Origin of the sequence: Polaromonas sp. JS666, assembly GCF_000013865.1 — a bacterium.
Taxonomy (GTDB): Bacteria; Pseudomonadota; Gammaproteobacteria; order Burkholderiales; family Burkholderiaceae_C; genus Polaromonas.
Map to the genome: position 1 here is coordinate 3451227 of NC_007948.1, position 57361 is coordinate 3508587.

At 63.9% G+C, this 57361-nt stretch carries 52 protein-coding genes and 1 pseudogene (2 of these 53 only partly in view); 39 read left to right on the forward strand and 14 right to left on the reverse strand.

The window, feature by feature from the left end; all coding sequences use genetic code 11:
* The 4 genes from pnp to BPRO_RS16310 form a co-directional block, all read right to left on the reverse strand.
* Positions 1-655: the start of a polyribonucleotide nucleotidyltransferase gene (gene pnp, locus BPRO_RS16295; protein ID WP_011484169.1), read on the reverse strand. Its footprint begins 1469 nt before the window's first position; the window shows 655 of its 2124 coding nt (coding positions 1-655); its start codon is at positions 653-655; its stop codon lies off the left edge, out of view.
* A gap of 217 nt (positions 656-872) precedes the next feature.
* Positions 873-1139, reverse strand: a complete 267-nt coding sequence (gene rpsO, locus BPRO_RS16300) for a 30S ribosomal protein S15 (RefSeq protein WP_011484170.1) — start codon at positions 1137-1139, stop codon at positions 873-875.
* Positions 1140-1262: 123 nt separating this feature from the next.
* Complete coding sequence (locus tag BPRO_RS16305; protein ID WP_011484171.1) at positions 1263-2450, reverse strand: pyridoxal phosphate-dependent aminotransferase; 1188 nt, start codon at positions 2448-2450, stop codon at positions 1263-1265.
* 76 nt (positions 2451-2526) lie between these two features.
* Entirely contained in the window at positions 2527-3792 is a 1266-nt protein-coding gene (locus BPRO_RS16310) for a branched-chain amino acid ABC transporter substrate-binding protein (protein WP_011484172.1), read from the reverse strand.
* Between the two features lie 127 nt (positions 3793-3919).
* Between BPRO_RS16310 and BPRO_RS16315 the strand changes: the two genes are divergently transcribed.
* A complete protein-coding gene (locus BPRO_RS16315) occupies positions 3920-4321 on the forward strand; it encodes an Hsp20/alpha crystallin family protein (RefSeq protein ID WP_011484173.1) in 402 nt (133 codons plus the stop codon).
* A 135-nt stretch (positions 4322-4456) separates the two neighbouring features.
* On the opposite strand, the gene tsaD is transcribed toward BPRO_RS16315, so the two are convergent.
* Positions 4457-5500 carry a tRNA (adenosine(37)-N6)-threonylcarbamoyltransferase complex transferase subunit TsaD gene (gene tsaD / locus BPRO_RS16320; RefSeq protein ID WP_011484174.1) on the reverse strand — a complete coding sequence of 348 codons (1044 nt, stop codon included), beginning with the start codon at positions 5498-5500 and terminating at the stop codon, positions 4457-4459.
* A gap of 111 nt (positions 5501-5611) precedes the next feature.
* Here tsaD and BPRO_RS16325 point away from each other — a divergent pair, with 111 nt between their 5' ends.
* From BPRO_RS16325 to BPRO_RS16360, 8 genes are all read left to right on the forward strand, one after another.
* Positions 5612-6244 (forward strand): ANTAR domain-containing response regulator, encoded by a 633-nt coding sequence (locus BPRO_RS16325; protein ID WP_011484175.1) that lies wholly within the window; start codon positions 5612-5614, stop codon positions 6242-6244.
* Positions 6245-6625: 381 nt separating this feature from the next.
* A complete protein-coding gene (locus BPRO_RS16330; protein ID WP_011484176.1) occupies positions 6626-7870 on the forward strand; it encodes a CmpA/NrtA family ABC transporter substrate-binding protein in 1245 nt (414 codons plus the stop codon).
* Positions 7871-7917: 47 nt separating this feature from the next.
* On the forward strand, positions 7918-8904 hold the full coding sequence (ntrB, locus tag BPRO_RS16335; RefSeq protein WP_011484177.1) for a nitrate ABC transporter permease: 987 nt from the start codon (positions 7918-7920) through the stop codon (positions 8902-8904).
* Positions 8905-8933: 29 nt separating this feature from the next.
* Complete coding sequence (locus BPRO_RS16340) at positions 8934-9746, forward strand: ABC transporter ATP-binding protein (RefSeq protein WP_011484178.1); 813 nt, start codon at positions 8934-8936, stop codon at positions 9744-9746.
* 63 nt (positions 9747-9809) lie between these two features.
* Positions 9810-11948, forward strand: coding sequence for an ATP-binding protein (locus tag BPRO_RS16345; RefSeq protein WP_011484179.1), 2139 nt, complete (start codon positions 9810-9812; stop codon positions 11946-11948).
* A gap of 197 nt (positions 11949-12145) precedes the next feature.
* Positions 12146-12517, forward strand: a complete 372-nt coding sequence (locus tag BPRO_RS16350) for a response regulator (RefSeq protein WP_011484180.1) — start codon at positions 12146-12148, stop codon at positions 12515-12517.
* A gap of 10 nt (positions 12518-12527) precedes the next feature.
* Positions 12528-12986: a chemotaxis protein CheX gene (locus BPRO_RS16355; RefSeq protein ID WP_157045813.1), complete on the forward strand. Its 459-nt coding sequence runs from the start codon at positions 12528-12530 to the stop codon at positions 12984-12986.
* A gap of 210 nt (positions 12987-13196) precedes the next feature.
* Entirely contained in the window at positions 13197-14408 is a 1212-nt protein-coding gene (locus BPRO_RS16360) for an MFS transporter (RefSeq protein WP_011484182.1), read from the forward strand.
* Between the two features lie 304 nt (positions 14409-14712).
* On the opposite strand, the gene BPRO_RS16365 is transcribed toward BPRO_RS16360, so the two are convergent.
* A complete protein-coding gene (locus BPRO_RS16365; RefSeq protein WP_011484183.1) occupies positions 14713-16497 on the reverse strand; it encodes a bifunctional protein-serine/threonine kinase/phosphatase in 1785 nt (594 codons plus the stop codon).
* 60 nt (positions 16498-16557) lie between these two features.
* Positions 16558-17850, reverse strand: coding sequence for a type IV pili methyl-accepting chemotaxis transducer N-terminal domain-containing protein (locus BPRO_RS16370; protein WP_011484184.1), 1293 nt, complete (start codon positions 17848-17850; stop codon positions 16558-16560).
* Between the two features lie 260 nt (positions 17851-18110).
* Between BPRO_RS16370 and BPRO_RS16375 the strand changes: the two genes are divergently transcribed.
* From BPRO_RS16375 to BPRO_RS16425, 11 genes are all read left to right on the forward strand, one after another.
* The gene (locus BPRO_RS16375) at positions 18111-18314 is read left to right on the forward strand and encodes a hypothetical protein (RefSeq protein ID WP_041388886.1); all 204 of its coding nucleotides are present in this window, start codon (positions 18111-18113) and stop codon (positions 18312-18314) included.
* A gap of 4 nt (positions 18315-18318) precedes the next feature.
* Positions 18319-20751 (forward strand): nitrite reductase large subunit NirB, encoded by a 2433-nt coding sequence (nirB, locus tag BPRO_RS16380; protein WP_011484185.1) that lies wholly within the window; start codon positions 18319-18321, stop codon positions 20749-20751.
* 32 nt (positions 20752-20783) lie between these two features.
* Complete coding sequence (locus BPRO_RS16385; RefSeq protein ID WP_011484186.1) at positions 20784-21563, forward strand: type IV pili methyl-accepting chemotaxis transducer N-terminal domain-containing protein; 780 nt, start codon at positions 20784-20786, stop codon at positions 21561-21563.
* A 12-nt stretch (positions 21564-21575) separates the two neighbouring features.
* Entirely contained in the window at positions 21576-21962 is a 387-nt protein-coding gene (gene nirD / locus BPRO_RS16390; protein ID WP_011484187.1) for a nitrite reductase small subunit NirD, read from the forward strand.
* A 216-nt stretch (positions 21963-22178) separates the two neighbouring features.
* The gene (locus BPRO_RS16395; RefSeq protein ID WP_041389949.1) at positions 22179-25187 is read left to right on the forward strand and encodes a nitrate reductase; all 3009 of its coding nucleotides are present in this window, start codon (positions 22179-22181) and stop codon (positions 25185-25187) included.
* Positions 25188-25229: 42 nt separating this feature from the next.
* Positions 25230-26135, forward strand: coding sequence for a DNA-binding protein YbiB (gene ybiB / locus BPRO_RS16400; protein WP_011484189.1), 906 nt, complete (start codon positions 25230-25232; stop codon positions 26133-26135).
* Positions 26132-26956, forward strand: a complete 825-nt coding sequence (gene cobA, locus BPRO_RS16405) for a uroporphyrinogen-III C-methyltransferase (RefSeq protein ID WP_011484190.1) — start codon at positions 26132-26134, stop codon at positions 26954-26956. Before ybiB ends, cobA begins: the two co-directional genes overlap by 4 nt.
* A gap of 312 nt (positions 26957-27268) precedes the next feature.
* On the forward strand, positions 27269-28261 hold the full coding sequence (locus BPRO_RS16410) for a hypothetical protein (RefSeq protein WP_041389951.1): 993 nt from the start codon (positions 27269-27271) through the stop codon (positions 28259-28261).
* A 210-nt stretch (positions 28262-28471) separates the two neighbouring features.
* Complete coding sequence (locus tag BPRO_RS16415; protein WP_081430524.1) at positions 28472-29701, forward strand: NAD(P)/FAD-dependent oxidoreductase; 1230 nt, start codon at positions 28472-28474, stop codon at positions 29699-29701.
* 401 nt (positions 29702-30102) lie between these two features.
* Positions 30103-30315 carry a 30S ribosomal protein S21 gene (gene rpsU / locus BPRO_RS16420; RefSeq protein ID WP_011484193.1) on the forward strand — a complete coding sequence of 71 codons (213 nt, stop codon included), beginning with the start codon at positions 30103-30105 and terminating at the stop codon, positions 30313-30315.
* A 162-nt stretch (positions 30316-30477) separates the two neighbouring features.
* Complete coding sequence (locus tag BPRO_RS16425; protein WP_011484194.1) at positions 30478-30924, forward strand: GatB/YqeY domain-containing protein; 447 nt, start codon at positions 30478-30480, stop codon at positions 30922-30924.
* Between the two features lie 21 nt (positions 30925-30945).
* Here the strand turns inward: BPRO_RS16425 and BPRO_RS16430 are convergent, their stop codons facing one another.
* Both BPRO_RS16430 and pmbA read right to left on the reverse strand, forming a co-directional pair.
* Positions 30946-31701 (reverse strand): DUF4399 domain-containing protein, encoded by a 756-nt coding sequence (locus tag BPRO_RS16430; RefSeq protein ID WP_232291416.1) that lies wholly within the window; start codon positions 31699-31701, stop codon positions 30946-30948.
* 86 nt (positions 31702-31787) lie between these two features.
* On the reverse strand, positions 31788-33218 hold the full coding sequence (pmbA, locus tag BPRO_RS16435; protein ID WP_011484196.1) for a metalloprotease PmbA: 1431 nt from the start codon (positions 33216-33218) through the stop codon (positions 31788-31790).
* A gap of 25 nt (positions 33219-33243) precedes the next feature.
* Here pmbA and yjgA point away from each other — a divergent pair, with 25 nt between their 5' ends.
* Genes yjgA through BPRO_RS16450 form a run of 3 tightly spaced genes read left to right on the forward strand, consistent with a single transcriptional unit; the run spans position 33244 to position 35814 of the window.
* Positions 33244-33834 (forward strand): ribosome biogenesis factor YjgA, encoded by a 591-nt coding sequence (gene yjgA, locus BPRO_RS16440; RefSeq protein ID WP_011484197.1) that lies wholly within the window; start codon positions 33244-33246, stop codon positions 33832-33834.
* 58 nt (positions 33835-33892) lie between these two features.
* Positions 33893-34522: a molybdopterin adenylyltransferase gene (gene mog / locus BPRO_RS16445; RefSeq protein WP_011484198.1), complete on the forward strand. Its 630-nt coding sequence runs from the start codon at positions 33893-33895 to the stop codon at positions 34520-34522.
* Positions 34519-35814 carry an amidase gene (locus tag BPRO_RS16450; protein WP_011484199.1) on the forward strand — a complete coding sequence of 432 codons (1296 nt, stop codon included), beginning with the start codon at positions 34519-34521 and terminating at the stop codon, positions 35812-35814. Before mog ends, BPRO_RS16450 begins: the two co-directional genes overlap by 4 nt.
* A gap of 30 nt (positions 35815-35844) precedes the next feature.
* Here the strand turns inward: BPRO_RS16450 and cysE are convergent, their stop codons facing one another.
* Positions 35845-36624, reverse strand: a complete 780-nt coding sequence (gene cysE, locus BPRO_RS16455) for a serine O-acetyltransferase (protein ID WP_011484200.1) — start codon at positions 36622-36624, stop codon at positions 35845-35847.
* Between the two features lie 10 nt (positions 36625-36634).
* Positions 36635-37441 carry an RNA methyltransferase gene (locus tag BPRO_RS16460; RefSeq protein ID WP_011484201.1) on the reverse strand — a complete coding sequence of 269 codons (807 nt, stop codon included), beginning with the start codon at positions 37439-37441 and terminating at the stop codon, positions 36635-36637.
* Positions 37442-37587: 146 nt separating this feature from the next.
* On the opposite strand from BPRO_RS16460, the gene BPRO_RS16465 reads away from it, so the two are divergent.
* The 15 genes and pseudogenes from BPRO_RS16465 to BPRO_RS16540 all read left to right on the forward strand — a co-directional run bounded on the left by BPRO_RS16465 (position 37588) and on the right by BPRO_RS16540 (position 53903).
* On the forward strand, positions 37588-38574 hold the full coding sequence (locus BPRO_RS16465) for an inositol monophosphatase family protein (protein ID WP_011484202.1): 987 nt from the start codon (positions 37588-37590) through the stop codon (positions 38572-38574).
* A 325-nt stretch (positions 38575-38899) separates the two neighbouring features.
* Entirely contained in the window at positions 38900-40957 is a 2058-nt protein-coding gene (locus BPRO_RS28045; protein ID WP_049764134.1) for a sensor histidine kinase, read from the forward strand.
* A 263-nt stretch (positions 40958-41220) separates the two neighbouring features.
* Positions 41221-41541 carry a phosphopantetheine-binding protein gene (locus BPRO_RS16475; RefSeq protein WP_011484204.1) on the forward strand — a complete coding sequence of 107 codons (321 nt, stop codon included), beginning with the start codon at positions 41221-41223 and terminating at the stop codon, positions 41539-41541.
* Between the two features lie 11 nt (positions 41542-41552).
* Positions 41553-42209 (forward strand): membrane protein, encoded by a 657-nt coding sequence (locus tag BPRO_RS16480; RefSeq protein WP_041389956.1) that lies wholly within the window; start codon positions 41553-41555, stop codon positions 42207-42209.
* Positions 42210-42236: 27 nt separating this feature from the next.
* A pseudogene (locus BPRO_RS16485) lies at positions 42237-43941 on the forward strand (AMP-binding protein).
* Complete coding sequence (locus BPRO_RS16495) at positions 43938-44942, forward strand: acyl-CoA synthetase (protein ID WP_011484206.1); 1005 nt, start codon at positions 43938-43940, stop codon at positions 44940-44942. The pseudogene BPRO_RS16485 and the gene BPRO_RS16495 overlap by 4 nt, the downstream one beginning before the upstream one ends.
* A complete protein-coding gene (locus BPRO_RS16500) occupies positions 44935-45567 on the forward strand; it encodes a LolA-related protein (protein WP_011484207.1) in 633 nt (210 codons plus the stop codon). Before BPRO_RS16495 ends, BPRO_RS16500 begins: the two co-directional genes overlap by 8 nt.
* A complete protein-coding gene (locus BPRO_RS16505; protein WP_011484208.1) occupies positions 45564-47912 on the forward strand; it encodes an MMPL family transporter in 2349 nt (782 codons plus the stop codon). The genes BPRO_RS16500 and BPRO_RS16505 overlap by 4 nt, the downstream gene beginning before the upstream one ends.
* Positions 47878-48708 carry a polysaccharide deacetylase family protein gene (locus tag BPRO_RS16510; protein WP_049764137.1) on the forward strand — a complete coding sequence of 277 codons (831 nt, stop codon included), beginning with the start codon at positions 47878-47880 and terminating at the stop codon, positions 48706-48708. The genes BPRO_RS16505 and BPRO_RS16510 overlap by 35 nt, the downstream gene beginning before the upstream one ends.
* A gap of 43 nt (positions 48709-48751) precedes the next feature.
* Positions 48752-49480, forward strand: coding sequence for a phosphatase PAP2 family protein (locus BPRO_RS16515; RefSeq protein WP_011484210.1), 729 nt, complete (start codon positions 48752-48754; stop codon positions 49478-49480).
* Between the two features lie 84 nt (positions 49481-49564).
* Positions 49565-50761, forward strand: a complete 1197-nt coding sequence (locus BPRO_RS16520; RefSeq protein ID WP_041388891.1) for a beta-ketoacyl-[acyl-carrier-protein] synthase family protein — start codon at positions 49565-49567, stop codon at positions 50759-50761.
* 25 nt (positions 50762-50786) lie between these two features.
* Positions 50787-51620, forward strand: coding sequence for a beta-ketoacyl synthase chain length factor (locus tag BPRO_RS16525; protein WP_011484211.1), 834 nt, complete (start codon positions 50787-50789; stop codon positions 51618-51620).
* On the forward strand, positions 51617-52123 hold the full coding sequence (locus BPRO_RS16530) for a hotdog family protein (RefSeq protein ID WP_011484212.1): 507 nt from the start codon (positions 51617-51619) through the stop codon (positions 52121-52123). The genes BPRO_RS16525 and BPRO_RS16530 overlap by 4 nt, the downstream gene beginning before the upstream one ends.
* Before the next feature lie 27 nt (positions 52124-52150).
* Positions 52151-52882, forward strand: a complete 732-nt coding sequence (fabG, locus tag BPRO_RS16535) for a 3-oxoacyl-ACP reductase FabG (protein ID WP_011484213.1) — start codon at positions 52151-52153, stop codon at positions 52880-52882.
* 250 nt (positions 52883-53132) lie between these two features.
* Complete coding sequence (locus tag BPRO_RS16540; protein ID WP_011484214.1) at positions 53133-53903, forward strand: class I SAM-dependent methyltransferase; 771 nt, start codon at positions 53133-53135, stop codon at positions 53901-53903.
* A gap of 146 nt (positions 53904-54049) precedes the next feature.
* Here BPRO_RS16540 and BPRO_RS16545 read toward each other — a convergent pair whose 3' ends face one another.
* From BPRO_RS16545 to BPRO_RS16555, 3 genes are all read right to left on the reverse strand, one after another.
* Positions 54050-54826: a glycosyltransferase family 2 protein gene (locus tag BPRO_RS16545; protein ID WP_011484215.1), complete on the reverse strand. Its 777-nt coding sequence runs from the start codon at positions 54824-54826 to the stop codon at positions 54050-54052.
* A 44-nt stretch (positions 54827-54870) separates the two neighbouring features.
* Positions 54871-55629 carry a lysophospholipid acyltransferase family protein gene (locus tag BPRO_RS16550; protein WP_041389960.1) on the reverse strand — a complete coding sequence of 253 codons (759 nt, stop codon included), beginning with the start codon at positions 55627-55629 and terminating at the stop codon, positions 54871-54873.
* Between the two features lie 81 nt (positions 55630-55710).
* On the reverse strand, positions 55711-57060 hold the full coding sequence (locus tag BPRO_RS16555) for an NAD(P)/FAD-dependent oxidoreductase (RefSeq protein ID WP_011484217.1): 1350 nt from the start codon (positions 57058-57060) through the stop codon (positions 55711-55713).
* Positions 57061-57275: 215 nt separating this feature from the next.
* Here BPRO_RS16555 and BPRO_RS16560 point away from each other — a divergent pair, with 215 nt between their 5' ends.
* A protein-coding gene (locus tag BPRO_RS16560; RefSeq protein ID WP_011484218.1) for a hypothetical protein crosses the window boundary here: on the forward strand, positions 57276-57361 show its start. 160 nt of this gene lie beyond the right edge of the window; only the first 86 of its 246 coding nucleotides appear in the window; its start codon is at positions 57276-57278; its stop codon lies off the right edge, out of view.

Consider the following 57361-nt stretch of genomic DNA (forward strand, 5'->3'; position numbering starts at 1 on the left):
TGATGGCGATGTTGGCCTGTTCGTGACCAAACACCACGGCGCCGAGCATGATTTCTTCAGACAGCTGCTGGGCTTCGGACTCGACCATCAGCACGGCGGCTTCGGTGCCGGCCACGACCAGATCCATCTTCGAATCTTTCAGCTGGGTCTTGCCGGGATTCAACACATACTGGCCGTCGACGTAGGCCACGCGGGCGGCGCCAATCGGGCCGTTGAACGGAATGCCGGAAATCGACAGGGCGGCGCTCGATGCGATCAGCGCGGGAATGTCGCCCTCGACTTCAGGGTTCAGCGACAACACATGGATCACGACCTGCACTTCGTTGAAGAAGCCTTCGGGGAAGAGCGGACGAATCGGACGGTCGATCAGGCGCGACGTCAGCGTTTCAAATTCGCTGGGGCGGCCTTCACGCTTGAAAAAGCTGCCAGGAATGCGGCCGGCTGCGTAGGTTTTCTCGAGGTAATCGACCGTCAGGGGGAAAAAGTCCTGGCCGGGCTTGGCATCGGTCTTGGCAACCACGGTGGCCAGCACCACGGTGCCGTCCATGTCGACAACCACGGCACCGCTGGCCTGGCGCGCGACTTCACCGGTTTCCATCGTGACCTTGTGCTGGCCCCACTGGAAGGATTTGGTAACTTTATTAAAAATGCTCATGTTATTGCTCCACTAGATCCGGGTGCATGAGGCTGCACCCTGGGGCCCGGAGCGGGGCTGGCTGAACACGATGCCATTCCACAAAACGCCTGAATCACGGGGTGATGAGGACTTTTCTTGTGGAATGACACAGCGCGTGCTCGTTTTGCCTTGCTCCGAAGTAAAAAGCGCCTGAGCTAGGTGAACTAACTCAGGCGCTCTCAAATCGTTTTACCGCTTATTTGCGCAGGCCAAGCTTGGCGATCAGCGCGGTATAACGGTCAGCATCTTTGGACTTCAGGTAGTCCAGCAGCTTGCGGCGGCGGCTCACCATGCGCAGCAAGCCGCGGCGACCATGGTGGTCTTTGGCGTTGGCCTTGAAATGGGGGGTCAGCTCGTTGATGCGGCCGGTCAGCAGTGCGACCTGGACTTCAGGACTGCCGGTGTCGTTGGCAGCGCGTGCGTTGGCCTTGACGATCTCGGCCTTGATTGATTTCTCGATCATGATTTTCCTCTTGCAACCTGTGCACTTGCGAGCGAAGCAGCGTTCCCGACATGGGAGTTGACCGCTTTCGTCGTGTTCTGGCGGGCCGCCCGAAAAGGGCGAGCCACTGCGCAGAGCCTTGGATTATAGCCCAAGCCAGCGCCGCAGACGATCCACCCCCTGCCCCAGCCTGGCCACGTCCTGGCTGGCAAAACACCAGCGCAGCCAGCCCTGGGCTTCGGGCGCCGGGTTGACCATGAAGGCATTGCCTGGCGCCAGGCCCAGCCCGGCCTCGACCACCAGCCGCTTGGCCGTGGCCAGCGAGTCATTGAACCCCGCCTGCCCCTCCAGCCTGAAAAAGGCATACATCCCGCCCTTGGCCGGCGCCACCTGCACGCCGGGCACAGCCTGCAGCAGGGGAACCAGCGTGTCGCGGCAGGTTTTCAGGTGCGCCACCACGCGGGGCGTGATGTCCGCCGTGCGCTCGATCGCCACCAGCCCGGCCCGCTGGATAAATACCGGAGCGCAGGAGGTATTGAACTCCACCAGCTTGCCCATGTGCGGCGTCATGGCAGGCGGCATCACCAGCCAGCCCAGGCGCCAGCCTGTCATGAGAAAGCTCTTCGAAAAGCTGTGGACGACGACGAGACGGTCCTCCGGGGCGGCAATATCCAGAAAGCTGGGGGCACAACCGTTCGGTGTGGCTTCGAAATACAGCCGCTCATAGACCTCGTCGGCCAGAATCCAGGTGCCGGTACGCCGGCAGTGCGCCAGAAGCGCCTCCTGCTCGGCGCGCGTCAGCGTCCAGCCGGTCGGGTTGTTGGGGGCATTCACGATCAGCAGCTTGGTTGCGGGCGTGATGGCCGCCAGCAGTTCCGCCATGTCGAGCTGCCATTGCCCCGCTACCGGCTTGAGGCTGACGCACTTCACACGGGCGCCCAGGATGGCCGGTTGCGCCGTCAGGTTGGGCCAGACCGGCGTCACGGCCACCACCTCGTCGCCGGCATCCACCAGCGCCTGCACGGCCAGCATGAGCGCATTCACGCCGCCCGACGTGACGGCGATGCGCTCAACACCTATGGGAGCGGCGCCCGGGCAGCGCAGCGCGGTGGCGTAGCGGGCAATGGCTTCCCGCAACTCGGGCAGGCCCAGGTTGTGGGCGTAGAAAGTTTCGCCCTGCTGCAGCGAAGCCATCGCGGCGTCGCGGATGAAAGCGGGCGTGACCTCATCGCTCTCGCCAAACCAGAACTTGAGCACGTCGGTGCGGCCCATGCCGGCGTTAGCCACCTGGCGGATCATCGACTCTTCAAGATTCACTACTGCCTGTCTCATGCTTGCCCTTTAATTCAATGGATGGACCTGTTGCGCCGGCTCACCGGACGGGGGAACGGGGATGGGGGCGACTGGATCAGGGCCGCACCATCTTGCAGCTGTGCGGCTGCTCGGCCCGCTCGGGCGCGATGGTCTTGATAACACGAAAACCGTAACCCGACCCCTCGACGTCAAATTTGACACCGGGTGCGCCCTGCTTACCCATCATCGCCACCAACAGCGGCTGCTGGAACTGGTGGTCGGCCGCACGCATCGCGCCCTTGTGACCTGACACAGCCACGGCGGCCCGCTCAAGCTGTGCAGCCACGGCGCCCGACTCCGTCGAGCCAGCCCTTTCAAGACCCTGGGCAAACGCCTCCATCATCAGCTGCATGCGCATGTGCACATAGTCATCCTGCGGCCTGGGAAAGCGCTGGCGAAACGCCTGGTAGAAAATCTCGGACGCATCGCCGGGTTCGTTGGGAAACCAGTCCGCCACCGCAATCACCTTGCCCACGCCGGCATCGCCCAGCGCCGCCGGCACGCCCAGCGCATTGCCATAGAAGGTATAGAACTTGCCCTCATAACCCACTTCCTTCGCGGCCTTGATGAGCAGTGTCAGGTCATTGCCCCAGTTCCCGGTCAGCACCGCCTGCGCGCCGCTGGCCTTGATTTTCACGGCGTAAGGAATGAAGTCCTTCACCCGCCCCAGCGCATGCAACTCGTCCCCGACGATCTGCACATCGGGACGCTGCGCGCCAAGCTGCTTGCGGGCCTCACGCAGCACCGCCTGGCCAAAGCTGTAGTCCTGGCCGATCAGGTAGACGCTTTTGACCGCCTTGTCATCCTTGAGCACATCCATCAGGGCCGCCATGCGCATGTCGGCGTGGGCATCAAAACGGAAATGCCAGTAGCTGCACTTTTCGTTCGTCAGGATGGGATCGACCGCCGAATAGTTCAGGAACAGCACGCGCTTGCCCGGCTCACGCTCGTTGTGCTTGTTGATGGCATCAATCAGCGTTGCCGCTATGGCCGACGAATTGCCCTGCGCGATCACCGTCACGCCGTCATCGATGGCCGAACGCAACGCCGCCAGGGCCTCCTCGTTCTGCCCCTTGTTGTCGTAGCGCTCGACCGCCAGGTTGCGCGCACCGCCGGGCAGCTTGACGCCGCCGCGCGCATTGACGCGCTCGGTAGCCCAGACCAGGTTGCGGAACACCGCTTCACCGGTGTTGGCGAAGGGCCCGGAGAGGCTCTCGATGAGCGCGATCCGCACCGGCGGCTGGACAGCCGGCTGCGCCTGGGCGGCCAATGCAGTGCCCAGACATAGGGCCAGCGCGACGCGTCTCAAGAGTTTTTGCATGAATAAATACATCCCGGTTTTCGCTTGAATAAATCGTCCGTACACCTAATTGATGAGCATGCGGCAATCATGGTGAACGCCGCGCAGTGTAAGGGGAAACCTCCCCCCGTCGATCAAAGGAACCCGCATGTTTTACTCCGTCGCTACCCGTCCCGCCCGCAGCTTCCAGCGCAGCTACCCGCCCGTCGCCAGCAACGGCGCATTGGAGAAATTCCTCAATGACACCTTCTCGTCGCTGCCGGATGCAGGTGCGGCCAAAGCCGCCACCGTGGAAGACCTGGAGAAAAGCTATACGCTGCAGCTCGACGTTCCGGGCCTGGCCAAAGATCAGCTGGACATTGGCATTGAAGGCGATGTGGTGCGCGTGGCGAGCAAGGCTGAGGCCGCCCGCAGCGTCAAGGCGGCCTGGCGCTTTCCCCTTGAAATTGACGTTGCCAACAGCAGCGCAAAACTTGAAAACGGTGTGCTGACGCTGACGCTGGGCAAAAAAATCCCAGTCAGCAACGTCACCCGCCTCGACATACAGTAATCCCTGATCAGGACCGAGTATTCGCTGGAATGTTCGCCGGCGGTCCCCACGAGGGGCGGGAAGTTATGCCAGCCAGGGCCGCGGAACCGGCTTTGCCGGGCCGCAGGCGCAGCGGCCCCCTCGGGGGGCAGGGAGCTACGCGGAGCGAGCGACCGTGGGGGTCAAACTCCAGCGCGGCTTCACGTCAAAGGTGTAGCCGCGCTGCAGCGTTTCCAGGCCGGCCTGCAGGCGCATGCCGGCGGCCAGCGCGATCATCGCGCCGTTGTCCGTGCACAGGTGCAGCTCCGGGTAATGCACGCGGATGCCGCGTTGCTGGCAGGCCGCATTCAGCTGGCTGCGCAGCAGGGCATTGGCCCCCACGCCGCCCGCAACGACGAGTCGCTTCAGGCCGGTTTGCGCCATGGCGGCCAGCGATTTCTTGACCAGTACATCCACGATGGCCGCCTGGGTGGCCGCAGCCAGATCCGCTTTGCGGTTTTCCAGTTCAGGACCCAGTTTTTTGGCTTGGGTCAGCACCGCGGTTTTCAGCCCCGCGAACGAAAAATCGAGGTCTCCGCTGTGCAGCAAGGGTCGGGGCAATTTGAAGGCGGTGCCATCGCCCTGCCGTGCCAGGTCAGCCAGATGCGGCCCCCCGGGATAGGGCAAACCCATCAGCTTTGCCGACTTGTCAAAGGCCTCGCCCGCCGCGTCATCGATGGTTTCTCCCAGCAGCTCGTAACTGCCGACACGGTCCACCCGCATCAGTTGGGTGTGCCCGCCGGAAACCAGCAGGGCCACAAACGGAAACACCGGCGGATCGGCACTCAGGAACGGCGACAGCAAATGCCCCTCCAGATGGTGCACGCCCATCACCGGCTTGCCCAGCGCGGCCGCCAGGGCGCAGGCAACGCCGGCGCCCACCAGCAGTGCGCCAGCCAGCCCCGGCCCGCGCGTGTAAGCCACCACATCCACCTGCGCCAGCGACCGCCCGGCCTGCGCCATGACCTGGCGCGTCAAGGGCAGGACCCGCCGTATGTGGTCACGACTGGCCAGCTCGGGCACCACGCCGCCATACGCCTGGTGCATCTGGATCTGGCTGAACAAGGCATGCGAGAGCAGGCGCGGCACCTCGCTGCCGCCGGCATCCACCAGCGCCACACCCGTTTCATCGCAACTCGACTCAATTCCAAGGACTAGCATCGCCCCAAGTGTAAGGTTGAGCGCTTTCCCGGGCCTGGAGAAGGACCTTCCTGTCGCGAAAACGGGAACAGCCGGCCCGCAATCTGGCGCGAATCTTGCACGTCACAGGACATGTCATCGCCCCAATCCCTGCGTCTTGTTGTGATCGCGCCGGATTTGTCCACATCCGACGCAGCAGATGAGGTCGCCCTGGCGCTGATCGAACGCTCACGCCAGTTGCGTATTGGCTTGCTCGAAAACGGTTACAACATCGTGGCTGTGTTGCCGGCTGACGCCTTTCTCCACGAGCGGTTGGCCCAGCTGCAGCCTGACATGATCATTGTGGACGCCGAGAGCGAGGCCCGCGACTCACTGGAACATGTGGTCATGGCCACCCGCGACGAGCGGCGCCCCATTGTGCTGTTCACCAACGACAACGACACCACACATGTGAAAGACGCCGTGGCTGCGGGCGTGTCCGCCTATATCGTGGCGGGCCTCTCACCCGACCGGATACGCCCCATTCTGGACGTCGCCATGGCGCGTTTTGAATACGAACAGAACCTCAGGCGCGAGTTGGCACATGCCAAAACCGAGCTGCAGGACCGCAAGGTCATCGACCGGGCGAAAGGAATATTGATGCAGCGCCAGGGTCTTTCCGAGCAGGCAGCCTATGAAAAGCTGCGTAAAGCCGCGATGGATAAGGGCCTGCGCCTTGGCGAAGTGGCGCAGCGCATGCTGGACCTGGCCGAGCTGCTGGGCTGACGCGCAGCCAACCCCAAATGGTGCAGCGCACAAATTAGGTGCGGACCCGTAAAAATGCACCACACACCCTTTCAGCACCCTCCTGCGCTACCAATAACGTAGCGCCCAATGCCGAATTTCAAAGGACCATAGAGGCTTTCCTGTTCTCACTTGAAAACCTTGCACAGCACCCAGAAGCTGGCACAGGTTTTGCTTATTCTTGATCACTGGTCGATGATGACCAGGGTCCAACCGCTTCAACGGCGAAGTGTGTTGAACCCCCAGAACAAAGGCGTTCGTACCCCGCATTCACGTTTCCGACGTGATGCCCGGGTCGAGCGCCTTTTTTGTTTTCCGAATGTTGTTTTTGCTTTTTTATTTTTATTTTCTGGAGACGCTGACATGACTGAACTGCTGAAATCTTCATTGACACGCCGCACGGTTCTTCAGGCCGCCGCAGTAGGTGCCGTCGGCATCAACCCGGCACTGCGCGCCGCCGTGTATGCCCAGGGTTCCGACGCCCCGGAAAAGAAGGAAGTGAAGATCGGCTTCATCCCGCTGACCGATTGCGCCTCGGTGGTCATGGCCTCGGTACTGGGCATTGACCAGAAATACGGCGTCAAGATCATTCCCACCAAGGAAGCCAGCTGGGCCGGCGTGCGTGACAAGCTGGTCAACGGCGAGCTCGACTTCGCCCACGTGCTCTACGGCCTGATTTACGGCGTGCACATGGGCACGGCCGGCCCCAAGAAGGACATGGCCGTTCTGATGACCCTCAACAACAACGGCCAGGCCATCACACTGTCCAAAAAGCTGGCAGACAAGGGTGCCGTCGACGGTGCGGGCCTGGCCAAGCTGATGGCCAGCGAAAAACGCGAGTACACCTTCGCCCAGACCTTCCCCACCGGCACGCACGCCATGTGGCTGTACTACTGGCTGGCCGCCAACGGCATCAATCCGATGAAGGATGCCAAAGTCATCACCGTGCCGCCGCCGCAGATGGTCGCGAACATGCGCGTGGGCAATATGGACGGCTTTTGCGTGGGCGAACCCTGGGGCCACCGCGCCATCATGGACGGCATCGGCATCACCGCCGTGACGACGCAGGACATCTGGAAAGATCACCCTGAAAAAGTGCTGGGCACCACGGCAGAGTTCACCAAAAAATACCCCAACACCACACGGGCTGTGACGGCCGCGATCATCGAAGCCGGCAAATGGATTGACGCCAGCCTGACCAACAAAAACAAGATGGCCGAGACCGTAGCCGACAAGGCCTACGTCAACACCAGCGTGGACGCCATCAACCAGCGCATTTTGGGCCGCTACCAGAATGGCATGGGCAAGACCTGGGATGACCCGAACTACATGAAGTTTTTCAATGACGGCGCGGTCAACTTCCCCTACCTCTCCGACGGCATGTGGTTCCTCACGCAGCACAAGCGCTGGGGTCTGATCAAGGACCACCCCGACTACCTGGCCGTGGCCAAACAGATCAACCAGATCGACATCTACAAGCAGGCCGCAGCGGCGGCCAAGGTCAGCGTTCCGAAAGACGTGATGCGCACCAGCAAGCTGATCGACGGCACGGTATGGGACGGCAAGGATCCGAAAAAGTACGCCGATGGCTTCAAGGTCCGCGCCTGAAATAGCCGCCGAGCATTCATCAATATCCCACCAAAGGACGTGACACCATGGTCAGTGCCGTATTCCACAATCCGCTGGACGCCGCAGCAGCGCCAGCCGCTCGAAGCAGCGAACGCAGTGCTGCCAATTCAATAGCAGCCACCGCGCACAAACCCGGGGCGCCAGCCCTCAATGACATGAAGAATCCAGCCCCATCCGCCACCGCGGTCCCAGTGGCCGCAGCCGCACCTGCCGCGTCCCGGCAGCCATGGGACTCTTCCTTTCTCTGGCTCGCCATCCTGCCACCCCTGCTGGGCCTGGGCCTGCTGGTGTTGGTGTGGGAGCTGGTCTCCGTGGGCACTGGCGCCAGCATTCCCTCGCCCAGGGACACCTTCACGCAGGCCGTGCAGGTGTTCAGCGACCCCTTCTACAACAAGGGACCGAATGACCAGGGCGTGGGCTGGAACGTGCTGTCGTCGCTCAAACGCGTGGCCATGGGCTTCGGCATGGCGGCCATCGTCGGCATTCCGGTCGGCTTCATGATTGGCCGCTTCGACTTTTTGAGCCGCATGTTCAACCCGCTGATCAGCCTGCTGCGCCCCGTCTCGCCGCTGGCCTGGCTGCCGATCGGCCTGCTGGTGTTCAAGGGCGCCAACCCGGCCGCCATCTGGACCATCTTCATCTGCTCGATCTGGCCCATGATCATCAACACCGCCGTGGGCGTGCAGCGCGTGCCCCAGGACTACATGAACGTGGCGCGGGTGCTCAACCTGTCGGAGTGGAAGATCGTCAGCAAGATCCTCTTTCCTGCCGTGCTGCCCTACATGCTGACCGGTGTGCGCCTGGCCGTCGGCACCGCCTGGCTGGTGATCGTGGCAGCCGAAATGCTGACCGGTGGCGTCGGCATCGGCTTCTGGGTCTGGGACGAGTGGAACAACCTGAACGTCAAGAACATCATCATCGCGATTTTCGTGATCGGCATTGTGGGGCTGGTGCTGGAGTTTGCGCTGATCAAGCTCGCCACGGCCTTCACGTTCGAAGAAGTGAAGAACTGATAACCCCCAAACAACCGAGGATGACGACCATGAGCACATCTTTCACCACCAAGTACATCGAAATCCAGGGCGTCGAGCAGACCTTCAAGACCAAGAAAGGTCCGTTTTGCGCGCTGCAGAATATCAACCTCACGGTCGCCCGCGGTGAATTCGTCGCGCTGATCGGCCATTCCGGTTGCGGCAAGTCCACCCTGCTCAACCTGATTGCCGGCCTGACCACACCCACCCAGGGCAGCCTGCTCTGCGCCAACCGCGAAATTTCGGGGCCGGGCCCCGAACGCGCCGTGGTGTTTCAAAACCATTCCCTGCTGCCCTGGCTCACCTGCTTTGAGAACGTCTACCTCGCTGTGGAACGCGTCTTTGCAGAAACAGAAAGCAAGGCGCAGCTCAAGGCCCGCACCGATGCGGCGCTGGCCATGGTGGGTTTGACCCCGGCCGCACAGAAGCGCCCCGGCGAAATCTCCGGCGGCATGAAGCAGCGCGTGGGCATTGCGCGCGCACTGTCGATGGAGCCCAAGGTGCTGCTGCTCGACGAGCCCTTCGGCGCCCTGGATGCCCTGACCCGCGCGAAGCTGCAGGACGAGCTGCTGCAAATTGTTGCCAGCACCCAAAGCACGGTGGTGATGGTGACCCACGATGTGGACGAAGCCGTGCTGCTGAGCGACCGCATCGTGATGATGACCAATGGCCCGTCCGCCACCATTGGTGAAGTTCTTGCCGTCGAACTGCCCAGACCGCGTAACCGCGTGGCACTGGCGGAAAGCGCGCAGTACCTGCAGTACCGCAAGGCAGTGATTGATTTTCTTTACACCCGCCAGGCTCATGTAGAGAAAGCGGCCTGAAAAAAGAGAGCCGGGCCAAAACGAACTGATCGCCCCGCAATTCCCGCCAAGAAGGATTTCCCCATGTCTGCCGTTTTACCTGCCCCAGCATCCAGGAGGGCCGCCGCACTGCAAAGTCGGTCGCTCAACACACGGCGAACACGCTCCGGCGGCCTTGCTTCGCTCGGCAAATACCGGGAAATCATCATCGCGGTGGCTCTGTTTTTGCTGTTCGACCTGGGTGTTCTGGTCCTGAACTTTTACACATCCTTCCAGATCGCCGAGGACGCCCTGGGCGTCAACCTGTCCGGTCGCCAGCGCATGCTGTCGCAGCGCACGGCCAAGGCCCTGCTGGCAACGGATGCCGCGCGCGCCAAGGGTTTTCCGGCCGAGAAGGAAATCGAGGAACTCAAGAACGCCGTGCGGCTATTCGACGTGTCTCTGAAGGGCTTCCAGTCTGGCGGCACGGTGCCGGGCGGCGACGGCAAACCGGTGGTTCTGCACGCCGCCCACGGCGCCAAGGCGGTCGAGATCCTGAAAAAGGCGCAGGACATCTGGACCCCCTACCAGGAAAGACTGGCACCGGTACTCGCGGGAACAGCCAGCGAACCCGAACTGCAGGCCGCGGTGGAATACGCCAAGGCCAACAACCTCAAGCTGCTGGGCCTGATGAACGAATTGACCACGGCGCTGGAGGCGGTGGCATCGGACCGCGCCACCACGCTGCGCATGGTGCAGACCGGCGGCATTGTGCTGGCGCTGCTCAACTTTGCCTTCATCCTGTTCAAGTTCCTGCGCCGCCTCAATACCTCGGATGCCGCCATCGAGGCCGCCAACGAAGAGAATCGCGAGATTCTTGTCAGCGTGCGCGAAGGCCTGTTCCTGCTCACGCCCGACAACCGCCTGGGCTCGCAACTGTCCCGGTCGGCCCACGAACTGTTCGGCCGGTCGCTCTTACCCGGGCAGAACTTCTTTGAACTGCTGTCGACCCTGGTGTCGGAGAAGGCGCTCAACGATGCGCGGGACTATGTCCAGCTGCTGTTCTCGCCGCACGTCAAGGAGCAGCTGGTCCAGGGCATCAACCCGCTGGCAGAAGTGGAGCTCACGGTGCGCAACCGCTTGGGCCAGGACACCACCCGATACCTGTCTTTTCACTTCAACCGGGTGCAGGAAGACGACACGGTTCACCACCTGCTGGTGACCGTGCAGGACATCACGGAGAAAGTGGAACTGCAAGCCAGGCTGGCCGGCGAGCGTCAACGCTCGCAAAAAGAGCTGTCCATGATGCTCAAGGCCTTTGAAACCGATCCGGCCATGATGCGGGCGTTTGTCGAACGGGCCGAAGCCTCGCTGCTGGAGGTCAATGACCTGCTGCGCAGCACGTCATCCGCAGCGTCCGAAATACAGGTGCTCAAGGCCGTGGACGGTGCTTACCGCCGCATCCACGCCATCAAGGGTGATGCGGCCTCCCTGGGCCTGGAAATTCTGGCCACGCTGGCCCACCAGTTCGAAAATGAACTGCAAAAGCTCAAAGACAGCGGCGCCGCCACCGGCGACGCGTTGCTGGCCCTGCCCTTGCCGCTGGAGGACCTGCTGAACAAGGTTGCCTCGTTCAAGGCATTGGGCCGGAGAAAAGCCGGTGGCGAGACCCAGTCGACGGAGGGCTCAGCGCAGGCGCTGAACGCCACGCTGACGAAACTGGCCACCGATGTGGGTAACGACTGCGGCAAACGCATCAACGCCACGGTGCGCATGAGCAGCGCCCTGGACATGGCGGCCGACAAGATCGACCTGGTGCGCGAAATCGCCATCCAGCTGGTGCGCAATGCCGTGGTGCATGGCGTCGAACCCCCCTCCAGCCGGCTGGCATCGCAAAAACCCGCTGAAGGACAAATTGAGGTCAACCTCACCCGCGGTGAAAACAGCCAGTGGCAGCTCAGTGTTCGCGACGACGGCGTCGGCCTCAATGCGGCCCAGGTACGCCAGCGCCTGCTGGAGCTGAACTGGTATAGCGCCGAACAGCTGCAAGGATTCAGCGACAAGCAGGTCATCGCGCACATCTTCAAGCCCGGCTTCTCCACGGCCCTGGCCACGTCCCGGCATGCCGGCCGCGGCGTCGGCCTGGATCTGGTGCAGGCGAATGTGCAAAACCTGGGCGCACGCCTGCTGCTGTCGAGCACGCCAGGCCAGCACACCGAATTCAAGATCAGTTTTGCGGCGTAGAAATATGGCCCCCACGCTTTTCACTTCGTGTAATGCGCTGCCCCCCGGGGGGGCTGCTGCGCCTGCGGTCTGGCAAAGCCAGTCCCGCGGCCCCTGCTTGATCTGGATTGAAGTCCCTAAGGGGCTGTGCTTGCTCGGGGCGGCCCGGCGCGGCGCACTGTGGCCCCCACAGAAAAACCACAAAGAGGAGTAGCACCATGCGACTGTTAATCGTTGACGACTCCAACATGATCCGGACCCGCATCTCGCGGGTGGTCCAGAACGGCGGCCTCAAGGGCGTTGTGCTCGCAGGCCTTGCCAAGAATGGCGTGGAGGCTGTGCGCATTGCCAAGGCCACGCATCCCGAGGTGGTCACCATGGACCTGACCATGCCCGAAATGGACGGCATCGAATGCATTCAGGCCCTGCTGAAGTTCGATCCGAAGATCAACATTCTGGTGGTCAGCGCACTGAGCGACAAATCAACCGCGATCCAGGCGCTCAAGCTGGGTGCGCGCGGCTTTGTTGCCAAACCTTTTACCGACGAAGAGCTGCAAATTGCATTGCTTGACGTTGCCGATGCCCGCTAAGGAGAGCTTTGTGGCCACGCTCAACGAAACCGACCTCAAACTGTTCATTGACTCCATCAGGCATTACCTGAAAGTCACCACCCGGCAAGAACCCCAGATCACCTCGGCCTTTCTCGGGACGGGGGATGTTGAAGGCTTTGAATTCAACGGCCTCGTCACTTTTTCAGGCAGCCACAATGGCCATGTCATCGTGTCGATGCCGGCCAAACTGGTGCGCGAAATTTTGCTGCTGCAGCACGAGACCGACCTGAGCGACAGCAACCTGCTGGACGCTGTCGGCGAAATCGCCAACACACTGGCCGGCAATGCCCGCAAGGCCCTGGGACCGGAACTCCAGATATCGGTTCCGATCAAGCTGCACGGCGTGCAAGGCATCAAAGCCAGGGTGCGCAAGCATCCGTACGTGATCACCCTGAGCTGGAACCACTACGAGGCCCTGGTGTCCGTGGACATGGAACGCAGGCACTGAAAAACACTAAACACCCCCACGCTTGCCGCTTGTGAGCTGCGCTGGCCTCGCTGGCCGCGCCCACATGCACGCAATATGTGCAACGCACCAAAAGAAACCGGCGATCAGCGCTGAACTGCTCCGCAAGGGTGCGCCGCTCGCGCCCCAAGTTGGCACGACTTTTGCACTAACTTTGTGAATTTTTATTTCAATTCACAGAGGATTTGCACCATGGCGGGATTCCGCACCTTTCTCAAATCGGGCCATGCTCCGACCTTGTTCGCCGCCTTCCTGTACTTCGATTTCTGCTTTGCGGTCTGGGTATTGAATGGGGCCATGGCGCCGTTCATCAGCGAGACCTTTCATCTGACGGCGGCGCAGAAGGGCTTCATGATTTCGGTGCCCATTCTGGCGGGCGCCCTCATGCGCTTTCCGCTGGGCATTCTGGCGCAATACATCGGCCGCAAAAATGCTGCGCTGGTCGAAATGGGCATGATTATTCTGGCGCTGGCCTACGGCTACTTCTTCATCAGCGCGTACGACCATGTGCTAGCCATGGGCGTGCTGCTGGGCATCGCCGGCGCGAGCTTCGGCGTGGCGCTGTCGCTGGGTTCGGGCTGGTTCCCGCCCAAGTACAAGGGCCTGGCCATGGGCATTGCCGGCGCCGGCAACTCCGGCACCGTGCTAGCCGTGCTGTTCGCACCGCCACTGGCCATGGTCTATGGCTGGCAGACGGTTTACGGCCTGGCGGCCTTCTTCATGCTGATCCCGATGGTGGTAATGGTCGTCTTCGCGAAAGAGCCGCCCGACATCGAGCACCAGACCTTCCGCCAGCACATCGCCTGCCTGTTCGAGAAGGACGGCTGGGCGTTCAGCCTGATCTACATCATCACTTTCGGCGGCTTCATCGGCCTGGCCAGCTTCCTGCCCACCTACTTCTACGACCAGTTCGGCGTCACCAAGGTGCAGGCAGGCCAGCTCACCATGCTGGCAGCACTCATGGGCTCAGCCGTGCGCGTGGTCGGCGGCTACATCTCTGACCGCGTGGGCGGCATCAACACCCTGAGCGGCGTGCTGGTGGTGGTCGCCTTCACCCTGGTGCTGTGCGGCCTGGCCGGCAATTCGCTCACCGTCACCACCCTGCTCTTCATGGTCTGCTTTGCAGCGCTCGGTGCCGGCAACGGCGCGCTGTTCCAGCTGGTGCCGCTGCGCTGGCCGCTGGCCACGGCGGTGGCGGGCTCCATGATTGGCGAGGTGGGCGCTCTTGGGGGCGGCTTCATTCCCAACGCCATGGGCCTGAGCAAGCAGTACACCAATACCTACCTCTGGGGCTTTGTGGCTTTCGCCATCCTGGCCGTCGTCATGCTGGTGATGCTGCGGGTGATGCAAATCCGCTGGACCCGGACCTGGGCTGAAAAGGGAGGTCGCGCGCGGAGCGCGTGATCAGCGCAGCCGATACGGCGCGCAGCGCCGAGCCTCCCTTTCAGTGGAGACCAACTTTGCTTCGGCAAAGTTAAGCGAAGCGTGTCGGAACTAAAAGCGAGGTCGCGCGGAGCGCGCGTGGCGCCTGACCTGTGCTGCGAATGTCTAAAGATCGTGGGTTCGTTATATGTACGACCGGGCCGGGACTCGCCTTGGCGGGCTACCCCCCCGGCCTCAATCCTCCGCAAGTCCCCTACACGATCAATTCAGTAGCTATCCGCACCCATCCTACAGGGACAAACAGCTGAAACTCCAAAGAAGAACGCTACCTTGGCAAAAACAGCAACCAGTAAACCAGCAAAAGATTGAATAGCACACTGACCCCCAACGCCAACTTCCATAAGGCCGCGGGATCGCGCTGGATCAAAGGCGTAGCCGGCGGCGCCGTTAGCGGCCGTGAGGCGCCCCGCTCCAGCGCCAGCAGCAGTTCCTCGGCCGTTTCAAATCGCTGGCGCTTGTCGCGCGCCACGGCCTTCAACACGACATGATCCAGCCAGATCGGCACCTCGGGGTTGTGGCGGCTTGGCGGGATCGGGTCGTGGTAATAGCGCCCTGCCTGGTAGGGCAGCACCTCACCGTACGGCAGCTTGCCGGTCAGCAGCTGGTACAGCGTCACGCCGAGCGCGAACAGGTCGCTTTGCGCATCGGGCAGCTCTTGCGCGATGTCGCCGCCAGCGCCGCCGGGCTTGACCCCAAAGCCCCATTGCTCGGGATTGATGTAGCTGGGTGTGCCTGCATGCAGCTGGCGCATGGCCTCGGGCTCGCGGCCCGTCAGGGCAACCCCCAGATCAAGCACCCGAAGAATGCCGTCCTCACCCTGGTGCAGGTTGGCGGGCTTGATGTCACGGTGGATCACGCTCTGGCGGTGCAGGCGGCCCAAGGCTTTCGCAGCCTGGGTGGCCACCGTCAGGACCTGTGGCAGGTTGAAGGCATGCTTGCGGTCGAGTTGCTGCTGAAGTGTTTCACCGGCATGCCAGTCGTAGAGCAGGTAAAAAGCGCTGGCTACCTCGACGCCCGGCGGATGGTCATGCAGGTTGACCAGATGGTCGGCCGCGCGGGACGACTGCATGCGCTTGGCCAGCCAGGCTTCGTGGGCCAGCATGGCGCGCTCCTCGGGATCCTGCGCCCGTGCGGGGTGCAGCGTCTTGATCGCATAGAGTTTCTGGCTCGCGACATCCCGTACCTGATAGAGCAAGTTGACGCCGTTGTCTGCAACGACGGCGGTCACGGACAGGCCATCCAGCAGGCTGCCGACCTTGAGCCGCCGCGGCACCGGCAAGGCCAGCGCCTGGCGGTTTTCATCCTGCAGGTTCGCATCGAGCAAGCCCAGCACGCGCACCACCAGGGCGGTGACGTTATCCGTCGTGCCTGCGGCCATCGCGGCATCGACCAGCCGCTGGCTGAGGGTTTTCGCGTCAACCCCGGTGTCTCCGGCACGCCCGGGAATACTGGCGGGCAGGACCAGAGCATCGAGCCGCTTGCCCGACAGTACGTTGTGCACCCCATCCGACAGCAGCACGAAAATATCGCCCACCTGCAGGTCACCCTGGGAGTAGTCCACCACCAGGCGGTCTTCCGCGCCCACGCAGCGCAGCAGCTGATGCCGGAAATCCGGGTGATCGACCACATGGTCGCTGGTGAGCTGCATCAGATGCCCGGCACGCAGCAGGTACGCGCGGGTGTCGCCGACATGGGCCAGTGAATACGACTGCCCCCGCAACACCACTGCCGTCAGGGTGGTCAGGCCGATCGCCGGATGCCTGCGCCGGTTCAGACCCGCCAGCCAGGCGTTCTGCGCGCCAATGATCCGGTCCAACGCCACCGTGGTTTCCCAGGTTTCAGGCGTACCGTAGTAATCGCGTACCAGGCTGGTGACGGTGGTTTGTGCCGCCTCCTTACCCATGCCGCCGGTGCTCACACCGTCGGCAATCGCGACGATGGACCCCATGCCCTCCCGGCCGGGCTCCGGCAGCATGGCCGCGCAGAAGTCCTCGTTGCTGTCTTTGCGGCCCGCAAGCGTTGCGAAGCCAATGTCCAGGTCAAATGCCATGCACCAACATAAGCAAGTCCCATGCCCGAATTTGGTGCACTGCAATATAAAACATGCCCGTTACCCCACCAACATCTGCATGCTGCGCTCGTAATGCACCGACAGCCTCTCGAAGATACCCAGCAATTCCTCGCTGGCCACCGCCAGGCGCTCCAGGCGCTCGAGCAGTTCCGGGGCACCCTGCCCAACGGGTGCGGCACCGGCCAGCATGTGCTCCCAGCACGCGGCGGCAGCGTCCAACGAGGTGCGGATGTCCCCGCTGGTGAGGGGGATTTCGTTCAGGTATTTGAGTGCCTGCTCGAAGGCCGCCCGGGATTCGGCCATGCCCTCGGTGTAGCGTGGCGTGGCAGCCTTGCCACCCATCGCCTCCAGCAAGGCGTATTTTGCGAAACGCTGGCTCAACATGCGCTGGCGGCCCGCCAGGTTGAGGACCTGCAACGGAGGCATGGCACCCGCGTTCTCCAGGCTGCTGGTCAGCCGCTCGGCTTCGTGCAGCAACTGCTCGGCCAGTTCGTCGAGCGGGCCCATGTGACGCGCCTGGGGCTCGTCCTGCAAGGCCTGCTTCAGCTGCGCCCAGGTCCGGCCTACCTGCTCCAGCAGGTCCCCAAAGGTAGGCTGGGACAGGCTTTTGCCGAGAGCCACAATATTTGCGTCAATGCGCAGGACGGACTCCTTCAGGTGCTGTTTGGCCTGCGCGACCTGCACCCCCGCCAATTGCTGCAGGGCCAGCTTCACCAGCCGCTGCGACAGCATGCGTAACTGCCCCGAACGGTTGACGTCTTCCGCGAAGCGGGCCGAATGGATGATGTGCTGCGACACCTGGCCCAGGCGCTGGTTGGTGTGCATGGAAGCGGTGCGCAGCATCTGGAACGCATCATCGTCCGAGACCTGGCGCGCGCGCATCAGGATGCCCTTGGCTCGGTCCACCACCTTGCGCTCTTCCAGGCGGCGCGACACTTCAAACATTTCCGCCCGCAGAGCCTGCTCGCGGCTGAAGCGGGCCTGCGCCAGATGAATGAGCGAGCGCAGGCGCTGCGGGCCATAGCCATTGATGACGTAGGCATGAACGCCCGCAGCCACGGCCCGGGTGATCTTCTCGGCGTCCCCATCGCTGGTAAACACGATCACCGGGCGCGACGAGGTCTCGCCAATGACCTGCAGGGCCCTGAACAATTCCTCATCCGGCAGAGGGTCATAGCAAATCACCACATCTGGTGCGTGCCGCAGTGCCTCCTGCACCAGTTTGCTGCACTCCCCAACGCAGCCAAGGACCTGTATTCCGGCGGCCTCAAGGTCAGAAGCCAGCGGATGCGCACCCGGCGGGCCGTTCAAATGTACCAATGCGGAAGTCATAAAAATCAATGGGTTAAGAGGGAATATGAAGAAAACACAGCCTGTGCGACGCCCACGTCGCGCCTCCTGAAAGTCGCCCCGCCGACGACATGCACCTTCCGGGCCGGGGATATGGCACAGATTTTGCACTAACTGCTGCGGGCGTAACGGAGCGCCCGACCTTCGCGAAAGCACTGCGGGTTCTGCGCATAACGACGTGCGTATTGATGTGCCTCATACCGGTTTTACCGCCGGTTCCCTGTTTGACAGGAGAGAGCATCATGGTTCCTACCTCATTTTTCCAATATCGACCAGGCGGCCAGGCCACGGGCCCTGCTGCGCGACTGACCGCCACGCCGGCCCTCGTGGGCAGCCGCGGGAGCGCCGCCTTGTCACTGCTTGCCTCTGCGCTGCCGGCACTGCGTCGCGGCCAGTTTGGCATGCCGTTTGCACTTACAACATTGAATCTGAATCCACTGGAGTGACCCCATGAAAAAATCGAAACTGGTAATGGTCGGCAACGGCATGGCGGGGGTTCGCACCATCGAGGAATTGCTCAAGATCGCACCCGAGCTGTACGACATCACCGTCTTCGGTGCCGAACCACACCCCAACTACAACCGCATTTTGCTCAGCCCCGTGCTGGCCGGGGAGCAGACGCTCGACGAGATCGTGCTCAACAGCTGGGACTGGTACAAGGACAACCACATCACGCTGCACGCCGGCAAGAAGGTCGTTGAAGTCGACCGCGTCCGCCGCGTCGTGCGCGCCGAGGACGGCACCGAAGAAGAATACGACCGATTGCTGATGTGCACCGGCTCCAACCCCTTCATCCTGCCGGTGCCCGGCAAAGACCTGCAGGGCGTGATTGCCTACCGCGACATTGCCGATACCAACGCCATGATTGAGGCGGCGCAGAAGTACAAAAAGGCCGTGGTGATCGGTGGCGGCCTGCTGGGCCTGGAAGCAGCCAACGGCCTGATGCTGCGCGGCATGGAGGTCACCGTGGTGCACGTCATGCCCTGGCTGATGGAGCGCCAGCTCGACGATGTGGCGGGCAAACTGCTGCAAAAGTCGCTGGAAGACCGCGGCCTCAAGTTCCTGATCGGCGCGCAAACCCAGGAACTGACCGGCGGCGCCGATGGCCGTGTCAAGTCCATCAAGTTCAAGGACGGCAGCGAGCTCGACACCGATCTCGTGGTGATGGCCGTGGGCATCCGCCCCAACACCGAGCTGGCCGAAAAGATGCGCCTGCACTGCAACCGCGGCATCGTCGTCAACGACACCATGCAGACCGTGACCGATGCCCGCATCTATTCCGTCGGCGAGTGCGCTGCGCACCGCGGCATCGCCTACGGCCTGGTGGCGCCGCTGTTCGAGCAGGCCAAGGTAGCCGCCAATCACCTGGCGCAATTCGGTATTGGCCGCTATACCGGCTCCCTGACGTCCACCAAGCTCAAGGTCACCGGCATTGACCTGTTCAGCGCCGGCGAATTCATGGGCGGCGAGGGCACCGAGGAGATCGTGATGAGCGACCCCTTCGGCGGGGTTTACAAGAAACTGGTCATCAAGGGCGACAAGCTGATTGGCGCCTGCCTGTACGGCGACACCGTCGACGGCAGCTATTACTTCAAGCTGCTGCGCGATGGGCGCAGCGTCAGCGACATCCGCGACAAGCTGATGTTTGGCGAATCCAATATCGGCGACACCGGCCACGAAGGCCACAGCAAGGCAGCCGCCATGCCCGATGACGCCGAGGTCTGCGGCTGCAACGGTGTCACCAAAGGAACCATCTGCAAGGCTATCAAGGAAAAAGGCCTGTTCACACTCGACGAAGTGCGCAAGCACACCAAGGCCAGCGCTTCGTGCGGCTCCTGCACCGGCCTGGTCGAGCAGCTCCTGATGTTCACGGCCGGTGGCGACTACTCGGCCACCCCCAAGAAAAAGGCCGTGTGCGGCTGCACCGACCACAGCCATCAGGAGGTGCGCGACACCATCAAGTCGCTGCACCTTCTGACCATCGCTGACGTTTACAAGACCATGGAGTGGCGCACGCCCAACGGCTGCGCGTCCTGCCGCCCCGCCATCAACTACTACCTGATCAGCACCTGGCCCAAGGAGGCCAAGGATGACCCGCAAAGCCGCTACATCAACGAACGCAGCCACGCCAACATACAGCGGGACGGCACCTACAGCGTGATCCCGCGCATGTGGGGCGGCCACACCACGCCGAACGACCTGCGTCGCATCGCCGACGTGGCCGACAAGTACCAGATTCCCACCGTCAAGGTGACGGGCGGCCAGCGCATCGACCTGCTGGGCGTGAAGAAGGAAGACCTGCAGAGCGTCTGGCAGGACCTCGGCATGCCCAGTGGCCTGGCCTATGCCAAGGCGACGCGCACGGTGAAGACCTGCGTGGGCAGCGAATGGTGCCGCTTCGGCACGCAGGACTCTACGCAGATGGGCAAGGACCTGGAGCACGCGCTCTGGGCCATGTATGCACCGCACAAGGTCAAGCTGGCGGTCAGCGGCTGTCCGCGCAACTGCGCCGAATCCGGCATCAAGGACGTGGGCGTGATCGGCGTGGACTCCGGCTGGGAGATCTACGTGGGCGGCAACGGCGGCATCAAGACCGAGGTGGCGGAATTCCTGGTGAAGGTCAAGACCTCCAGCGAGGTGATGGAATACGCCGGCGCCTTCCTGCAGCTCTACCGTGAGGAAGGCTGGTACCTGGAGCGTACGGTGCACTACCTGCACCGTGTCGGTCTCGACTACGTCAAGAAGAAGATTCTGGACGACGCCGAAGGCCGCAAGGCCCTATGGGAGCGCCTGCAATTCAGCCTCGACGGAGCACCCGACCCCTGGCTCGAGACCAGCAAGGCAGCCGTGGACACACGCCAGTTCGAGAAGTTGCCGGCCTGAGCGCAGCACGGACGCACAACGGAGTACTCCTCATGAAGCGAAGAATTTTTATTGTGTCGGCGGCGTTGTTTGGCCTGACGGCTCACTCGCAAGTGGCTGACATGAACGATGCCATCAACAAGGCAGGCCGGCAGCGGATGCTGTCGCAGCGGATGAGCAAGGCCTACCTGGCCCTGGTGCAGCAGGTGGAGCCGGGCACCGCCCAGCAGGTACTGGACCGCTCGGTCGCGCTGTTCGACCGCCAACTGGTCGAACTCAAGGCCTTCGCGCCCAGTGCCAGCATTCGGGACACCTACGGCAAGCTCGACGTGTCCTGGAACGAATTCAAGGGCACGCTGGTCGGCACGGCGCCGAGCAGGGAACTGGTACCCAAGGTGATGCAGATGGATGCGAACCTGCTCATGCTGGCCAACCAGGGCACACAACAGTACGAGCAGGCCTCCGGAAAATCGGTAGGCAAGCTGGTCAACATTGCCGGGCGTCAGCGCATGCTGTCGCAGCGCATGGCCAAGTTCTACCTGGCCAACGCCCTGCAGGTCGACCCCAAGGGCAGCATGGCCGAGATCGCCAAGGCGCGCTCGGAATTCCTGGCGGCCCTGGAGACTTTGCGCAACGCGCCCGAGGCAACCTCGAAGATCAAGGAAGAACTGGCCCTGGCCGATGCGCAATGGGTCTTTTTCGACCAGGGCCTGCAGCGGCTCGACGGCATGCGGTCCTCACCAAAACTGATGTCTGATGTGTTTGTGACCAGCGAAAATCTGCTGAGCGTCATGGACCGCGTCACCAGCCTGTACACCAACCTCAAAACATAAAGAGTGGTCGCCATGAGTGAATGGAAAAAAATCTGTCTGGTCAATGACATCCCGGTGCTGGGCTCGCGTCGCGTGGCGCGTGCAAAAGGCATGGATGTGGCCGTGTTTCGCAATGACGAAGACGTCGTGTTCGCCCTGCTGGACCGTTGCCCGCACAAGGGCGGCCCGTTGAGCCAGGGCATCGTGTTCGGCACCAGCGTGGCCTGCCCGCTGCACAACTGGACGATCGGCCTGGCCGACGGCTGCGCCAGGGCACCGGATGTCGGCTGCACCCAGAAATTCAGCGTCCATGTCGCGGATGGTGTGGTGCACCTGGACGCCACCGAACTGGCAACATTGGCCCTGGAGCAGCAGGCCGTCGTGGCCGGTCCCGCCAGCAAAGTGCTTGCCGGCGCATGATTGTTGATGTGAATGCCAAAGAAGCCCGGTCGACCTGCCCCTGCCGCGATAGTGCCGCTGCCGTGGCCGATCGCCTGGCGACAAGCTTGAAACACCTCCGTAGGGGCGATGCATGATGCGTGAAACACGTTCGACCTGCCCCTACTGCGATCTTGCCACTGTCGCGGCCGATCGCCTGGCGATAAGCTTGAAACACCTCCGTAGGGGCGATGCATGATGCGTGAAACACGTTCGACCTGCCCCTACTGCGGTGTAGGCTGCGGCGTCATCATTGAATCGCAGGGCGATCAGATCACGGGCGTGCGGGGCGACCCGGACCATCCCGCCAACTTCGGTCGGCTGTGCACCAAGGGGTCGACCCTGCACCTCACTGCCACCGCACCTGTCACGCGGCAGACGCGCCTGCTGTATCCGATGCGGCGCGAGCACCGCCACGAGGCGGCGCAACGCGTGTCGTGGGACAACGCGCTGGACTTCGCCAGCGAGAGCTTTGCGCAGATCATCCGCGACCACGGACCGGATGCCGTGGGCTTTTATATTTCGGGCCAGTTGCTCACCGAGGACTACTACGTCTTCAACAAGCTGGCCAAGGGCCTGATTGGCACCAACAACGTCGACACCAACTCGCGCCTGTGCATGAGCAGCGCAGTGGCCGGCTACAAGCAGACACTGGGCGCCGACGCCCCGCCCGCCTGCTACGACGACGTGAATCACGCGCAGTGCATCTTCATCGTGGGCAGCAACACGGCTTACGCGCACCCCATCCTGTTTCGGCGCATTGAAGATGCCAAGGCCAAAAACCCGCAGCTCAAGATCATCTTCTGCGACCCGCGCCGCACCGACACGGCCGAGATCGCCGACCTGTACCTGCCCCTTCAACCCGGCACCGATGTCTCGCTGTTCAACGGCATGCTGCACATCATGCTCTGGGAAGGCTGGGTCAAGGCAGACTACATTGCGGCCCACACCAGCGGGTTTGAGGCACTCAAGGCCACGGTACGCGACTACACACCCGACCTGGTCGCCGAAACCTGCGGTATCAAAAAGGAAGACCTGTTCACGGCTGCCAAACTGTTTGCCACATCACCGGCCACCCTGAGCCTGTACTGCCAGGGCCTGAACCAGTCCAGCAGCGGCACCGCCAAGAACGCGGCGCTCATCAACCTGCACCTGGCCACGGCGCAGATCGGCAAGCCGGGTGCCGGCCCCTTCTCGCTCACCGGCCAGCCCAATGCCATGGGCGGCCGCGAGGTCGGCGGGCTGGCCAACCTGCTGAGCGCCCACCGCGACCTGGCCAATGCGGACCACCGCGCGGAAGTGGCCGCGCTCTGGGGCGTGCCCAGCGTTCCCGAAGCGCCCGGCAAGACAGCGGTCGAGATGTTCCAGGCCGCCGCCGACGGCGAGATCAAGGCGCTGTGGATTGCCTGCACCAACCCGGCCCAGTCCATGCCCGACCAGGCCACCGTGCGCCGCGCGCTGGAGCGGGCCGAGTTCGTCGTGGTGCAGGAAGCCTTTGCCACCACCAGCAGCTGCGATTACGCCGACCTGCTGCTGCCCGCCACCACCTGGGGCGAGAAAACCGGCACCGTCACCAACAGCGAGCGCCGCATCAGCCGTGTGCGGCCGGCCGTGCCCGCACCCGGCGAGACCCGGCACGACTGGTCGATTGCCGTGGCCTTTGCGCAGCGGCTGGAGAAACTGCTTGGAGCGCAGAGCCCTCACCCCAACCCTCTCCCAAAGGGAGAGGGAGTAATACAAGAGACACAAGAGACAAGCAATTCACCTTCTTCGCTCCCTCTCCCTCTGGGAGAGGGCCGGGGTGAGGGCGCGCGAACAGGCTCGCTCTTTCCTTATTCGCTAAGCGATGAAGCCGCTGGCGTTGAAACCATCTGGAACGAACACCGCGAGTCCACCCGCGGCCGCGACCTCGACATCACCGGCATGAGCTACGCCATGCTGGAAGAATCGCCCCAGCAATGGCCCCTGCGCGAAGGGGAAACCACGGGCAAGGTTCGCCTGTACGAAGACGGGATCTTCCCCACCGCCGACGGCAAGGCCCGCTTTGTGAACACCGTCTACAAGCCAGTAGCCGAGCCGCGCGAATCCCGCTATCCGTTCTCGCTGACCACCGGACGCCTGCGCGACCACTGGCACGGCATGAGCCGCACCGGCACGTTGGGGCGGCTGTTCGGCCATGTGGCCGAGCCCGCCATCCAGATGAACGCGCAGGACATGGCACGGCGCCTGCTCAATGAAGGCGACCTGGTTCACGTCACCTCCAAGCGCGGCTCCATCGTGGTACCGGTGCAGTCCAGCAGCGAAATTGGCATGAGCCAGGCTTTTGTCGCCATGCATTGGGGCGAGGAGTACCTGAGCGGCCGGTCCAGCACCGGCGCACCGCTGGCGGGCGTCAACGCCCTCACCACGTCGGCTTACTGCCCCACGTCCAAACAGCCCGAGCTCAAGCATGCCGCGGTCAAGATCCTCAAGGCCGAGCTGCCCTGGTCGCTGCTGGCCATGGCCTGGCTGCCCGAGGACGACGCGCTGGGTGCGCGGGAACAGCTCAAGCCGCTGATGGCGGCGTTTCCCTTCTCCAGTTGCGTGCCCTTTTCCAACAACACCCCGCTGGCGCAGAGCAGCCGTGAACGCACCGGCCTGCTGTTTCGCGCCGCGGCCGATGAAGCACCGTCCGCCGAAACGCTGGCCAGCATAGAACGCATCCTGGGCCTGGCCGGCAGCGATGCGCTGCGCTATGCCGACAAAAAGAAAGGCCAGCACCGCACCGTGCGGCTGGTTCGCAAGGGCGATCAGGCCGAGCTGGCCGGGTTTGTGCTCGCCGGGGACACCAGCGCCCAGGCCTGGATCAAAACCCTGCTGCAGGACGAGTTGCCCGCGCAAACCTACGGCCGCCTGCTGCTGCTGCCAGGCGCCAAACCGCCTGTCACGGTGCAGTCGCGCGGCAAGCTGGTCTGTACCTGCCTGAACGTGACCGACACGGCCATCGCCGATCACCTGACCGCAGTCAGCCACGGTGGGGGCGGCGCCGGCTACCTGGGCACCGACGAGGAGCGCTTGGCCTCGCTGCAAGGCGCGCTGAAATGCGGCACCAACTGCGGCTCCTGTGTACCCGAGCTCAAACGGCTGGTGCGCTCTGCCAGAAGTACGCAGCCTCCAGGGTCAGGGCTCGAAGGGCGTACGGTGATCCCGATCCGGCAGCTCGCTTAAGCTCATAATGAAAAGTTATCTTTCTTGACAGACAATTGCCGCATGGGCATTAGTCAGTACATCAAGGTCATTGGTCGTGGCAAGCAGGGCGCCCGCGCGATCACGCGCGAGCAGGCAGCCGACCTGTTCGGCCAGGTGCTGGACCGCACGGTGACCGATCTCGAAATTGGCGGCTTTTGCCTGGCGATGCGTATCAAGGGTGAGACGCCCGAAGAGATGGCGGGCTTTCTGGACGCCACGTACCAGCGGCTGAATCACCTGCCCGCCACCGAGCGACCCCTGGTTGTGCTCCCGAGCTACAACGGTGCCCGCAAGCTGCCGGTGCTCACGCCCCTGCTGGCGCTGCTGCTGGCGCGCGAAGGATTGCCGGTGCTGGTGCACGGCACCGCCACCGAGTCGAGCCGGATTTTTGCCTCAGACGTGCTCGCGGCCCTGGACATCCACGCACTGACAGCGACCAGAACCATAGCAAGCGGCGAGGTGGCCTTTGCCGCCACCGAGCTGCTGTGCCCGGGACTCAAGCAGTTGCTGGACGTGCGGCGTGCTGTCGGCCTGCGCAACCCGGCGCACAGCCTGGTCAAGATCATGAACCCCTGCCTCGGCAAAAGCCTGGTTGTCAGCAGCTACACGCATCCCGAGTACGCAATCTCCATGGCGCAGACATTCGAACTCATCCAGGCCAACGCGCTGCTGCTGCGCGGCACCGAGGGCGAAGTGGTGGCCGACGCGCGCCGCACACCGCAGATGGAAGCCTTTATCGCTGGCAAACGCACCCTGCTGCAGGCCTCGCAGCCGGGCACCCTGGCCAGCGTGCCAGACCTGCCCAAAGAAATCGACAGCGCCAGTACCGCCGCGTATATCCGCGCGGTCCTCTCGGGTACACATGCCGTGCCCGCATCGATTGCCCGGCAGGTGGAACATATCTTGCAACTGGTCTCGCAATTATGAAAAACAGCAAGGTCCGCCCCACCCCCGATGGTGAACACGTCCTGGTAGCCGGCGGCAGATGCCTGCTTGTGGGCGCTGGCCCGGGCGACCCGGAGCTGCTCACCCTCAAGGCCCTCAAGGCCATCCAGAATGCCACCGTGCTGCTGGTCGACGACCTCGTCAGCGACGAGATCGTCGCGTTTGCGCGGCCCGACGCACGCATCGTCCATGTGGGCAAGCGCGGCGGCTGCAAATCCACCCCGCAGGCCTTCATCGAAAAGCTCATGATCATGGCGGCCCGCGAAGGCGAAAACGTCGTGCGCCTCAAGGGCGGTGATCCCTTCATCTTCGGCCGCGGTGGCGAGGAAGTCGAGCACCTGAAGGCTGCCGGCGTGGAGGTGGAGGTCATCAACGGCATCACTGCCGGGCTGGCGGCGGTGACCTCGCTGGGCGTGCCGCTCACGCACCGCCAGCATGCACATGGCGTGGTGTTTGTGACCGGCCACGCCAAGCCCGGCGATGCCGGCACCGACTGGGCCGCACTGGCGGCAACGGCCGCGCAGGCCAGGCTCACCCTGGTGATCTACATGGGCGTGACGGGTTCACAGCACATCCAGGACCAGCTGTTGCAGGGCCTGCCCGCGGACACCCCAGTGGCCATCATCCAGAACGCCAGCCTGCCGGGCCAGCGCCATGCAATCACCACCCTGGCCACCATGCGCACCACGATAGCTCGCGAGCACCTGCAGAGCCCCAGCGTGATCGTGGTGGGCGATGTACTGCGCGGCGTGGCCCTGCTGGCCGAGCATCCGGAAGAGCAGAAGCTGCGGGAGTTTGGCTGAGGCTCTGAGACACTAAGGCGCTGCGGCTCTGAGCCCTGCAGTCCACGGTGTCCGTTGAGACATGCTGAGGCATGCGGTGGCGCGCAACGGCCTGCGGTGCCAGCAGCCATCGAACACAACAGAACGGGTGATTTGGCCCTTTTCCTTTTGCCTGACTCCACGCCTGCTACACGCCTGGAATACCGTCCCGTCCTGTCCCGAATCGCATCGCCCCAATGACCGAAAAATCGGTCTTCAGGGGCGCCCTCCCCGAATTTCATGGGTTTGACATGCAGACCGGCTATGCTCCGCATTTTTGATCGGACGATGCCCATGTCAATCCGTCTTCTGGCCGGTGCCCTGCTGGCGCTGGGTGTGGCCTGCGCCCAGGCACAAAGCTTCTCATTCGGCCTGTGGGGCGACATGCCGTACCACAAGGCCGGAGACGACTCCAAAATTCCCGCACTGCTCAAAAGCATCAACCAGTCCGACATCGCCTTCTCGGTGTACGACGGCGATATCAAGGACGGCAGTTCCAGGTGTGCCGATGACATTTACACCTCGGCGCTGGCCATGTTTGACCAGATGAAACGACCCCTGGTGTATGTGCCCGGCGATAACGAATGGACCGACTGCCACCGCCTCAACAATGGCGGCTACGATGCGCTGGAGCGTCTGGCCCATCTGCGTAAAACCATGTTCCCCACGTCCCGCAGCCTGGGCAAGCGCCAGATGCCGCTGATCCACCAGGGCCAGCCCGGTGAGAAGTTTGTTGAAAACACGCGTTTCAGCCACCGCGGCATTGTATTTGCCACCCTGAATGTGCCCGGCAGCAACAACAACAAAGTCCTGGACGAAAAAGACTGCACCAGCAAAAGCGCACGGACCACCACCCAGTGCGAAGCCAGCAATGCCGAGTACTTGGAACGCGATACAGCCAATGTAAGCTGGTTGCAGCAGGCGTTTCAGGCCGCCAAAGAAGGCAAGGCGCGCGGCCTGGTACTGGTGATTCAGGCCGACCCCGGTTTTGACCTGCCAGAGACCGAAGACAAAGACGAGAGCGAGGCCACGCGTGTCAGCGGCTACCGCAATTTCATCAACAAGGTGGTCGCCGAAACAGAGCAGTTTGCAGGCCAGGTCTTGCTGGTGCACGGTGACACGCATTTCTTCAAGGTGGACAGGCCGCTGTACAGCCCCGGCAAACTGCTGCCCAACCTGACCCGCCTGCAAACCTTTGGCAGCCCGCTGATTCACTGGGTGCGGGTCACGGTGGATCCGAAAAATCCAAATGTTTTCACCATCCAACCGGTGATCGTGAAGCAATAGGCGAACAACCCCGCAGCACAAGCGACAAGCCGCCATCCCGGCGGGCTACACTTCCGTGTCTTGAAAAGCGCAGCTGTCGGCCACAGTCTGACTGCAGAATTTTCCGGTGCGCAGGCCAAAACCGCCACCGCAGGATCGCTATGATTCTTATAGCTAATTTCGCTTGTACTACTTGGGCTAGAGGCCAATTTGACTCAGAAATTTGATGTGATGGTGATCGGCGCAGGTGCGGCCGGGCTGTTCTGCGCCGGGATCGCGGGCCAGCTGGGCCTGAAGGTGCTGCTCGTCGACCACAGCGAGAAGGTGGCGGAAAAAATCCGCATCTCGGGCGGCGGCCGCTGCAACTTCACCAACCGCGATGCCACGCCCGCGCAGTTTCTCAGCGAGAACCCGCATTTTTGCCGCTCCGCGCTGTCGCGCTACACACCCCAGGACTTCATCGAACTGCTACAGCGCTACGGCATTGCTTTCCATGAAAAACACAAGGGACAGCTCTTTTGCGACCATTCGGCCGAAGAGGTGATCAATATGCTGCTGGCCGAGTGCGCAGCCGGTCAGGTGACGCGCTGGCAGCCCTGCAGCGTCAAAAGTATGGTGGGCCCCGAGCAGACGGGCACAGGCAGCTATCTGATGCAGAGCGACCGCGGCCCGATTGAAGCCCGGCAAGTCGTGATTTCCACCGGCGGGCTGTCCATTCCCAAAATCGGCGCCACCGATTTCGGCTACCGCATAGCCACGCAGTTCAAGCTGCGGCTGGTGGAACCCCGGGCCGCCCTGGTGCCACTGACCTTTGATGGGGATGGCTGGGCGCCTTATGCCGGGCTGGCCGGCCTGGCGCTGCCAGTGCAAATTGACACCAACCCGCCGGAAGCCACAGCCAAACAGCGTAAAAAAGCAGTGGTCTTTTCAGAAGACCTGTTGTTCACCCACCGCGGCCTGAGCGGCCCGGCGGTGCTGCAAATTTCCAGCTTCTGGCGCGAAGGCCAGCCAGTGCGCGTCAACCTCGCGCCCGGCGTTGATTTGCCCGCGCTCTTGCTGCGCGCCAAGGCCACATCGAAAAAGCTGATCGCCAACGAACTGGCCAGCCTGGTGCCCAGCCGCCTCGCTGACGCCTGGGTCAGCCGCGACCCGGCACTGCAGCGCCCCATCAGCGAGGCCACCGACAAGGCCCTGCTGGCGCTGGCGCAACGCCTGGCCGACTGGGAACTTGTGCCCGCCGGCTCGGAAGGCTACAAAAAGGCGGAAGTCACTGTGGGCGGCGTCGACACCCGCGACCTGTCCTCGCAGACGATGGAGTCGAAGCAGCCGGGACTGTATTTCATCGGCGAAGTGGTTGACGTGACCGGCTGGCTGGGCGGCTACAACTTCCAGTGGGCCTGGGCGTCGGCTTTCGCCTGTGCACAAGCCCTGCCAGCGCGGCAAGCTACGCTGCCTGTCTGATTTTCGCCTTGCGAAGGCGCTGGAACTGTCCTTCAGGACGAAGGGATTGGGCGGGCATCGTAGAGGAGCAGTTTTCCGCTGCGCAACACAAGAGAAAATGGAAAGCGCGAGAGCCCGTTTTGGCGCAGGGCCGCCCCAAGCCAAAACAGCCCCCCCCTGGGGGGGCAGAGAGCTACACGAAGTGAGCGACCGTGGGGGCTCTTCCCTCCAGCCGGGGCCGCGGGACTGGCTTTGCCAGACCGCAGGCGCAGCGGCCCCCTCGGGGGGCAGCGAGTTACGCGAAGCGAACGAGCGTGGGGGCCACATTTCTGGTCTATAATCCAAGGCTTTGCTAGCAAACCCGCATCTGGCCTGATCCTGATCAGATCACTTAAAGATGCACCTTTTGGATCAATTCATCAATGACCACTATCCGTGTAAAAGACAACGAGCCCTTCGACGTGGCTCTGCGCCGTTTCAAGCGCACCATTGAAAAACTCGGCCTGCTGACCGACCTGCGCGCCCGCGAGTTTTACGAAAAACCAACGGCCGAGCGCAAGCGCAAGAAGGCAGCCGCCGTCAAGCGTAACTACAAGCGCATCCGCGCCATGCAGTTGCCCAAGAAGTTGTACTGATCCCCGATCGGTAGCGCCTCACGGCCACCCAAAGCCCGCCAGAGGACGCTCTAGCGGGCTTTTGTGTTTTTGGCACCTGCTGCCGGGCCTTGCCGCTTTCACCCTGCCCCCTGGCTTCCCCATTCCCCTGCCCCATTCCCCCACCGCCCTCAGGAGCCCGCAATGTCACTCAAAGACCAGATCACCGAAGACATGAAAACCGCCATGCGCGCCAAGGACACGGAGCGCCTGGGCACCATCCGCCTGCTGCTGGCAGCCATCAAGCAAAAAGAGGTTGACGAGCGCGTGGTGCTCGACGATGTGGCGGTGGTCGCCATCGTCGACAAACTGATGAAGCAGCGCAAGGATTCCATCGAGGCGTTCCAGAAGGCCGAACGCACCGACCTGGCCGACAAGGAAGCGGCCGAGCTGAAAGTGCTGCAGGCTTACCTGCCCGCGCGCCTGAGCGCCGACGAAGTCACTGCCGCGGTGAAAGCCATCGTGGCCGAGCTGGGCGCCAGCGGCCCCGGTGACATGGGAAAGGTCATGGGCGCCGTGAAGACCCGGCTGGCGGGCAAGGCCGACATGGGCCAGGTGTCTGCCGCGGTCAAGGCAGCACTGGCCGGTTGAGCCTGCGCTACTCCACCCGCGCTACTCCACCCGCACAGGCACCGATACCGGCTCAACCAGTGTTTTTCCCGGGTTGACGTTGTCCATGAAGTCCAGCTTCAGGGTGTAGGCACCGCTCGGCGGCGCCAGCCATACCTCGGACTGGCCATTGGCAAAATTCATTTCCGCCGGCTTGAGGCCACCCTGAGGCGTCAGCGTCAGCCGAAAATGGCCGGTGTCCTTTTCTTTTTGGCTCAGATGAGCGACGTTGAGCCCGGAAGCCTGAAATTGCACCCTGAAAGGCGACTTCAGCCGCGCATCCGGCGCCATGTTGAGCAGGCTGATGCCTTTTTTGACAAGGCTCTTGGGGTCCACGTCCTTGTTGTGGCGCGTCACCGTGATATTCAAGGGCTTGCTGTAGACGAAATGCGGCAGGTGCTTGTTATCGGCCAGCAGCAGCCGCAGCGAATAGACGCCTGGCGCCAGGTTCAGCACCGTCTCCATCTGCCCCTTGCCAAAGTGGATGTACTGGTCATTGAAAGGCAGGGCCTGCTTGAAGTCGAGCGGCAGTTCGCGATTGACCAGCAAGTGGTGGTGGCCGCTTTTTCCTGCGATGGGCTTGCTGATGGGCGCCAGCCCCCAGCCACCCGCCAACCCGAAAGTCATGCGAAACGGCGTTTCGATTTTCGCGCCGTCCTGCAGGTTGGTGAAATAGGCCTCAGCAGTCAGCCGGGGCAACGCCGCTTGCCAGGGATGCAAGGGCGCAGCAAGTGGCTGCGCCAGATTGGGTACCGCCAAGGCAGACTGCGCCCGGCATAAGGGAAGTAATGAAAACCAAACCGCAAGGGCAGAGGTAATTACTACTTTTTTATTCATTTATTCCCTCAAGTACCCGCCACTTTCATACGATTTACTAACATTGAGCCGACTGATTTTGACCCATAAGTATACATATCGGCCCCCACGGCCTCAATCCCCATCAGCATGGCCTTGAGGTTACCGGCAATGGTGATTTCTTCAACGGGGAAGGCAATCCGGCCGTTTTCGACCCAGAAGCCGGACGCACCGCGCGAGTAGTCGCCGGTCACGTAGTTCACGCCTTGCCCCATCAGTTCGGTCACAAACAGCCCCCGGCCCAGCTTGCGCAGCATGGCGTCCAGGTCATCGCCTGTCCGCGTGTGGCGGCTGGTCAGCGTGAGGTTGTGCGAGCCGCCGGCATTGCCGGTGGTGCGCATGCCCAGCTTGCGCGCTGAGTAGGTGCTCAGGAAGTACCCCTCCACCCGCCCGGCGTCCACCACCCTGCGGGCGCTGGTTTTCACACCCTCTTCGTCAAACGGCGCGCTGCCCTTGCCCTTCATCAGGTGCGGGTCTTCGTAAATGTCGATGTGCCTGGGGAAAGCGGCCTTGCCCAGGCTGTTCGCCAAAAACGTGCTTTTGCGGTAAAGCGCACCGCCGCTGACAGCCTGTACAAAACCGCCCAGCAGGCCGGCCGCCAGAGGTGATTCAAACAGCACCGGGCACTGCGTGGTGGGAATTTTCCGGCTTCTCAGGCGCGCCAGCGCGCGCTCGGCGGCATAACGGCCCACCGCCTCGGGGCGGGCCAATTCGTTGGCGTCGCGCATGGAGCTGTACCAGGCGTCGCGCTGCATCTGGTTGCCCTTGCCCGCGATGGGCGCCACCGAAATGCTGTGGCGCGAACTGGCATAGCCGCCGCGAAATCCCTTGGTATGGGCACTGAAGAAATGGCTTTGCTGGGCCGACACGCCAGCCCCCTCGCTGTTGGTGATCAGCCGGCTGGTGCCCATGGCCGCGGCTTCGCATTGCAGGGCTAGGTGAGCCGCCTCCTCCGACGTGATGGCCCAGGGGTGGAACAGGTCCAGCGCCGGGTACTCGCGGGCAATGTCGCGGTCGTCGGGCAGGCCCGAGGTCTCATCTTCCGCGGTAAAGCGCGCAATGTCGTAGGCCGCCTTCACGGTCTGCTGGATCGCAGCTTTGGAAAAGTCGCTGGTGGCCGCGTTGCCGCGCTTTTTGCCGATGTACACCGTGATACCCAGTGACTTGTCGCGGTTACGTTCCACGTTTTCGAGTTCACCCTTGCGCACGCTGACGGACAGGCCGCAGCCCTCCGACGCTTCGGCCGCCGCATCGCTGGCGCCCAGCTTCTTCGCATGGTCCAGCGCAGTGTCCACCAGCTCCTCGAAAAAGTCGCGGTGGTAGCTGAAACCGGATTCAGGCTGGCGGGTGGTGCGGCTCTTCAGGCCGGAAACGCTGCCGGCTGAAGGGGTGGAATGGCGGGTGGAAGGCTTTTGGGTCATATGGGTAGCTATGATACTGACTGCTATGAACACCAAGACTACCAAGGCCATCAAGGGATACTGGTCCAACGGCCGCTTCGTCAAACCCGAAGAAATCGCTGCCGAAGAAACAGGCCCGCCGAGCAAAACCCAACTGAAAGCCGAGGCCGATGAAAAACAGGCCCTGGGCGAAGCCCTGCTGACCCTGCGCGCCGACCTGATGGCGCGCCTGGATTTGCCCGACAAACTGCTGGATGCGCTGACCGAGGCCAAAAAAATCACCAACTTCGAGGGCAAGCGCCGCCAGATGCAGTTCATCGGCAAGCTGATGCGCCCTCTCGATGCCGGCCCGATCCGCGAAGCCATCAACGAGCAGCAAAGCGGCTCGGCGCAGCTCACGCTGCAGTTGCACCTGGCCGAGCAATGGCGCGACAAGCTGATCGCCGATGACGACGCGCTGGGCACGTGGCTGTCGGAGTATCCCGGCACCGACTCGCAGCAGCTGCGCGCACTCATCCGCCAGGCCCGCAAGGATGCCAAGCCCGAAAAGCCCGGCGAAGCGCCGCGCCATGGCAAGTCCTACCGCGAGATTTTCCAGCTGGTCAAGCAGGCCATGGCACCGGAGGCAGACGCATGAGCCGCCGGGCCGCTCCCAAGGCGAATGGCACCGCAGTGCGCAGCGCGGAGGTTAAGCAATGAGCGCGACCCCGGCCTCTGGCATGTACGATGCCGTCAAGGTGGGGATCGTGTCGGTCAGCGACCGTGCGTCGACCGGCGTCTATGTCGACAAGGGCCTGCCGGCACTCAAGGGCTGGCTGACCCGCGCGCTGCGCAACCCCATCACCTTTGAGGAGCGCCTGATCCCGGACGAGCAGGCTGGTATCAGCGCAACGCTGATCGGGCTGGTCGATGCCGGCTGCTCGCTGGTGCTCACCACCGGCGGCACCGGCCCCGCACTGCGCGACGTGACGCCAGAGGCCACACGGGCGGTGGCCCACAAGGAAATGCCCGGTTTTGGCGAGCAGATGCGGCAGATCAGCCTCAAATTTGTGCCGACCGCCATTCTGTCGCGCCAGTGCGCGGTGATTCGCGACCACAGCCTGATCCTCAACCTGCCGGGCCAGCCCAAATCAATCCAGGAAACGCTGGAAGGCCTGAAAAATGAAGCCGGCGAGTCGGTCGTTGCCGGCATCTTTGCCGCGGTGCCGTATTGCATTGACCTGATCGGCGGCCCCTACCTCGAAACCGATCCGGCGGTCTGCAAGGCCTTCCGGCCCAAGTCGGCAATTCGTACTCCGGGTACCCCGGGCACACCGGCCCCATGACGCCCGCCGCGCCCTCGGCCATCGCCACCGCCGCGCAATTGGCGGCGGGCAAGCTTGACGCCACCACGCTGCTGGCCGACACCCTGGCGCGCATTGATGCGCAGGATGCTGCGCTGGGCGCCTTTGTCGCGCTGCTGAACCCCGGCGCCGCGCGCGAGCAGCTGGGGCGACTCCAGGAAGCCGGCGGCCCGCTGCAGGGCCTGCCGGTGGCCGTCAAGGACATCTTTGACACCGCAGGCCTGCCCACCAGTTACGGCTCGGCACTTTACGCTGGCGCCCAACCGCGTTGTGACGCGGCCATCGTCAGCGTGATCCGCCGCGCTGGCGGGCTGGTGATCGGAAAATCAAGCACCACGGAATTTGCCTTTCTGCATCCCACCGCCACGCGCAACCCGAATGCCCCGGGCCGAACGCCGGGCGGTTCCTCCGCCGGGTCGGCGGCTGCAGTCGCGGCGGGTCTTGTGCCTTTTGCGGTTGGCACCCAAACCGGCGGCTCCGTCATTCGCCCCGCGTCCTATTGCGGCGTCACCGGCTTCAAGCCCAGCTTTGGCCTGTTGCCGACGGCCGGCCTCAAATGCTTTTCATGGTCGCTCGACACCGTGGGCCTGTTTGCCCGCAACGTGGCCGACGTGGCGTGGTTTGCGCAGGCGGTGAGCGGACACGCGCTGGCGCTGCCGGCCGCGCAGGCGACACCCGCAAAGTCCTGGGTGGTGGGCGTGCCCGACTCTTACCCCTGGGGGCCGGTATCGCCCAGCGCCCAGCGAGCGATTGAAGCCGGCAGCCAGGCCCTGCGGGCCGCCGGCGCCAAAGTGCTGGGCATCACCCTGCCGGCCTGGATGAAGGACGTCCATGAAGCGCAGGATGTGATCCAGGGCTACGAAGCCTGGCGTGCGCTGGCGCGCGAGGTCGACCAGCTGGCCCGGCAACCCGAGGCGCTGTCGACCATTCTGCGCGACTACCTCATCACCGCAAGCCGGATCAGCGCGCCAGCTTACGAAGCCGCGCAGCAGACCGCGCGGCAGGGCCGACAGGCCTGCGCAGACTGGTTTGGCCAGTTTGATGTGCTGATGACGCCCAGCGCCCCCGATGAAGCACCGCCGGGCTATGGCAGCACCGGCAGTTCCATGTTCAACCGCGCCTGGACGCTGCTGGGTTTGCCGTGTGTGAATGTGGCGGGCGCCGTGGGCGTGAACGGCTTCCCGATGGGCCTGCAGGTCATTGGCGCTCCCCACGCAGACCGTGCCTGCCTTGAAGCCGCCGACGTTCTGGAACGATCGCTGCGCGCGACTTGAACGCGATCTGAAAAACCGGTTGTCCTGGGCTTATTTTCCGACCAGTTGGTTCAGCTTGTCCGCTTCAAAGGTCTCGTGCAGCGCGGCATCCTTGGGTACGCACTCCCGGGTGCTGGTGGCCTGAGGCCCGGAAAGCTTTTCAATTGCCTGCCAGAGCATCGAGATCTGGTGCTCCTGCCCCGCCGCGCTGTCGATCAGGCCGCGCATGGCCTGCGACAGCGGGTCGTCGTTCTGCGTGACGCCGTAGGCTGAAAAACCCATCTGGCTGGCCGCCATTTCGCGCTTCACGTCGGCGTCCGCCTGGATCACGCGGGCCGGGTTGCCCACGGCGGTGGCGCCTGCCGGCACCGGCTTGACCACCACCGCGTTCGAGCCGATCCGGGCACCGTCGCCCACCGTGAAGCCGCCCAGCACCTGCGCGCCCGCGCCCACGACCACATCACGCCCCAGCGTGGGATGGCGCTTGGCGCCCTTGTAGAGCGAGGTGCCGCCCAGCGTCACGCCCTGGTAAATCGTGCAGCCGTCGCCGATTTCGGCGGTTTCTCCCACCACCACGCCCATGGCATGGTCGAAAAACACGCGCTCGCCAATTTTGGCGCCGGGGTGAATCTCAATGCCGGTGAACCAGCGCGAGAGATGCGAGATGAAGCGGCCCAGCCATTTGAAGCCGTGGTTCCAGCACCAGTGCGCCCGGCGGTGCAGCACCAGCGCATGCAGGCCCGGGTAGCAGGTCAGCACTTCCCAGGCCGTACGGGCGGCGGGGTCCCGCAAAAGAATGCACTGGATGTCGGAGCGAAGTCTGGAAAACATGGCTCCGAGTCTACTGGGGGTCCAGCGTGTCTGCTGGCGCAGGCGTTTTGACCGCGGACGGCACGGCTTTATTCGCCGTCCTCGACATGGCCTTGGCCACACCGCGCAGGATGTGGATCTCTTCAGGGCTGAGCTGCGCCCGGTTGAAAAGCTGGTTCAGTCGCGGCATCAGTTTTTTCGGTGAGGCCGGGTCCAGAAAACCAATGTCGGTGAGCGCTTCTTCCCAGTGGCCGAGCATGCCGGCCACCTCGGCGGCGTCCGCCAGTTTGGGCTCGGGTGTAGCCGGCTGCACGGCAAAACCGCCCAGCGCCTGGCGCCAGTCATAGGCAATCAGCTGCACCGCGGCCCCGAGGTTGAGCGAGCCAAACTTCGGGTCGGTTGGAATGCTCAAGGCCACATGGCAGCGGTACACATCGTCGTTTTGCATGCCAAACCGTTCGGAACCAAACAGGAAGGCCACCGAATCGGGCTGCAGCCCTTTATTTTCGGGCGACGAGGGCTCATCGTTTGATAGCAATTTGCTGAAGTGCTCGCGCGGCGCGCGGGTTGGCGGGCCAAAGTCGCGCGGCGTCATGGCGGTGGCGCACAGGTGCGACATGCCATCGAGCGCCTCATCCAGCGTGGCCACGATACGGGCGTTTTTCAGGACGTCGAGCGCGCCGCTGGCCCGCTGGATGGTTTCTTCACGGTTCAGCACGTTCGCCCAGCGCGGCGCCACCAGCACCAGGTCGTCAAAGCCCATGACCTTCATGGCGCGCGCGGCAGCGCCCACATTGCCGGCGTGGCTGGTGTTGATCAGGACAAAACGGGTTTTCATCGGTAAATGTTGCAGTGGAAGGCTGTCGCCGTCGTGTTTCGGGGGGCTATTCGGGCGATGCCGGTAAAATGAGGATATTGTCGCCTGCCCCGGTTACCGGGCCGCAGTCCTGGTCGCAGCTTTCTGCCCGCTCTTTCTTACCCTTTATGCCCAGCAATCTACACCCCATGCTCAACGTGGCCATCAAGGCTGCGCGCGCCGCCGGCGCCATCATCAACCGCGCCGCCCTTGATGTCGAGGCGGTTCGTGTCTCGGTCAAGCAGACCAATGATTTCGTCACTGAAATCGACCAGGCCGCTGAAGCCGCGATCATCGAAACCCTGCTGACGGCCTACCCCGGCCACGGCATCCTGGCCGAAGAATCGGGCAGCGAGCATGGCGCCAAAGACTCCGAATTCGTGTGGATCATTGACCCGCTGGACGGCACCACCAACTTCATCCACGGCTTTCCCGTGTACTGCGTCAGCATCGCGCTGGCCGTCAAGGGCAAGATCGAGCAGGCGGTGGTCTACGACCCTACCCGCAACGACCTGTTTTGCGCCACCCGGGGCCGCGGCGCCTACCTGAACGACCGCCGCATCCGCGTGGCCAAGCGCACCCGGCTGCAGGAGTGCCTGATCTCCACCGGTTTTCCTTACCGTCCCGGCGACAGGCTCAAGCCCTATCTCAACATGCTGGGCGAGATCATGAGCCAGTGCGCCGGTGTGCGCCGTCCCGGCGCGGCAGCGCTGGACCTGGCCTATGTCGCAGCCGGCTACAGCGACGGCTTCTTTGAAATCGGCCTCAAGCCCTGGGACGTTGCGGCCGGCTCGCTGCTGGTCACCGAAGCCGGCGGCCTGATCGGCAACCTGACCGGCGAAGCCGACTTCATGGACCATGGCGAATGCCTGGCCGGCAACCCGCGCATTTATGGCCAGATGGTGACCACCCTGGCCAAATACAGCAAGTTTGCCGGCGCCGCCCAGAAGATGCAGGTCGCACACGCTGTCGAGCGCTCCGGCGACCGTCCGGTCGTGGATGGAGCCGAAGAAGAGGCCGAACCGGCCCCGGCGGCAGACACCAGCGCCGCATCGCCGCCTGCGCGAACCCTCACCCGCGCGCGAAAAATACCTGCCGCCGGCCCCAAGCTCTGAGAGCTCCCGGTGAGGCCTCCTTCAGCCACACCATGAAGCAACCAGCCCGCAACGCCGCCCTGACCGGCCAGCGCCGGCAAAAAAACGGCGCCGCACCTGCCGCGGCTGCGCTTGCCCGAAAGTAAAGCTGCGGACTAGAATGACCTCGGAACCACGTAGCGCTGCTGCGGTTCTATGCCAGTAAGGTGCCCACCCGGCAGGCAGTCGATCTGCCCGGGCGGGTTCGGAGGACCTGAATATGGCGAACAACAGCCCAGCCCCGGCACCTGCGCCGACCCGCGCCGCAGTCGCTGGAATTCGGGCGCTGTTTTGGCCTTTGTCCCTCATGATGTCTGTCGTCGTGGCGCTGACGATATGGGCCATTGTTGAAAGCCAGGACCAATACCGTGAACGAGAGGCTGCCCGCATCGAAGCCATGGCCGACCTGCGTGCCGGCCAGGTTGCCACCTGGCTGCGGGAGAATCTCGGCCGGGTAGAGTTCGCCGGCCGCAGCCCGATGGGTGAAACCTACCTGCTCTGGCGCAATGTGGGCGACACCGCTGCCCATGAACGGCTGCTGGACCGCCTGTCCAGCTTTCACAAGGCCAGCGGAGGCCACAGCGTGCTGGTGATGGACGACCAGGGCCAAGTCGTCGCGGGCACGACCAATGCAGAACAGCAGGCGCCGCCCCTCTTGCGCGATGCGGCGCGGCGAGCCATCGACAGCAACAAGCCGCAGTTCACCAACCTCTACGGGCACGATGGCGCGCCACCGGCACCGCGGATTGACGTGGTGGCGCCGTTCACACTCACCGGCAAGCCGGCGCGCGCGGTGCTGGTGGTGAGACTCGACCCCCACGTCTTTCTGTTTCCGACGCTGCGCGAATGGCCGCTGCCCAGCCGCAGTGCGGCCTCCGTGCTGGTACGGCGCGAAGGCGATTTTCTGGTCGAGCCCAATTCAGGGACCCGCCTGCCGCTGTCCTCGCCCGACCTGCTGGCGGCCAAGGTTATACGCGGCGATGCGCCGCTCGGTCGGGCCGTCGACGCACTGGATTTCCACGGCCAGCCGGTGCTCGGCGTGGTGCGCCCGATAGCGGGAACAGATTGGTTTCTGATGGCCAGGATGGACAGCGGCGAGGCCTATGCCGACGCGTGGCGCAATGCACTCTGGATCGCCGCTGCGGGCATGCTGGCCCTGCTTGCGACTGGGGCTGGCGCCTACTGGTTCCGCGAGCGCCAGGCCCTGCAGTTTGCGCGCATCGAACGCGCCCACCAGGAAGAGAAATTGCGCGCGCTGCAACTGCTGGATGCCATCGCGCAGGGCTCGACCGACTCGATTTTCGCCAAGGACAGGACCGGCCGCTATCTGCTGTGCAACAAGGCGGGTTGCGAGGCCTTGGGCAAAACAATGGAAGAAGTCATAGGCAGCGACGACCGCGCGCTGTTTCCGCCCGCTGAAGCCGCCCGCCTGGCCGCCAGCGACGCGCAAGCCTTGACGCAGGGCCGCACCATCAGCTACGAGGTGGAACTCACCACCCCGCGCGGGCTGTCCACCTTCTTCACGACCAAGGGCCCCTTGCGCAACACAGCGGGCGAGGTGACTGGCGTCTTCGGCATCTCGCGCGACATCACCGAGCGCAGCCGCATCAGCGCTGAACTGGACCTCCACCGCCATCACCTGGAAGAACTGGTCAAGGAACGCACGGCAGCGCTGGAGCGCACCGTCAGCGACCTGGAAGCCTTCAGCGCCAGCGTGTCGCACGACCTGCGCAGCCCGCTACACACCATCGGCGGCTTTGCCACGCTACTGGAACGCTCGGAAGCGTCCGCGCTGTCCGACAGCGGGCGTCACAAATTGGCCCGCATCATCGCCGGGGCGGCGACGATGGACCGCATGATCCAGGACATCCTGGCGTGCTCACGCGCCGAGCGCGTGGAGATGACCTTCCGGCCGGTCGATCTCAACGAGCTGGTGGGCAAGTTGGTGCGCGAGCTGGCGCCGGCCTGTCCGAACAGCCACATCAGCGCCGGCCCGCTGCCCGTGGTGCAGGCCGACCCGACGCTGATGGGCCAGGTCTTCAACAACCTGATCGGCAACGCGCTGAAGTTTTCCGCCGGGCAAAGCCCGCCGCGCGTGGAGATCGGCACGCAGGAAGGGCCGGACGGCACCGAAATTTTCGTGCGCGACAACGGCGTGGGGTTCGATGCGGCCCAGTCGGACAAGCTGTTCGCGCCTTTCCAGCGCCTGCACCGCGCTGAAGATTTTGCCGGCACCGGCGTGGGCCTGTCCATCGTCAAGCGGCTGATCGAGCGCCATGGCGGGCGCATCCGTGCCGAGTCGACGCCGGGCGAACGTACGACCTTCGCGTTCACCCTGGGGCCGGCCGCGCTGGCGCATCCATAGGATAATACGGGGCATTCCACGCAAAGCCCGGCTCGTTCCGGCCACCTTCGCACCTTCTTCCACCAGCCCCGTCGCGGCAGTCCAAAAAGCGGCGTGCGCCAATCACACGGGTTACGTCTTGTTTCGTCTGGGCTGACGCTCTGTAGGGCTGTACACCTACAGCGACCCCACTGATGACAAACAATGAATGTCAGTTACCATCAAAACATAACCAAACCCCGGTGCCGGCAACCCCTCGCGTCACCCGGAAATTCTGAAAACCCATGTCCAAGTCCACGTCCACGATGTCTGAATCTTCTTCACAACCAGTTACCACGCCTGTAGCCGATGCTGCCCTGATGCGTGAAGTCGCCGAACTGGTGGTCTCCTCGCTCAACCTGGAAACAGCGGCCGCCGACATCCAGCCCGACGATGCCCTGTATGGGGACGGCTTGGGCCTCGATTCGATCGACATCCTCGAGATCGCGCTGGTGGTGTCCAAACGCTACGGCCTGCAGCTGCGCGCAGACAATGAAGACAACACGGCCATCTTCCACTCGCTGCGCAGCCTGAGCGAACACATCGCGCTGCAAAGAACGAAGTGAAACCCGGCTTGATGGCAACACTGCTGCGCGGCACTCGCTGGGCGGCCATTGCCACCTTCTGCGCCGGCTACCCCATCCTCTCGCACCTGGCAGCGGCGGATCCCAGTCCGGACCTGTTTGACGCGGCCGTGGCCATTGCGCCGCTGATCGGCCTGGCGCTGGTGCTGGCCTGGCGGTCGCCGCAAAGGGCCTGGATGCTGCTGCTGTGTCTGGCGGGCTCGGCCACCCTCTACGGCATGGCGGGCTGGCTGGTGCAGCACTACAACTGGGTGTTTCTGCTGCAGCATGCAGGCATACAGGCCTTGCTCGGCCTGGCCTTCGGCCGCACACTGCGCGCCGGCCAGGTCCCCATCGTGTCGCGTTTCGCGGCCATTGTGCATGGCCACCTGTCACCCGCGCTGGCACGCTACACCCGTCAGGTCACCTGGGCCTGGACGCTGTATTTCGGCGTGATGACGGCCCTGTCGCTGCTGCTGTTCTGGCTGGCGCCGGTTGCCGTCTGGTCCGCCTTTGCCAACCTGCTGAACCTGCCTTTGTTGATCCTGATGTTTGCGGCAGAGTACGCGGCACGCCTGTTCCTGCTGGCGCCCGCCGACCGGGCCGGTCCGCTGGAGGCCATCCGCGCCTACCGGCAGGCCAGTTCGGGCGGGTTGCCGCCCTCTTCCTGAGAAGTTCCTGAGAAGTCGCCTTTGTCCATGCCCACTTTTGCACTCCTGACCCACCGCAGTCCTGACGACATCCTGGCCTGGCGCGACGGCCAGGCCATCACCGTGCGCCAGTTCCTCGGCGACGTCCGGCATCTGGCTGCCGCGCTGCCGGCCGGCAAGCACATGCTCAATGCCTGCACCGACCGCTATCACTTCACGGTGGGCCTGGGCGCCGCGCTGCTAAGCCGGAAGATCAGCCTGCTGCCGCCGACCCACACACCCGAAATGATGCGCCAGATGCAGGCCGTTGCACCCGACGTGTTCTGCCTGTCCGACACCTTTCATGAGGTAGGCCTGCCGGGCTTTGTTTACCAGCAAGCCTTTGCGCAAGGCCCGGTAGATGTCGACCCTGACGCGCCCTGCGAGATTCCACACCTGCCCGGTGACCAGCCGGTGGCCGATGTATTCACCTCGGGCTCGACCGGCGTACCGCTGCCGCACCGCAAGACCTGGGGGGCACTGGCGCAGGGTGCGCGCGCCGAGGCGCTGCGGCTGGGCCTGAGCCTGGATGAAGGCCGCCCTTACAGCATTGTGGGCACCGTGCCGCCCCAGCATATGTTCGGCTTTGAATCGACGGTGCTGTTGCCGCTACAAAGCGGCGCGGCCATCCATGCGGGGCACCCGTTTTACCCCGCCGACATCGTCAGTGCCATCCGCGCCGTCACCCGCCCCCGGCTGCTGGTCACCACGCCCGTGCATTTGCGGGTGTTGATGTCCGCTGACGCCGAACTGCCTGCGCTGGACCTGCTGCTGTCGGCCACCGCGCCGCTGGAACCCCAACTGGCGCAAACCTGCGAAAGCCGTTTTACCGCCCCGCTATTTGAAATTTACGGCTCCACCGAAACCGGCCAGATCGCCTCGCGGCGAAGCGCCCAGACCCGTGAATGGGAGCTGTTCCCCGACGTCAGCCTGACCCCGCGAGGCGACCGCATGTGGGCTGGCGGGGGCCATGTCGCACCGCCCATGCCCATGCACGACGTGCTCGAGCTGATCGACGACCTGCGGTTTTTGCTGCATGGGCGCCTGGGCGACCTGATCAATATTGCCGGCAAGCGCAATTCGCTGGCCTACCTGAACCATCAGCTGACCTGCATTCCCGGCGTGCTCGACGGTGCCTTTTTCATGCCTGATGACGGCGGCCACGGCGCCGTGGTGCGCCTGATGGCCTTTGCGGTGGCGCCCGGCCTATCGGCCGCCGCACTGCAGGCTGCGCTGAAGGAGCGCATTGACCCAGTGTTCCTGCCGCGCCCCCTGGTGTTGCTGGACGCCCTGCCGCGCAACAGCACCGGAAAACTCCCGCGCGAGGCACTCCAGGCACTGGCCCGGCGGCACCAGGCGCCTGCGGGCGGAGGAACCGGCCACCATGCAGGGTGAAACCACCTTGACCATTGCCGCCGATCATCCGGCCTTCCCGGGGCACTTTCCGGGCCGCCCGATTGTGCCGGGCGTGCTGCTGCTCGACGCTGCCCTGCATGCCGTGCAGCAGGCCTGCCAGAGCCTGGGTGAAACAACGGTGTCCGGACCAGCCGCGCATTGCCAGATTGCCACGGCCAAATTCCTGAGTCCGGTGCAGCCCGGCGAAACCTTGACCATCTCGTACACCCGCACGGACAAGGGCCTCACCCGCTTCGAGATCGCCTGCAGCGGACGCCCGGTAGCGAGCGGCGCGTTTGCCTTCGGGAGCGCTGCATGAGCTCCTCGCCAGGCGCCCGGGAAGACAGCCCGCTTTCGTCGACTGGCGGGGCCGTGCCACAAGCCGCCTGGCGGCAACGCCCCGAGCGCAGCAACATGCTGATGCTGCGCGTGATGACCTGGATTTCGCTGCGCCTGGGCCGCAGCGCCGGCCGCTGTGTGCTCTACGGCATCGCTGCCTACTTCCTGATTGCCAACGCGGCGGCACGGCGGGCCTCGCGGGATTACCTGCGCCGGGTGCTGCAGCTGCCCGACACCGCGCGGGTCGGCTGGCGCCATGTGTTCCGGCATTTCCTGAGCTTTGCCTCGACCATTCATGACCGGATCTACCTGATCAACGACCGCTTCAACCTGTTTGATATCCGCGTTCACCAGGAACACCTGGTGGCTGAGCTGACCGCTGCGCACCAAGGCGTGTTTTTGATGGGCGCCCATGCCGGCAGTTTTGAAGTGCTGCGCGCTATCGGTCGCCGGCAACCCGGCCTGCGCGTGGCCATGGTGATGTACGAGGAAAACGCGCGCAAACTCAACGCCGCCCTGAGCGCCATCAACCCTACGGCGCAGCAGGACATCGTCCCGCTGGGCCATGCCGATTCGATGCTCCGGGTCAACGACCTGCTGTCGACCGGCAGCGTTGTCGGCATGCTCGCCGACCGCCGCCTGAACCGTGACGCGACCCGTCCCATACCGTTTCTTGGCGAGCCCGCCGAGTTTCCCGTCGGTCCGTTCCGGATGGCGGCGATTTTGCGGCGTCCGGTGTTTTTCATGGTCGGGCTGTACCGTGGCGGCAATCGCTACGATATCCACTTTGAAACGCTGGCCGATTTTTCCAGCATTGCCGCGGGCGGACGCGAGGCCGCGGTGCAGGCCGCGATGGCACGTTACGCGCTGCTGCTGGAGCAGCATTGCCGCGCGGCACCGTACAACTGGTTCAACTTTTTTGACTTCTGGCAGGCGGACCATCCGTTGCCCGCCGCAAACCCGGTTCCGCCCCATGATTGAAACGCTTGAAACGCTTGAAACGCAGTCACCGATGATCAGGCCCGTGCCAGGCCTGAAGGTTTTCCTGGCCGGAGCCGGTCTGCTGCTGGGCCTGTGCTGCGCACCGGCCTTCGCTGCCTGGGACGTGACGCAGCTGATGCAGGCGCTGGCCCAGAACAAGTCGGGCCGTGCCAGTTTTGTCGAAACCAAATACATCGCCCTGCTCGACAAGCCGGTGGAGTCATCGGGTGAGCTGCTCTACACCGCCCCCGACCGGCTGGAAAAACGCACGCTCAAGCCCAGGCCCGAGTCGATGCTGATTGAAAGCGGCAGCCTCACCGTCGAGCGCGGCAAGCGCCGCATGGTGTTGCGCCTGCAGGAGCACCCGGAGCTTGCCGCCTTCACCGAGAGCATACGCGGCACGCTGGCCGGGGACGTGGTCGCGCTCAAGCGCATCTACAACCTGGATCTGGAAGGCAGCGAAGAGCGCTGGACCCTCACCTTGCGCCCCGTCGAAACCAAAATGCTGGAGGTGGTGCAGCGCATTCGCATTGCCGGCAGCCGTGCGGAGGTCAAGTCGATTGAAATCGAGCAAGCCGACAAGGACCGCTCGGTGATGGTCATCGACAAGCTGGCCGCTCCATGATGGCCAGGCTTCTCCGGCGCCAGTTCTTGCCGGTCTGGATCTGGCTGGCGTTTTTGCTGGCCTGCGGCGCCATCATCAGCCGCACGCCCATCACCACCGACCTGTCGGCATTCTTGCCGCGCAATCCTACGACCGAGCAGCAACTGCTGATGGATCAACTGCGTGAAGGCCTGGCCTCACGGCTGATTCTGGTGGGCATCGAAGGCGCCGATGCGCCCACGCGTGCCCGACTGTCCAAAGCAGTGGCCCAGCGCCTGCGCGCCGATTCTGCCTTTGTCTCCATCAACAATGGCGAGCCGGTCAACACCGAGCGCGACCGCGCTTACCTGTTCAACAACCGCTACCTGCTCAGCCCGGCGGTGACGCCCGAACGCTTCAGTGCCGAGGGCCTGCATGCGGCGCTGGGCGAAAGCATCGATCTGCTGGCCTCGCCCGCCGGCTTGCTGATGAAGTCCATGCTGCCCCGCGACCCGACCGGCGAAATGGTGCAGCTGCTCGGCGAACTCGACAACGGCAAACACCCGCCCCTGGTCGACGGCACCTGGGCCTCGAGCGACGGTGCGCGCGCCCTGATGCTGCTACAAACGCGAGCGGCGGGCTCGGACACCGATGCCCAGCAAAGCGCCATGGCCGCCATCCGGCAGGCGTTTGATGCAGCGCCCCAGGCAAGTCCTGACGCCCGGCTGGTGATGAGCGGCCCCGGCGTGTTTTCTGTGACATCGCGCGAGACCATCCGAAGCCAGGTCAGCCGGCTGTCCCTGATCAGCGTTGTGCTCATTGCCACGCTGCTGTTGCTGGTCTATCGCTCGCTGACGGCGCTGGCCCTGGGTTTTCTGCCTGTCCTCAGCGGTGTGCTGGCCGGTGTTGCAGCGGTGAGCCTGGGTTTTGGAACGGTGCACGGCATCACCCTGGGCTTCGGCACCGCCTTGATTGGCGAGGCGGTGGACTATTCGATCTACCTCTTTGTGCAGTCCGAACAGGCCGGCGCTGACCCGCAAAACTGGGTCAAGCGCTTCTGGCCCACGGTGCGGCTCGGCGTGCTGACCTCGATATTCGGCTTTGCCTCGCTACTGCTGTCGGGCTTTCCCGGTCTGGCGCAACTCGGCCTGTACGCGATTGCCGGCCTGGTCGCCGCCGCGACCATGACCCGCTTTGTGCTGCCCCACCTGCTGCCAGCGAAGTTCCGCATCCATGATGTATCGGCGGTCGGCCGCCTGCTGAGCCGCCTGACGCTGCGCGCCGCGGCGCTGCGCTGGCCAGCGGCGGTCCTCCTGCTGGCGGCCTGCGCCGTACTGGTCGGCCAGCGCGCCACCTTGCTGAATGAGAAAATTTCCTCGCTGAGCCCGGTGTCGCAGGCCGAGGTGGCGCTGGACGAGCGCTTGCGCGCCGACATGGGCGCGCCCGATGTGCGTTACCTGGTGGTGGTATCCGGCACCAGCCGGGAATCCGTGCTGCATGACTCCGAACTGGTTTCCGCGCTGCTGCAGACGCAGGTCGATCAGGGCGATCTGGCCGGTTTTGAAAGCCCCAGCCGCTATCTTCCGAGCACAGCCACCCAGCGCGCCCGCCAGGCCAGCCTGCCTCCGCCTGGCGAGTTGCAGGCGCGCCTGACGCAAGCCGTTCAGGAGCTGCCGGTCCGAGCGCAACTGTTCACGCCATTTCTTGCCGACGTTGAAGCCACCCGCAGCAGACCCCTGCTGCTGCCGGGCGACCTGGAGCGAACCTCGATGGCGATGGCGGTAGATGCGCTGCTGCTGCGGCAGGATCGAGGCTGGACGGCCTTGCTGCCGCTCAACGCCCCTGAGGGCGCCGGCATCCACGCCGGAAAGATTCGCGCAGCCCTGGCTACCACGGGCCTGCCGAATGCGCTGTTTGTCGACCTGAAGGCCGAGTCCGACCGGCTGTATTCGGGCTACCTGCATGAAGCCGCGCTGCTCTCGCTGGGTGGGTTGGTGGCCATCGTCGCTCTGCTGCTGCTGGTGTTCCGCTCGCCGATGCGCGTGCTGCGCACCATCGCGCCGCTGGCCGCCGCCGTGGTGACAGTCACCGCCGGGCTGGCCCTGTTTGGCCAGCAATTGACCATTTTGCATCTGGTGGGCTTGCTGCTGGTGGTGGCTGTGGGCTCCAACTACGCGCTGTTTTTTGACCGGCCCGAACCGCAGGAACCCATTTCCCATCGCACCCTGGCCTCTATGCTGCTGGCCAACCTCACCACCGTTGCAGGTTTTGGGCTGCTGGCTTTTTCCAAGGTATCCATACTGCACGCCATGGGTGTGACCGTGGCACCGGGCGTCATCCTGGCGCTCGTCTATGCCGCCATTTTTGCGAGGCCATCCCGTGCCTGATCCGCGCTGGCACTCCACGCCGCTGATCCGCGCATCCCTTGCGCTGCATGGGCTGGCACTGGTCGCCGTCGTCGCCGTGCCCGGGTTGTGGCGCTGGGCGCTGGCCGCCGTGGTGGCCAATCACCTGCTGATCGCCGCCGCTGGCCTGTGGCCGCGCAGCCACTGGCTGGGGCCGAACTGGACACGGCTGCCCGCCGCCGCCACGGCCAGACATGAAATCGCCCTGACCATCGACGATGGCCCTGACCCCGTCGTCACCCCGCGGGTGCTGGACCTGCTCGATCGCCATGCGGTCAAGGCCACGTTTTTCTGCATCGGCGAACTGGCCGCGCGCTATCCGGAGCTGTGCCGCGAAATCGTCCGGCGCGGACATGCGGTCGAAAATCACAGCCAGCATCACCGCCATTATTTTTCCGTGATGGGCCCGCGCGGCCTGGCGCGGGAACTGCAAGCCGCGCAAGAAACGCTCACCCGAATCTGCGGCCAGCGACCGCTGTTCTTTCGTGCCCCGGCCGGCTTGCGCAACCCCTTCCTGGAGCCGGTGCTGGCCCGCTTCGGGCTCAGGCTTGCTACTTGGTCCGCACGGGGGTTCGACACCCGCATCGACGACGTTGATCGCGTCAAAAGCAGCCTGCTGCGCGGCCTGCGGGCGGGCGCCATCCTGCTGCTGCACGACGGCCATGCCGCGCGCACCCCGCAGGGCGTGCCCGTGATTCTCGCGGTGTTGCCGGGCGTGCTCGACGCTGCGGCCGCCGCCGGCCTGCGTGTTGTCACCTTGCGCCAGGCCCTGTCATGACTGCCTCGTCCGGCTGGTTTTCATGCAAGCAGCAGGTGGTGAAATGCACACCCTGATCACGCACCCGCCCGCAACAGCCTGGTACCGTCAGGCTGCCGCGGTGATCCCCCAGCATCTCTACCTGAAAAGCGTGGGCACGACGCTTTTTATCAGCCTGTTTTTTGTCGCCTACTTTTACCTGCTCAAAAACCCCGCTCACACCACCACGGTGATGCCCGTCATCGGACTGGATCACCTGATCAGCTTCGAGCCGCTGGCCCTGCCGCTCTATCTCTCTCTGTGGGTCTATGTATCCCTGCTGCCGGCCTTTTTCTCGTCACGGCGAGAACTCTGCCGCTATGGCGCTGCCATGGCGTTGATGTGCCTGGCCGGCTTGGCCATTTTCTATTTCTGGCCCACCGCCGCCCCCCAGCCAAATATCGACTGGAGCCAGTACCCTGATGTGGGTCTGCTGAAGAGTCTCGATGCCTCGGGCAATGCCTGCCCTTCCCTGCATGTCGCCACCGCGTTTTTCTCGGGCTTCTGGCTGCATCACCTGATGCGTCAATTCCGTGCGCCGCTGTGGATACACCTGGTCAACTGGACCTGGTGCGTCGGCATCATCTATTCGACGCTGGCAGTCCGCCAGCATGTGGTGGTAGACGTCGCCGGAGGCCTTGTACTGGGCGGCTTGGCCGCCTGGCTGTCACTGCGTGGGCGCGGGGCCGCAAAGCGCCCGGACTTCGAAGCCGCCACAGGGCCGGGGGCAAGGACCGGCAAGGTTTCGCCTTGAAGCCCCGCCTGATGCGCCACATTCTGTGGTTCAAACCCTGTATTTGCTAACATCTCAGTTCATTTTTTGATTGGCTAGTTTTTTCTGAACCCGCTCTGGCTTTCTCATTTCACCGCCACCAGCTGCATCGGCCAAGGCCTGGGCGAGACGCTGGCTTCGCTGCGGGCGCAGCGCAGCGGCCTGAAGCCCTGCGACTTCGATTCGGCTGACCTGCCCACCTGGATTGGGGCCGTCGAGGGCCTGGCCGACGAAGTCTTGCCCGCCGAACTCCAGGCCTTCGATTGCCGCAACAACCGGCTGGCCCGGCTGGCCCTGCGGCAAGACAATTTCGAACTGGCGGTACGGGACGTGGCCGCACGCGTGGGACACCGGCGAATCGGCATCTTTCTGGGCACCAGCACCTCCGGCATCCTGCAGACCGAGCTTGCCTACAGGCAACGGGACCCCGCCACCGGCGCGCTGCCCGCCAGCTTTATTTATGCATCCACGCACAACCCCTACTCGGTGACGGCCTTCGTGCGCGAGTATTTCCGTCTCGAAGGGCCGGCGGTGACGGTGTCTTCGGCCTGCTCTTCCAGCGCCAAGGTCTTCGCTTCGGCCCGCCGCATGATGGCCGCCGGGCTGATTGACGCGGCCGTCGTCGGCGGGGTGGATTCTCTGTGCCTGACCACGCTGTACGGTTTCAACTCGCTGGACCTGCTGTCCCGCAGCCCGTGCCAACCCTTTGACGCCGCGCGCAAGGGTATCTCCATTGGAGAAGGCGCCGCCTTTGCCTTGCTGGAAAGAAGCCCCGGCAGCCTGGACGCCAAGGCGGTTCTCCTGCGCGGCACCGGTGAGTCCAGCGATGCGCACCACATGTCGGCGCCGCATCCGGAAGGGCTGGGCGCCGTCATGGCGATGCGGCAGGCACTGGCCAGCGCGGGCCTGCAGCCCGGCGAGATCGACTACATCAACCTGCACGGCACGGCCACCCCGTCCAACGACGCGGCAGAAAGCAAAGCGGTCGCCGCCGTGTTTGGCGAGCATGCACAGCCCTGCAGTTCGACCAAGGGGGCGACTGGCCACACGCTGGGCGCGGCTGGCGGCATAGAGGCCGTGATCAGCGCGCTGGCCCTGCAGCAGGGCTTCATGCCGGGCGGCGTCAACACCGACAACGTAGACCCCAGCCTGCCGGTCAACTACCTGCTGAAAAACCGCGATCAGGCGCTGACGCATGTGCTCAGCAATTCCTTTGGTTTCGGCGGCACCAACTGCAGCCTTGTTTTTGGCCGCGCCGGCTGAATGCCGAATACGTGAAACGCCGGACATGACTGCATCCAACCCACCCGCCGCCAGCCCGCTCACGGTTTTTGTCGAGGGCATAGGGCTGATAGGCCCCGGTTTTTCCAACTGGGAAGAAGGCCGCCAGCACCTGGCGGGCCTGACACCTTATGTCTCGCAAAAAACGCTGCTGCCATCGCCAATGTCGCTGCCACCTGCAGAACGCCGGCGCGCCGGTGCGGTCATCAAGGTTTCACTGGCGGTCGGCCATGAGGCGGTTGACGCGGCCGGACTGAGCGCCGCCGAACTGCCCTCGGTGTTCAGCTCCTCGAGTGGTGACGGCATCAATTGCCACGAGATCTGCTCGGCGCTGGCCTCCAGCGACCGGCTGATTTCGCCCACCCGCTTTCACAACTCGGTGCACAACGCGGCATCGGGTTACTGGAGCATTTCCACCGGCGCCATGCCGCCTTCGTCCGTGCTGTGCGCCTACGACGGCAGTTTTGCCGCTGGCCTGCTGGAAGCGATGACGCAGGCCGTCATCGACGACACCCCGGTGCTGCTGGTGGCCTACGACACCGACTACCCGGAACCGCTGCGCAGCAAGCGGCCGGTGCCCGACACGATGGGCGTGGCGCTGGTCATCCGCCCCGGCGCCAGCGCACGCAGCCTGGCGCGCATCACGCTGCAGGGCGGCAACGGCCTGACCACGGCTGCGGCCACGGTGATGAGCGACGCCGGGCTGGAGTTCCTGCGCCAGACCATTCCGGCCGCGCGCGCCTTGCCCCTGCTGCAGGCTCTTGCCCAGCAGCAGGCGGCGGCGCTGGTTCTGGATTACCTGGACGGCACGCAACTGGCGCTGGAAGTCGCGCCGCCATGAACAGACCGCAGACCCTGAACCGGGACGACATCGCCCGCCGCATTCCGCATCAAGGCAGCATGTGCCTGCTCGACACCGTCACGGCCTGGGACGACAGCCACATCCGTTGCCAGGCCAGCAGCCACCGCGCGCCCGACCACCCGCTGCGGGCCCATGGCCGGCTGGGAGCGGCCTGCGGGGTGGAATATGCGGCGCAAGCCATGGCGGTGCACGGCACCCTGATGGCCGAGGCGGCTGCGGGCACTGCCGGCGGCAGCACAGCACCGCGCGCCGGCTACCTGGCCAGCATGCGCAGCGTGAACCTGTACGTCGACCGGCTGGACACGGTGCCCGGCCCCCTGACGGTCAGCGCGGAGCGGATGACCGGGGACGCCAACACCGTGCTGTACAGCTTCACGGTTCAGGCCGGCGCCCAGACCCTGCTCAGCGGGCGCGCGGTTGTCGTGCTCGATGCGGCCCTGCTGCCGAGTCCCGTCAACAGCAGCGGCGGCAGCGCGGGCTGAACCAGCCGGCCCTTCAAGGACACCTTCATGACCCCTCCCCTCAAACGCGCACTTGTCACCGGCGGCAGCGGCGGCATCGGCTCGGCCATCTGCCGGCGCCTGGCGGCCGACGGCTTCAGCGTCATTGTTCATGCCAACAGCCATCTGGCCACGGCGCAGGCCGTGGCGGCCAGCATCGCGGCCGACGGCGGTCAGGCGCAGGCCGTGGCTTTTGATGTCACCGATGCGTCCGCCACGGCGGCGGCGCTCGAGTCCCTGCTCGAACAGGGGCCCATCCAGGTGCTGGTCAACAACGCCGGCATCCACGACGACGCCGTGTTCCCCGGCATGCAGCTGTCCCAATGGCAGCGCGTGCTCGATGTGTCGCTCAACGGCTTTTTCCATGTCACCCAACCCCTGACGCTGCCGATGATACGGACCCGCTGGGGCCGCATCATCACCATCACCTCTGTGGCCGCCGTGGCCGGCAATCGGGGCCAGGTCAACTATTCGGCGGCCAAGGGAGCCCTGCACGCCGCCACCAAATCGCTGGCCCTCGAAGTAGCCAGCCGCGGCATCACGGTCAATGCCGTGGCGCCGGGCATCATTGACACGGCCATGAGCAATAGCAGCTTCAGTGCTGACGTCATCGAACGCATGGTGCCGATGAAGCGGGCCGGCAAGGCCGAAGAAGTGGCTGACCTCGTGGGCTTTTTGGCCTCGGAACGCGCGGCCTACATCAGCGGGCAGATCATTTCCATCAATGGCGGCATGATCTGACCCCCGAACCGGCAGTTATCCGCTTGACTGTTTAAAAAGACGTGTAAAACTGGCTGATCCAGCGTCAACGGCAATCACCTCAAGGGGAGAGCACAACGCACTCCATCAAGCCCCCCGGGGGGCGCCTGGCCGCGTTGCTCCTCCTTGCAGGCATCAGCCTGCGTCATCGTCGCACCTTGCCAACGCACGCCCATGACGGCCCACACCCGGCGCGTCCAACTGCCGTTTCAGGTCTACAGGTAAATGCCCCATGAAGACTTCCGAACCCGTCCCTACGACGCATGCACCCCATATTCCGCTCACTGATTACTACCAGACAGAGCAGGATAGACAAGCCTATTTGCGCAAGATTTTTGACAATACCGCTGCGGATTACGACCGTATCGAGGCGATGTTGGCATGGGGCACTGGTTCCCGTTACCGGCACCAGGCCCTGATCCGGGGCGGTTTGCAAGCGGGCATGAAAGTGCTCGATGTGGGTGTGGGAACCGGCCTGGTTGCGGCGCAGGCCTGCCTCCTGGCCGGCGATCCCGCCTTGGTCACCGGGGTTGATCCCAGCCCCGGCATGATGGCGGCCAGCAAGCTGCCCAAGACCATGGTGCTGATGGAGGGCCGGGCCGAATCATTGCCTTTTCCGGACAACCACTTTGATTTCCTGAGCATGGGCTATGCACTTCGCCACATCAGTGACCTGGGTGTGGCGTTTGCAGAGTTTCAACGGGTATTGAAGCCCGGTGGCCGTCTGTGCATCCTTGAAATAACCCAGGCGAAAAGCGGCTTGGGGCAGTGGCTGCTCAAAACTTACATGCGGGGTGTGATACCGCTGCTGACGCGGTTTATTTCCCGGGAAAAAGATACAGCAACGATCTGGCGTTACTACTGGGACAGCATAGAAGCCTGCGTCCCTCCCGAACAAGTCATGGCCACACTGAGGGCGGCCGGGCTGACGCAGGTCAAGCAACACCTGGAGGTTGGCGTGTTTTCGGAATACCAGGCGATCAAACCCGGGAACGCCAGTTGACGGCCTGCCGCAGGAAGGCAGGCATCATGAGCACTGGCTTTGGGACGAACACCGTCACCAGGAGGGGAAGCGCCAGCCCAGCCTGAACCGTCAGTACTCACTGGCTGCGCTCAACTGCCGCTCCAGCAAAAAACTCCCAGGATTGTTCATGGGCGCCCGAACAAGCGCCTCGCCAGCAACACGGGCAGACGCAGCACAAACCCCAGAAACAGGCGCGAGTGCATCCAGGTCAGCAAGAGGTTGTCGCGCAGGTAATTGAAGTGCGAGACCCCGCCTTCGTCGGCGCGGAAATATTTGACCGTGGCCGGCAGGTTGACCGGCTTGACGCCGCGCCAGCACATGCGCACCACTGCCTCGGGGTCAAAGTCAAAACGGCGCATCCAGCGCTGCCCGTGCATCACCTGGCGCAGCGGCTCGATCGGGTAGACGCGAAAGCCGAACAGCGAATCGCCAATGCCGGCCCACAGGGTTTCCAGGTTGGCCCAACCGTTAGACACCTTGCGGCCGTTGACGCGCAGCCGCGGCGCATCGGCCGCGAACACCGGCACGCCCAGCACCATGGCGGCGGGCTGGGCGGCAGAGGCGGCCATGAAGTCGGGAATCAGGGGCGCCGGGTGCTGGCCATCGGAGTCCATCGTCAACACATGCGTGAAGCCTTGCGCCGCGGCCAGGTCCAGCCCGTGCAGCACGGCAGCGCCCTTGCCGACGTTGTGCGGCAGCACCAGCACCCGCAGGCCTTCATCCTGCGCCGCCATCGCCTGCAGGCCTGCGGCGCTGGCATCGGTGCTGCCATCGACCACGACCCAGACAGGCGTCCACTGCGCGCGTGCCGAACGCACCGTGTCATAGACCTTGGGGCCGGGGTTGTAGCTGGGAATCAGGACAAGGTGCGTGCGGGACGCGCTGGGCAACAAGGCATTCATGGACACGAAAGAAGGGCAAAAGGAGAAAACGAAAGCGGCCCAATTCAGGCCGGCGGTGCCTTGACCGGAAAGTCGGGCAACTGCGCATGCGCCAACTCGGCCTGGAAGTATTGCTCCAGCTCGCTGACAAAACGCGCCGTATGCTGGGGCGGATCAAACCGCTTGCCAAGCCGGACCCGGTAAGTGATGGGCATTTTAGGCGTCCACAGGAGTGACCAGCCTTTACCCAGAAAAGCCGAATCGGTTTCGATAAAAACCGTCTGCACCGGCACGCCGGCATTTTTGGCGATCAGCCCCGTCGTCCCCTGCATCGCACCCACAGGAAACCGGTTGGTGCGCGTGCCCTCCGGAAACAGCAGCAAATGACTACCCTGGCGTAAATCGGCAACGCCCAATTGCACCATGGTACGAATCGGCGTGTTGCGGATGTAGCCGGTCAGCCGGGCCCCCGCGCCGAAGAAGACGCTGTTGACCAGTTCGGCCTTCATGATGCAGGCTGCATTGGGCAGGCGCGACAAAATCATCACCGCATCGAGCAGCGACGGATGGTTGGGCGCAATGACCATGGCCGGCTCACCCCGCAGCGCATCGAGTTCCGACAGGTCGAAGCGGCAGGCGCCCATCAGCGTCAGAACCCGCAGATAGCCCCGGGCTGTTGCAGCGACCAGCTTGCGGCCCAGCCGTTTGCTGAGCACGCGCGGTAACAGGGCGCGCATCGGAAAGGCCAGCAGCGACACGACCAGACAGATCACGCCCAGCAGCACAAAGCCCAGGTGCAGTCTCAGCGTTTGATGCAGGCCCATGCGTCTGGCATGCAGTGCGAGGTGCCGGTCAAGGGCAGCGTTCGGTTTGTGTTCCACCATATAGTCAGTCGCGCGCAGCCTTCAACGGGCGAGCCCCGGGCCGTCCACAACACGGATGTTCGCCTTGCGCAGGCGCATAGCCTGCCACGAGCGCTTGAAGTTCAAGGCCGAGGCAATATAAAAAATGCCCTTGAGCACCGCCAGCGAACCCCAGATCGGCGTTTTGCCAAAAATATCGCCGGCCAGCATCGACAGCAGGGCTTCCTTGACGCGCCACACATTGCTGGGCGCCATAAACATGTCGCGCATGGTCGGGTTGGTCACGCGGTAGATGAACCACGAAAACTCTTTGGGGCCCAGCCGCACCTGCTGGTCAAAATGCGCCAGTGCCGACGCGGCTTTGGCGGGTTCGCGCAGGCAGGTATCGACCGTCTCGGCCCCGACAAAGCCGCCCTGCATCGCCAGCATCACGCCGGACGAAAACACCGGGTCAATGAAGGTGAAGGCATCGCCAATCATCACGTAATTGGGGCCGTGCGTGCGATCGCAGGCGTAGGAGAAATTGCCGGTCGCCTCCACTTCGGAGGCCAGCGTCGCATGGGCCAGCCGCTCGCTCAGGGCCGGGCACATCGCAATCGTGTCGAGGAAAAAATCCCTGACGGGCTTGGTCCGGCTCTTCAAATAATGCGGCCAGACCACCGCACCAATGCTGGTGAAGCCGTCCGCCAACGGGATCAGCCAGAACCAGCCATGCTCGAACCAGAAGATGGTGATGTTGCCTTCGTCCTGGCCCGGATGCCGGATTGCACCGGTGAAGTGCCCATAGAGCGCGGAGCTGTTGTGTTTGGGATTGCGGCGTTTGACGTCGAACTGCTTGCCCAGCAAGGTGTCCCGCCCCGAGGCGTCCACGACAAAGCGGGCACGCCAGTGCTGCGTGCGGCCATCCTCGTGCTGCGCATGCACCGTGGCGCTGCCATGGTCGGCCGCAAACGCGACGTCCTTGACGCGGCAACCTTCAATGACTTCGGCACCCAGGCGGGCGGCATTGCGGATCAGGATTTCGTCGAACTCGGAGCGCCGCACCTGGTAGGAAAACGGCATGGACTTGTCCCAGGCGTCGCCGAACTTGAAGGTCTGGCTCTTGGCCTCATGCCAGGGCGAGACAAATTCGGCGCCCCATTTCTCCATGCCGATGGCCTTGACGGCGTCGGCCACACCGAGTTTTTCAAACAGCGGCAGGTTGGCCGGCAGCAGCGACTCGCCAATGTGAAAGCGCGGGTGATGTTCTTTTTCGAGGACCACGACCTTGTGCCCCCGCTGCGCCAGCAACGCTCCCGCTGTGGCCCCCGCCGGACCACCACCGATCACCAGTACGTCGCATTCGCTCAGGGTTTCCGGGAATGAGGGGGTTGGAGAACTCTGCTCGGTCATGGCGTGTCTTTCGTTGGGTACCGCCAGGCTGCGGCGTTGGGTCCCGGCAGGGTGGTCAGCCCCCGCCCGTCAGGTCGGTGAGCCTGCGGCACGGATGCACATCAACTGCAGAGAATTGACAGAAATCCGGCAACCGGGCCAATTTACCACGCATCCAGCGACCGATTTACCGCACCTCCGGCGTCCGGCATTGGGTAAAGTGTGCGCAACGCACCATGACCCGCCCCTCGCCCGCCCTGGACACCCCGCCACCACTGGCTCTGTGCCTGCAGGGCCAGGCTCGGGACTGGTTGCGGGTGGC

Coding starts and splice junctions, on each gene's coding strand:
- rpsO (WP_011484170.1), bottom strand. CDS start 1,139: ATGATCGAGAAATCAATCAAGGCCGAGATCGTCAAGGCCAACGCACGC.
- BPRO_RS16305 (WP_011484171.1), bottom strand. CDS start 2,450: ATGAGACAGGCAGTAGTGAATCTTGAAGAGTCGATGATCCGCCAGGTG.
- BPRO_RS16310 (WP_011484172.1), bottom strand. CDS start 3,792: ATGCAAAAACTCTTGAGACGCGTCGCGCTGGCCCTATGTCTGGGCACT.
- BPRO_RS16315 (WP_011484173.1), top strand. CDS start 3,920: ATGTTTTACTCCGTCGCTACCCGTCCCGCCCGCAGCTTCCAGCGCAGC.
- tsaD (WP_011484174.1), bottom strand. CDS start 5,500: ATGCTAGTCCTTGGAATTGAGTCGAGTTGCGATGAAACGGGTGTGGCG.
- BPRO_RS16325 (WP_011484175.1), top strand. CDS start 5,612: ATGTCATCGCCCCAATCCCTGCGTCTTGTTGTGATCGCGCCGGATTTG.
- BPRO_RS16330 (WP_011484176.1), top strand. CDS start 6,626: ATGACTGAACTGCTGAAATCTTCATTGACACGCCGCACGGTTCTTCAG.
- ntrB (WP_011484177.1), top strand. CDS start 7,918: ATGGTCAGTGCCGTATTCCACAATCCGCTGGACGCCGCAGCAGCGCCA.
- BPRO_RS16340 (WP_011484178.1), top strand. CDS start 8,934: ATGAGCACATCTTTCACCACCAAGTACATCGAAATCCAGGGCGTCGAG.
- BPRO_RS16345 (WP_011484179.1), top strand. CDS start 9,810: ATGTCTGCCGTTTTACCTGCCCCAGCATCCAGGAGGGCCGCCGCACTG.
- BPRO_RS16350 (WP_011484180.1), top strand. CDS start 12,146: ATGCGACTGTTAATCGTTGACGACTCCAACATGATCCGGACCCGCATC.
- BPRO_RS16360 (WP_011484182.1), top strand. CDS start 13,197: ATGGCGGGATTCCGCACCTTTCTCAAATCGGGCCATGCTCCGACCTTG.
- BPRO_RS16365 (WP_011484183.1), bottom strand. CDS start 16,497: ATGGCATTTGACCTGGACATTGGCTTCGCAACGCTTGCGGGCCGCAAA.
- BPRO_RS16370 (WP_011484184.1), bottom strand. CDS start 17,850: ATGACTTCCGCATTGGTACATTTGAACGGCCCGCCGGGTGCGCATCCG.
- BPRO_RS16375 (WP_041388886.1), top strand. CDS start 18,111: ATGGTTCCTACCTCATTTTTCCAATATCGACCAGGCGGCCAGGCCACG.
- nirB (WP_011484185.1), top strand. CDS start 18,319: ATGAAAAAATCGAAACTGGTAATGGTCGGCAACGGCATGGCGGGGGTT.
- BPRO_RS16385 (WP_011484186.1), top strand. CDS start 20,784: ATGAAGCGAAGAATTTTTATTGTGTCGGCGGCGTTGTTTGGCCTGACG.
- nirD (WP_011484187.1), top strand. CDS start 21,576: ATGAGTGAATGGAAAAAAATCTGTCTGGTCAATGACATCCCGGTGCTG.
- BPRO_RS16395 (WP_041389949.1), top strand. CDS start 22,179: ATGCGTGAAACACGTTCGACCTGCCCCTACTGCGGTGTAGGCTGCGGC.
- ybiB (WP_011484189.1), top strand. CDS start 25,230: ATGGGCATTAGTCAGTACATCAAGGTCATTGGTCGTGGCAAGCAGGGC.
- cobA (WP_011484190.1), top strand. CDS start 26,132: ATGAAAAACAGCAAGGTCCGCCCCACCCCCGATGGTGAACACGTCCTG.
- BPRO_RS16410 (WP_041389951.1), top strand. CDS start 27,269: ATGTCAATCCGTCTTCTGGCCGGTGCCCTGCTGGCGCTGGGTGTGGCC.
- BPRO_RS16415 (WP_081430524.1), top strand. CDS start 28,472: ATGGTGATCGGCGCAGGTGCGGCCGGGCTGTTCTGCGCCGGGATCGCG.
- rpsU (WP_011484193.1), top strand. CDS start 30,103: ATGACCACTATCCGTGTAAAAGACAACGAGCCCTTCGACGTGGCTCTG.
- BPRO_RS16425 (WP_011484194.1), top strand. CDS start 30,478: ATGTCACTCAAAGACCAGATCACCGAAGACATGAAAACCGCCATGCGC.
- pmbA (WP_011484196.1), bottom strand. CDS start 33,218: ATGACCCAAAAGCCTTCCACCCGCCATTCCACCCCTTCAGCCGGCAGC.
- yjgA (WP_011484197.1), top strand. CDS start 33,244: ATGAACACCAAGACTACCAAGGCCATCAAGGGATACTGGTCCAACGGC.
- mog (WP_011484198.1), top strand. CDS start 33,893: ATGAGCGCGACCCCGGCCTCTGGCATGTACGATGCCGTCAAGGTGGGG.
- BPRO_RS16450 (WP_011484199.1), top strand. CDS start 34,519: ATGACGCCCGCCGCGCCCTCGGCCATCGCCACCGCCGCGCAATTGGCG.
- cysE (WP_011484200.1), bottom strand. CDS start 36,624: ATGTTTTCCAGACTTCGCTCCGACATCCAGTGCATTCTTTTGCGGGAC.
- BPRO_RS16460 (WP_011484201.1), bottom strand. CDS start 37,441: ATGAAAACCCGTTTTGTCCTGATCAACACCAGCCACGCCGGCAATGTG.
- BPRO_RS16465 (WP_011484202.1), top strand. CDS start 37,588: ATGCCCAGCAATCTACACCCCATGCTCAACGTGGCCATCAAGGCTGCG.
- BPRO_RS28045 (WP_049764134.1), top strand. CDS start 38,900: ATGATGTCTGTCGTCGTGGCGCTGACGATATGGGCCATTGTTGAAAGC.
- BPRO_RS16475 (WP_011484204.1), top strand. CDS start 41,221: ATGTCCAAGTCCACGTCCACGATGTCTGAATCTTCTTCACAACCAGTT.
- BPRO_RS16480 (WP_041389956.1), top strand. CDS start 41,553: ATGGCAACACTGCTGCGCGGCACTCGCTGGGCGGCCATTGCCACCTTC.
- BPRO_RS16495 (WP_011484206.1), top strand. CDS start 43,938: ATGAGCTCCTCGCCAGGCGCCCGGGAAGACAGCCCGCTTTCGTCGACT.
- BPRO_RS16500 (WP_011484207.1), top strand. CDS start 44,935: ATGATTGAAACGCTTGAAACGCTTGAAACGCAGTCACCGATGATCAGG.
- BPRO_RS16505 (WP_011484208.1), top strand. CDS start 45,564: ATGATGGCCAGGCTTCTCCGGCGCCAGTTCTTGCCGGTCTGGATCTGG.
- BPRO_RS16510 (WP_049764137.1), top strand. CDS start 47,878: ATGCCGCCATTTTTGCGAGGCCATCCCGTGCCTGATCCGCGCTGGCAC.
- BPRO_RS16515 (WP_011484210.1), top strand. CDS start 48,752: ATGCACACCCTGATCACGCACCCGCCCGCAACAGCCTGGTACCGTCAG.
- BPRO_RS16525 (WP_011484211.1), top strand. CDS start 50,787: ATGACTGCATCCAACCCACCCGCCGCCAGCCCGCTCACGGTTTTTGTC.
- BPRO_RS16530 (WP_011484212.1), top strand. CDS start 51,617: ATGAACAGACCGCAGACCCTGAACCGGGACGACATCGCCCGCCGCATT.
- fabG (WP_011484213.1), top strand. CDS start 52,151: ATGACCCCTCCCCTCAAACGCGCACTTGTCACCGGCGGCAGCGGCGGC.
- BPRO_RS16540 (WP_011484214.1), top strand. CDS start 53,133: ATGAAGACTTCCGAACCCGTCCCTACGACGCATGCACCCCATATTCCG.
- BPRO_RS16545 (WP_011484215.1), bottom strand. CDS start 54,826: ATGAATGCCTTGTTGCCCAGCGCGTCCCGCACGCACCTTGTCCTGATT.
- BPRO_RS16550 (WP_041389960.1), bottom strand. CDS start 55,629: ATGGGCCTGCATCAAACGCTGAGACTGCACCTGGGCTTTGTGCTGCTG.
- BPRO_RS16555 (WP_011484217.1), bottom strand. CDS start 57,060: ATGACCGAGCAGAGTTCTCCAACCCCCTCATTCCCGGAAACCCTGAGC.